Below are 43,872 nucleotides of genomic sequence, written 5' to 3' on the forward strand. Positions count from 1 at the left end.
TCATCACGGAGATGTTAGTGAACGAATGAATTTTCCGGGAATTCCATCACTAAGTGAATCGGTACAAATTGCTCGCGATGTGTTGCTTGCTGAGGCAGCTGGTGCACACTATCATGTTTGCCACGTAAGCACGAAAGAGTCTGTAAGAGTGATACGCGATGCGAAAAAAGCTGGAATTCATGTTACAGCAGAGGTTACACCACACCATTTATTGTTAGATGAAAGTGCCATTTCCGAAGATGATGCGAATTTGAAAATGAATCCGCCACTTAGAAGCAAAGAAGATCAAGCTGCTTTAATGGAAGGATTGCTCGATGGAACGATTGATTTTATTGCGACCGACCATGCACCACATGCAGAAGATGAAAAAGCACAAGGATTTTTAAAAGCGCCGTTTGGAATTGTTGGCTTGGAAACAGCATTTTCACTACTCTACACGCATCTTGTGAAAACAGAAAAAATAACGCTAAAGCAACTGGTTGATTGGTTGACAATTAAGCCTGCCGAAGTTTTTCAGCTTCCATACGGGAAACTGGAAGAAGGGGCGATTGCAGACATAACAGTTGTTGATCTTGAGAAGAATACGAAAATTAATAAGTACGACTTTCATTCAAAAGGTAAAAATACACCATTTCACGAATGGGATGTTACAAGTAAACCAGTGTTAACAATCGCAGAAGGAAAAATTGTATATCGTAGTTTGACAGGCAGTAAAACACCTACATCAAAGATATAGATTGTCTTAACCGCCGTAAAAGTTCGAGTGGTTCAACAAAAATAACCCCAGTGAATAAATTTTCACTGCACAAGGAGGATCTTCATGACTAAACGACAATTAATTTTAGAGGATGGAACAGTATTTATCGGAGAAGGATTTGGAAGTGACCGTAAACGATCTGGTGAGGTTGTATTTAACACTGGTATGACAGGCTATCAAGAAGTTATTACTGACCCATCGTACTGTGGACAAATCGTTACGATGACATATCCGCTAATTGGGAACTATGGAATAAACCGTGATGATTTTGAAACCGTTACACCGTTTATTCATGGATTTGTGGTGAAAGAACTATGTGATCATCCGTCAAATTTCCGGAGTGATGAAGACTTAAGTTCTTACCTTAAAGCAAATGACATTCCTGGAATATCTGGAGTCGATACACGAAAGCTTACGAAAATTATTCGAAAGCATGGAACAATGAAAGCTATGATTGCTGATGTAACGGAATCTACAGAAGAAATTCTGCATCAGTTGAACAATGAGACGATGATGACCGATCAAGTCAAGCATACATCAACAGTAAAGCCTTATGTCGTCCCTGGTCGTGGCCATCGCATCGTATTGGTAGATTTCGGAATGAAGCACGGCATTTTACGCGAGCTTACGAAGCGTCACTGCCACGTTACCGTTGTTCCATATAACTATTCTGCTGAAAATATTTTACGTTTGAAGCCTGACGGGATTATGCTGACAAACGGTCCTGGGGATCCAAAAGACGTTCCAGAAGCAATTGAAATGGTAAGCGAAGTAATTGGTAAAATCCCACTGTTTGGCATTTGCTTAGGCCATCAATTATTTGCACTAGCAAGTGGGGCAGATACAGTGAAAATGAAGTTTGGCCACCGTGGTGCAAATCATCCCGTAAAAGATTTAGAGCGTAATAAAACGTATTTAACTTCTCAAAATCACAGTTATGCGGTTCGAGCCGAATCATTAGAGAATACGGACCTTGTGCTTACGCAAATCGCATTAAACGATGACACGGTTGAAGGTATCAAACATAAAACATACCCAGCGTTTACGGTTCAGTATCATCCAGAGAGTTCACCTGGACCTGAGGATACGAATCATTTATTTGATCAATTTTTAACAATGATTGAACAAGTCCAAACAAAACAGGAGGAGAAGACATATGCCTAAAAATACAACTATTGAAAAAATCTTAGTTATTGGATCTGGACCAATTGTTATTGGTCAAGCAGCAGAGTTTGATTATTCGGGTACACAGGCATGTCAAGCGCTAAAAGAGGAAGGTTACCAAGTAATTTTAGCAAACTCCAACCCTGCAACGATCATGACTGATCACACTTTCGCAGATAAAGTATACATGGAGCCATTGTCTGTAGAATTTTTAACGAAAATTATTCGTAAAGAACAGCCAGATGCTATCCTACCAACACTTGGTGGACAAACAGGATTAAATATGGCGGTGGCACTTAATGAAACAGGAATATTAGAAGAATACAATGTAGAGTTATTAGGATCTTCACTTGATGCTATCCAAAACGCAGAAGATCGTGAATTATTCCGCTCGTTGATGCATGAACTAAATGAACCGGTTCCTGAGAGTCGAATTGTAAACACGGTTGATCAGGCGTTAGACTTTGCCGATGAAATTGGTTATCCGCTAATCGTCAGACCCGCTTATACGATGGGAGGAACTGGTGGTGGAATGTGTTACAACGAACTGGATCTGCGTGATATAACGCGTAACGGTCTATCGTTATCACCAGTAAGCCAATGCTTAATTGAACGAAACATTGCTGGATATAAAGAAATCGAATATGAGGTAATGCGCGATAAGAACGATCAAGCAATCGTGGTTTGTAACATGGAAAATGTGGACCCAGTAGGGATTCATACAGGTGACTCCATCGTTGTAGCACCATCTCAAACGTTGAGTGACCGTGAATACCAGCTATTACGTAATGCATCATTAAAAATCATACGTGCATTACAAATTGAAGGAGGCTGTAACGTTCAGCTAGCCCTAGATCCGAATAGTTTTAACTACTATGTCATTGAGGTTAACCCGCGCGTAAGTCGCTCATCTGCGCTTGCGTCAAAAGCAACAGGATACCCGATTGCAAAAGTTGCGGCCAAAATTGCAGTAGGGTTAACATTAGATGAAATCTTAAATCCAATCACAGGTAAGACGTATGCATGTTTTGAACCATCTTTGGATTATGTCGTGACAAAAATTCCACGCTTCCCATTTGATAAATTCATTACAGGGGACCGTAACTTAGGCACACAAATGAAAGCTACTGGTGAAATCATGTCAATCGGTAGAAATTTTGAAGAATCGTTACTAAAAGGTGTGCGTTCGATGGATATTGGAACGGAGGATTTGTGGTTAAAATCGCTTGAGGATCTTTCCATGGACGTATTAAAGCAACGACTAACGAAAGCTGATGATGAGCGTTTGTTTGTTTTAGCAGAAGTACTTCGCCGCGGTATGACAATTGATGAAATTTTTGACCTGACGAAAATTGATCGCTTCTATCTAGTAAAAATGAGCCGATTAATCGAATTAGAAAATGAACTACGTGAGCAAAATGGCAATCTAGAATTACTTGAAAAGGCTAAAAAACTTGGCTTCTCTGATGCACATATTGCACGAGTGTGGGACACATCGGTCTATGCGGTTTATGCACTACGGACGGATAACAATCTCGTACCAGTTTATAAAATGGTCGATACATGTGCAGCAGAATTTGCATCGGAAACACCGTACTTTTACAGCACGTACGAGGATGAAAATGAGTCCATTCAATCTGACCGAAAAAAGATTCTTGTGCTAGGCTCTGGACCGATCCGAATTGGTCAGGGTATCGAGTTTGATTACGCAACGGTTCACTCGGTGTTAGCGATAAAAGAAATGGGTTACGAAGCGATTATTATGAACAATAACCCAGAAACGGTCTCGACTGACTTTAGTATCTCTGACAAATTATATTTCGAACCACTCACGTTAGAAGATGTAATGCATGTGATTGACCTCGAAAAGCCAGAAGGTGTTATCGTACAGTTTGGTGGTCAAACCGCAATCAACCTAGCAGAAGGCTTACAACGTCGCGGGGTAGAAATTTTAGGAACGAATCTGGAAGCAATCGATAAAGCAGAGGACCGTGACAAGTTCGAGCAGCTGCTGAACGATTTAGATTTATTACGCCCGAAAGGAAAATCGGTATTACGTCTAGATCAAGCGTTAGCGGTAGCAAATGAAATTGGCTATCCAGTGTTAGTTCGACCATCATACGTAATCGGTGGTAGCCGGATGGAAATTGTTTATGACGATGAAGAGCTGAATGCATATTTAGCAAAATCAAATGGATCAGACGATAAACATCCGATTCTAATCGATAAATACATTACTGGAATTGAAGTAGAAGTCGACGCGATCAGTGATGGTGAAACAGTCATTATTCCTGGAATTATGGAGCACATTGAGCGTGCAGGAGTTCACTCGGGTGACTCGATTGCTGTGTACCCACCTCAACGGATAAGTGAGACAGTTAAACAAAAATGCTTGGATGCATCGATGAAAATTGCCCAGGAACTAAAAGTAAAAGGATTGATCAATATCCAGTTCATTGTACGTAAAGATGAAGTTTACGTACTAGAAGTAAATCCACGTGCAAGTAGAACCATTCCGTTTTTAAGTAAAATTACTGGCGTCACCATGGCAAATCTCGCAACACGATGCATTTTAGGCGAAACGCTAACGTCAATGGGATACACAACAGGAATTTTGCCAGAACAGGATAGTGTATCTGTTAAAGTTCCCGTGTTCTCATTTGAAAAATTACGCAGTGTCGATACAATCCTTGGACCAGAAATGAAGTCAACTGGGGAAGCGATTGGTCATGATAAGACGTTAGAAAAAGCATTGTATAAAGGTTTAATTGCCTCAGGTCTGAAAGTACCTCAAGAAGGTGCTGTGCTACTAACAGTGGCAGATAAAGATAAACAGGAAACAATCGAAATTGCGGATCGTTTCCATCAACTAGGTTTCCAATTATATGGAACAACTGGAACGGCAAAAGCAATGGAAGAACAAGGGATTCCAGTTACCGAGGTTGCGAAAATTGGAGCAGATGAACCAAATGTACTGTCAATCATCGAAAACGGCGATGTACAGTTCGTCGTGAACACATTGAATTCTGGTAAAAAACCTCGCTCTGACGGATTCATGATTCGCCGAGAAGCGGTAGAGCATGGTATCGCATGTTTAACAAGTCTTGATACCGCAAACGCAATTTTAAACGTAATTGATTCTACTACTTTCAGCGCTAAACCGATCACAGGTAAAAAGGTTGTAATGTCATGAAGCGAAAAGAAACATTAGAAATCGTAAACGCACATGAAATTGCTCATGAAACGACAGAAATGGTGTTGAAAAATACCTATATAAGTGCGAACGCTAAGCCAGGTCAATTTTTGCACATTGAAGTTGCCGGCTATACGTTAAGGCGACCGATTTCTATTGCGTCGATTGACCCGGTAAGTGAAACAGTTACGGTTTTATTTAAGCAACTAGGCGAAGGTACGAAAGCATTGGCGAAATATCAGGCTGGGATGGAAATTAACGCACTCGGACCTAGTGGGAATGGTTTTCCTGCAGTAGATTCATCTGATAAAACCGTTCTATTAATCGGTGGGGGGATCGGTATTCCCCCGTTGTATTGCCTAGGTAAAAAGCTTGTAGAAGAAGGAGTGCGGACTATTTCCGTACTCGGTTTTCAAAACAAGGCGAGTGTTTTTTACGAGGAAGCCTTTAATGAACTAGGCGAAACATACATTACAACAAACGATGGAAGCTATGGTCAAGAAGGCTTTGTAACCGATGTTGAAGAAATTGGCGATTTTGACTGCTATTACTCTTGTGGACCTCTGCCAATGCTACAAGCAGTAACGAAGAAATTTAACGACCAAAAAGGCTACATTTCACTTGAGGAACGAATGGGTTGTGGCGTTGGTGCATGTTTTGCATGTGTCATTCCAACCGATGACACAAGTGGTTACAAGAAAATTTGTAGTGATGGACCTGTATTTGATGCAAACGAGGTGAGTCTATGAGCGATTTAGCAGTGAATTTACCTGGGTTGAAATTGAAAAATCCAATAATGCCAGCATCAGGATGTTTTGGGTTTGGTCGCGAATATAGTGAATTTTACGATCTACAAAAGCTTGGTGCCGTTATTATGAAAGCTGCTACAGGAACAATCCGATTCGGTAACCAAACACCGCGTGTCGCGGAAACAGCTGCGGGTATGTTAAATGCAATCGGTTTACAAAATCCTGGTGTGGAGAAAATTATCGAGACCGAAGTGCCTTTTCTAGCAAAATACGATATTCCGATCATTGCGAATGTAGCAGGTAGTACGATTGAAGAATATGAAAAGGTTGCAGCAGCATTTAATCATACCAATTCGGTCAACGCACTAGAACTGAATATTTCGTGCCCGAACGTAAAAGAGGGCGGCATTCAATTTGGGACAGATCCCGAGATGGCTGCCAACGTAACACGAATTGTAAAAAAAGCTAGTAATCTCCCAGTCTACGTCAAGCTATCGCCAAACGTTTCCGACATCGTTGCGATGGCAAAGGCAGTAGAAGAAGCGGGAGCAGACGGACTATCCATGATTAACACCTTGTCTGGTATGCAAATCCATTTACCGAGCCGAAAACCGACCCTTGCCAACAAAACCGGTGGGTTATCAGGACCTGCAATTAAACCGGTTGCGATTCGGATGATTTATGAAGTGAAAAAGCACGTTTCGATTCCGATTATCGGTATGGGCGGTGTTTCCACTGTCGATGACGTAATCGAATTTCTACTTGCCGGTGCAAGTGCAGTTGCAGTAGGAACTGCGAATTTCCAGAATCCATCTATTTGTCCAGAACTAATCGAGGCATTACCTGAAGCACTTGCAAAATATGGCTTCACATCAGTAGTAGATGCAATCGGAAAGGGGCATGAAGCATGATTGGAAAAGCATATCTATCATTAGATTTTCCTAGATGGGAAGAGGCAAAAGGCTTTATTGATGCGCATGATTTACAAGGAGTACCAGTTAAAGTAGGAATGGAATTATTTTACCGAGAAGGTCCAAAGGTAATTGAAAGATTGAAAGATAATGGGCATACTATTTTTCTAGATTTGAAATTACATGATATTCCTACAACTGTTATGAAAGCGATGAAAAATATCGCTAAGCTTGAAGTGGACATGGTCAATGTTCATGCATTAGGTGGAAGTGAAATGATCAACCGAGCAAAAGAGGCGTTGATTACGTCTGCGGCAACTGATCATGAAACAAAGCTTATTGCAGTAACGATGCTGACTTCAATGGATGATAAAGCGATGAATCAAGAACTTAGACTACCAGGAAAACTACATGATAATGTACTGCATTTTGCTGAACTTGCCAATCAAAATGGAGCGGATGGCGTTGTTTGTTCTGTCCATGAAGCAAAAGGAATTAAAGATATTTGTGGTGCAGACTTCTTAACCGTAACACCCGGGATTCGATTAGATAATGCAGCAGTAAACGATCAGAAACGGATTGCCACACCAGCATTTGCACGAAAAAATGGTTCGGATATTTTGGTGCTTGGACGAACAGTAACGCAAGCCGCAAACCCGAAAGAAGCTTATTCAAAAGTTATGGAGGAGTGGGGACATGGGATTAAGTCATGAAATAGCAAACGATCTACTAGAAATTAAGGCAATCCAAATTAGACCAGACAATTACTTTACATGGACATCTGGATTGAAGTCACCTATCTATTGTGATAATCGATTGACAATGTCGTATCCAGCGATTCGTAAAAAGATTGCAAAAGGATTTGTGGAGTTAATTGAAAATATGGAAGTGAAGCCTGACGTTATTGCAGGGTGTGCGACAGCTGGAATACCGCATGCAGCATGGGTTGCTGATGAACTGAATTTACCGATGGTTTACGTACGATCAAAACCAAAAGGACATGGGAAGGGCAACCAAATCGAAGGACATATTGAAGAAGGGCAGAAAGTAGTAGTTATTGAAGATTTAATTTCAACAGGTGGTTCTTCTATTGAAGCAGCACAGGCACTTCAAAAAGAAGGCGCAGATATTCTTAGTGTATTAGCAATTTTTACGTATGGCTTAGAGAAGTCTGTTGAGAAATTTGCAGAAGCGAAATTATCTTTTAATACGATCTCCAACTATGAAGAATTACTTCGTATCCTTGCTGAAGATGGAACGATAACTGCTGGGGAAAGAGAAAAATTACAGGCGTGGCGGAATGAACTATAGTTTGTAAGATTACCTAGGATTATATCGCGCAATAACTTTACAACATCGCACAACGAACCGTTAGTTTTGAGTGAAAAGTGGTTCGTTGCGCGATGTTATTTTTCTAATGCACGATTAATAGTATATATCACGCGGAATACCGGTTCTATTAGGCTCTCTTATTTATTTATAAAAGTTGAATGTTTAGTTTATCGGCAATCAACTTTCGGTATCGATCAAATTCATGTGTACCTTTGAAATTGGATAACATTCCTTTAATAATAAATGTTTGAGGCTTTTGTTTCTTAACTTCCTTTATTAAGAAGTCTACCGCGCCTTGAAGTTCTTCAGCTTTTTCTTTTTCAATTGATAAGTCAGTTAAAATTTGTTGCATTTCAGAGAGATAAGCAGCAACCTCTTCTTTCATTTTTTCTTGAAAAGCGTCCGTCGTTGAGAAGACCGGACCAAACATTTGTTTAGTAAGAATCGGTGTATCATTTTCTTCCAAAATTCCCCGAACGAAATCATCAAGTCTTCTTAAAATGTAGGATGACAACCGTGGTAAATCGATCTCGACATCATTCGTAATTAATAGTTGAATAAATGAGCTTTTAATCCCGTCTAGAAGAACGGCTGCGTCAATGATATAGGGTTTGATTTGGTCTCCATAGATTTGGATCATGTTATTTTCATACCACTGGTGGACTTCGATTTTCATTGTTGTGAGAAATTCATCCAATTCTTTGTTTAATGAAAGTGCTTGTTCTCTTAACTGCATAATAATAAATTCCTTATGTGTAAGCAATTCCTCGAATTCCACTTGAATTTGCTTAATAAATTTTTCCTTTGGTTCCAAATCCTCATTTTCCACTTTCATTACTTTTTCGCGCATTTTACTGTAATAATAGCGGAAAATTTCGACCATCAATTCGTCCTTTGATAGAAAATAAGAGTAAACAGACCCTTTAGAAACACCGCTTTTATCGGCAATTTCTTGGATGGACGTGGAATAAAATCCCTGTTTCGCAAACAAGCCGATTGCATTTTCAATGATGGTTTTCTTTTTTTGATTCACATGGCACACATCCCTTTTATCAATCTGACCAATCAGTCAATCGCGGAAGAAATATCTCAACTCAACTTTCATTTATCTCTTTAATTGAATCGCTAATTATATACTTTTCATCTAATTATGTACGTGTTGGCTTCTTCTTTCAACTCATTCGTTTGCTAGCCAGAATACAATTATTATAGGTGTAATAAATTTTAGGTTCAAGCCTTGTTCTAACGTCGGAAAGTATAAGTTATGGTAGACCTTATAAGAAAAACTTCGGCACTCGCTATTAAGGACGAGGCGAATACCGAGTTTTTCTAAAAAATTAATCCATTTTTTAAAGATTTGAGTTAAGAACATTTTGTGACAACCTGATTAATAGCGTTGCATATAAATGACCAGTCAGTTATATTATATATTGTAATGACCAGTCAGTCAAAACTGGGTAAAAGGGAGTGGAACAGTTTTTGAATAAGATTATTAATTTTGCATTAAAAAATAAGTTCGCGGTTTGGTTATTAACCTTGATCGTGATGGTAGCGGGATTGTACTCAGGATTAAATATGAAACTCGAAACGATTCCAAATATTAGTACGCCTATTGTTTCAGTAACTACAGTATATCCAGGGGCACCTCCTGAAGAGGTTTCTGAGGAAGTTACCGAACCAATTCAACAGCGAGTTCAAAATTTACCTGGTGTGGATATTGTGAGTTCATCTTCATTTCAAAATGCATCCTCTATCCAAATCCAATATAATTTTGACAAAAATATGGATGAAGCTGAGGAAGAAGTGAAAGAAGCTTTATCCAACGTGGAATTGCCCACTGGTGTTAATAGCCCGGACATTTCACGCTTGAGCATCAATGCTTTTCCAATTATGTCATTAAGTATTACGGATAACAATATATCACTTGAACAACTAACGGAAACGGTTGAAGAAAATGTTGTCCCCGCAATTGAGGGGCTTGAAGGTGTTTCCTCTGTCGAAATCGCCGGTCAACGGGTAGAAGAAGTCCAGTTAACATTTAATGAAGAAAAAATGAAAGAGTACGGGTTAACGGAAGAAAATGTAAAAAATATCATAAAAGGTTCCGATGTTTCTTTACCGCTCGGTCTTTATCAGTTTGATCAACAAGAAAAAACAGTTGTTATCGACGGGAATATTACCTCACTTGAAGATTTGAAGAATTTAGCGATACCTGTTACTCCACAGGTAACAGAAGGACAAGGTGGAGCTGGACCACCAGCAACACAGCCAAATGAGGGAGCGACTTCTGCACCACAAGGTTTACCAACAGTCGAGCTTCGTGAAATCGCAACAATTGAACTAGTTGGGGAAGCAGAATCGATCTCTAGGACAAATGGGCAACAATCGATTGGCCTGCAAATTGTAAAGGCAGCGGATGCTAATACTGTCGATGTTGTGAATCGCGTCAAAGAGGAAATTAAAAACCTGGAAGATGAATATAACGGTATGAACGCCGTACCAATTTTTGATCAAGGTGAACCGATAGAAGAGTCAGTCAAAACAATGCTAAGCAAAGCGTTGTTTGGTGCACTGTTTGCGGTTGTAATTATCATGTTGTTCTTGAGAAATATCCGCACAACGGTGATATCAGTTATATCCATTCCTTTATCATTACTTATTGCAGTTTTATTACTGCATCAAATGGATATTACGCTTAATGTTATGACGCTCGGAGCAATGACCGTTGCAATTGGACGTGTTATTGATGACTCGATTGTCGTAATTGAAAATATCTACAGAAGAATGTCTCTTTCTGGTGAGAAGCTAAAGGGCGCTAAATTAATTCGTGAAGCAACAAGAGAAATGTTTGTACCTATTATGTCTTCTACAATTGTTACCATAGCAGTATTTTTACCGCTTGGAACAGTTCAAGGCCCAGTAGGCGAACTTTTCTTGCCGTTTGCATTAACCGTTGTATTTGCACTGTTGGCGTCGCTATTAGTAGCAATTACAATCGTACCGATGCTTGCGCATTCGATGTTTAAAAAAGGATTAAAAAATGTAAAAACGCATGAAGACAAACCAGGAAAATTGGCAGGATTTTATAAACGAATTTTGAACTGGTCATTGGATTATAAGTTCATTACATTCGGTTTTGCGGTTTTACTTTTAGTGGGAAGCTTTTTCCTAGTTCCAAAAATAGGTGTTAGCTTCTTGCCGCAAGATGAACAAAAAATGGTGATTGCCACTTACAATCCTGAACCTGGCCAGACCAAACAGGAAGTAAAAGATATCGCTCTTGAAGCAGAAAATTATTTTATTGACCGTGAAGGCGTGTCCACTATCCAATATTCGGTTGGTGGGGGCAACCCAATGAGTCCAGGAAGTTCAAACCAGGCATTATTCTTTGTAGAATACGAGGATGACTATGCGGAATTTGAAGGTGAACAAACCGAGGTTATCGAAGATCTTAAAGCTATGACAAAACAAGGCGAATGGGGAACGATGAATATTGCTCCTACAGGAGGAAGTGGCCTTGAGCTCTTTGTCTACAGCGATAGTCAAGAGGATCTCGACAAGTCAGTTGAAAAAATACTCGGACTTATGAAAGAAGACAAGACGTATAAAAACATCGATTCTAGTATTTCCGAATCGTATGATCAATTTACACTAGCTGTAAATCAATCGAAACTGAGCCAATACGGATTAACTGCTGGACAACTAGGAATGGAGTTAAGCACACTCGGTGATCAGCCTGTTCTTACAACCATTCAAAAAGATGGAGAAGAAGTCAATGTTTACATTCATGTTGAAAAAGAACAGTACGAAAATATTGGAGATTTAACAGACACCCCGATTTCTTCTCCTCTCGGTGTATCAGTTGAAGTCGCCGATGTTGCAGAAGTAAAAGAAGGGGAGTCTCCTGACACAATTACAAGTCGTAACGGCCAACCGTATGCATCTATTTCTGCCGAGGTAACGACAGATGATGTCGCAGCTGCATCTGCAGACTTGGAATCAGAGGTAAAAGATCTTGAATTACCAAAAGGAGTAGATGTAGAATTCGGGGGAGTTACGGAACAAATTAACGAATCGTTTACGCAACTTGGGTTGGCGATGCTAGCAGCGATAGCGATCGTTTACTTGATACTTGTCATCACATTTGGTGGGGCACTTGCTCCATTTGCGATTCTATTCTCATTACCGTTCACGATTATTGGTGCATTACTTGGATTATATATTGCAGGAGAAACAATTAGTATATCTGCAATGATCGGTGCACTGATGTTAATAGGAATCGTGGTAACGAATGCAATTGTCTTGATTGATCGTGTTCTTCACAGAGAAAAACAGGGTTATACTGTCAGAGAATCTCTTCTTGAGGCAGGAACAACTCGACTACGACCAATTCTCATGACAGCTCTAGCTACTGTTGGTGCATTAATTCCACTTGCAATTGGTCTCGAAGGTGGAGGATTGATCTCTAAAGGTCTTGGAATTACCGTTATCGGTGGATTAACAAGTTCAACATTACTAACTTTAGTAATTGTACCTGTTGTTTACGAATTTCTAACAAAATTCCATAAAAAGAATCCATCTGACGATGACCTTAAACAGTTAGATTAAACTTAAAAAACCAATTATTTCCCATTCCCGTGGGAAGTGATTGGTTTTTTCATGCTTGCTAAATAATTACTGGGTGAATGTATCGTAAATGAACAGTAACCAAGCTGGGTGAATATCCTAACGGTGTAAATGTATAGGAAGGGGTATAGATTTGAATAAAAATAATATGAACAAAATGATGTATGGATATCCACCGAATTACGGAGTTCAGGGAACATACCAAGACAATGATATTAAAGATCTGTGTAACAAGTATATGAACTACCATGTTATCGGTCAGATGAATGATGGCTCGCAGCTGGAAGGTATCATCACAGATATGAGCGATGATGAAGTAGAAATGTTGGTACCTGAAGACGTCTATGATAGTGAACCAAATAGGCAGTTTGGTTATGGCTATGATTATAACGGTTATGATTACTACAATGGCTATGATGACTATTACGGTAGGAGAAGATATCGTCGATACAATCGACGTCGATTCCCGTTTTATTTCTTTAGAACACTTTTTCGTTACCCATTCTACTTTTAGTGGTATGCTATGGATTAAAAATACCCAAATTCATTGAATTTGGGTATTTTTATTGGGGAAACGGTAAATTAAAGGATGTCCCCCTTTAAGCAACAGCTCAGGCGGCACCATCTTTTCTTATCGTTTAAATAAATCCTTATCAATTGATCCAAGTATCTTGTTTAAATTATCTAGATTGTTAACCATTTCTTTTTCTTCAGCAGTTACTTTGAGTGTTTTTTCGATATAATCTATCCATTCGTTTTCTAGCTGTCTAACTGTTTTTCCGTATACTTCTTTTAAAATCTTTGGTATGTCCGGTTGGTTATAAATTCGTTCAAATTTTTCTATGCCATACGTATCTATTAGATATGTAACAAATGACCCTGCATGGACATAACTCATCCATTGAAGTAATCGGTCACTTTGCTCATTCATTACTGGTCTAAAATAACTCGTATCATATCCAACCGTGATTAATTTGATTAATGGTAGATTTTTTTCCCGATTGATTAAAAACTTCATAATCTTATGTTCAGAAAAACCAAAATTTGCTTGTTCAGTAGTACCGTATTTACTTTCCATATAGGTGGCAAATCCTTCTTGTGTAAAATATCCTCTACTAGAACTGAAATTTTCTCCATAACCGAGTATCGTATGCGTCATTTCATGAACAATTGGATAAAGGTCTGGGTCATTTGCATACAGTTTAATATTATGTTTATAGCCTGTCGATGGCTTATTTCCCTTCAACAAATGAATATTTATATTTTTTGCTGGGGTGTAATCTGTATCAATCGATCCTTTAACTACTTGATATGCAGCTAAAATTTCTTTTTTTAATCCTTCAAGTTCTTCTGCCGAAACCTCTCTGGTATTAATAATGGTAAACGTAACTGCTTCATCTTCAGTAATTATTATGTTTTCCTTGGTTTCTTCTACCTTTGGTTCATTTACTGGTTTTGATTCTTTTGGTGATGCCTCAGGTGAGCATGCAGTTAATACTATTACTAGAGTAATAATACTGACAATACGAATAACAAATTCCTCCCTTTGTGAAAGCGTTTAGAATACTTACGATTAATAGTCAAAAAAGTTTCACAAATAGGAGGGCAATTTAAACTTTTCATGTAACAAATAGATTTATGTCTGTTCGCTACCTTTTCTCACACAAAACCATCCATTCATCAATCGAAAATGCCTGAATTTGTTCATCTGTAATTTCAATTTTAAAATACTTACGCACAGTTTCTGAAGCATTCTTCATATAAGTTGTGACTTCACGTTTGATTTCTTCGTCTTCTAACATGCGATTTAGCCATTCCTCATATGGTAATGTTTTCTTTCGTGTCGCCTCTTTGACCACTGATAAATGAAAAGAAGCTAGTAGTTTTTTCCATTCGGATATTGCGAGCGATCGAACATGGCTATAATCACGCATCTTTTCGAATGTGTTGACAAAATTATCGAGTGTTGGATCCTCTGGTGCGATGTTATCGATAAGAACAAACTTTCCACCTGTTTTCAACACACGTTGCACTTCATGAATGAATTTTTCAGGGTTTGGAAAATGGTGTGCAGCGATTCTACATGTAACAATATCGAATGAATCGTTTTCAAAAGGTAAGTTTTCTGCATCAGCAATTGCATAGCTGATGTTTTCATAGTCTTTGAGATGTTTTGCCGTATTTTCAAGCATCTCTTCAGTCAAATCGGTCGCAACTACTTTTCCTACGTGATTGGAAAGCTGTTTAGCAACGTGTCCGCCTCCTGTAGCAATATCAAGGACACTCATTGTCGATTCAGGCTTCAACCATTTGATCATAAGTGGCAGATCGCTGCCTGTTCCATGGGTGGAGCTTGTAACGTAGGCATTACTGTTTTTCGAAAAAGCTTTTTTTACATTTTCTTTTTCATTCATGAGACACGCCTTCTTTCGATTTGATAAATTCTATATCTTTATCTTATGTTCTAGGATGCAATAAGTAAAATACTAGTTTATAATCAATAGTAATAATGAATACTTATCAGGTGGGAGTATGACATGAAAATTGACGATTATATTTTACTATTAAAATTACATGAAATTGGGACTATTCGTGGAACTGCCAAGGCGGTTTTGATTTCTCAACCAGCCGTTACACAACGATTGAAATATATTGAGGAGCATTTTGGTCAAACAATTTTTCTTCGTACATCAAAAAAACTAGTGCTTACTGGTGTTGGAGAATTGATTTTGAAGCACGCGAAGACAGTGGTCGAAGGAGAAGAGGCGTTAAAAAATAATTTATTAGAATCAAGTGAAACAGTTCAAGGAACTTTATCTATTGCGTGTTCATCCTTGATTAGTCAACGGTATTTACCCGCAATGCTTGCGGAATATACGAGTCAATACCCAAATGTTAGCATCGATCTGGTCACTGGAATTAGTGAAGACATCAAGCGAAATCATAAAAATTACCACGTTTGCATCATCCGTGGGGAAAAGTTGCGTGAAAGTACATCTTCCTTATTGTTTGAAGATCCATTATACATATTTGACACGGAAGAGTTTCCAAAAAAGAAATTGAAGGAACGTCCATTAATATCCTTTAAAAGTGATGATAGTATGCATGAACTAGTTGATAACTGGTTGTATCATCACCAGCACCATATTAAACCACTTAAAACGATTCGAGTTGATCAAATCGAAACGTGTAAGCAATTTATGAAACAGGGGTTAGGAATGGCAGTATTACCTAAAAGTGTCTCGGATACATTGATGGACGAATACCCACATGTTGCGTTAAAACTAAAGAATCGTAGTGTGACACGAAGTACATGGGTATCTTATCAAGAAGAAGTAAGAAAACTTCCTCAGGTAGAAAAATTTCTGCAAACGATTTTGAATAAAGAATATATCTAAGTGTTTAGTATCGAATTCTTAGTGGAATGGTATTCTATAGTCAAATTTAGAGGGAGTGCTAATTAATATGAGTGAAGTAATTTTTACATCAAAAGCGACAGCAAAAAACGGTCGTGATGGTCATGTTAAATCAGAGGATGGATTAATAGATTTAAACCTAGTTAATCCTGCAACAAATAAAGAAGATAAAGGCTCGAATCCAGAGCAGCTATTCGCGGCGACATATTCAGCTTGTTTTGATGGGGCGTTAAATTTAGTAGCTTCGAAGCAAAAAAAAGATATTGAGTCAGAAACTACAGCGGAAGTTAGTTTTTGCAAGGATCCAGAAGACGGTGGATTCAAAATTGCTGCGACGCTAAATGTTGAAATTAACGGTGTTAGTCAAGAAGATGCTGACAAACTAGTTGAGGACGCGCATCAGGTGTGCCCATACTCTAAAGCTACACGTGGTAATGTCGAAGTGACGTTAAATGCGAAGGCAGTTTAAGAAAAAATTGTGATTTTTACAGAAATAAATAGAGACCAAATCATCAACTGATTTGGTCTCTATTTTTGCTTAAATTAAAAGTAAACCCATACGAGTGTGAAAAGAAAGAAAGGATTTTATCCAAGCTCGTTGAGCCTCAGAATTAACAGAAATATGGACTTGAAGTAACCACGGGATAAGTGGAAAAGAAAAATCCCACTGAAGTTTAAATGGGATTTGTTCCATGCTTGGGACTTTCTGTTTTTACCTGACTTTGTTCTTGGAAGAAAAAGACCTTGTATTTATTGCCAATAATAATGTCATTCCAATAATACAAGCTGTACCAATCCATTGGAAAAATCCAAAAGGCTCATTTAACCAAATAACTGTTGTTAAAACAGCGGACAAAGGTTCTAGACTTCCTAATAGACTTGTTTCTTTAGGTGAAAGACTTTGTAAGCTTTCAATATAGAACCAAAATGCAATCATCGTACCTAAAATGATGACGAAAAAGAGATACAAATAAATCTCTGCTGTCAAGCTTGTATAGTCCATTTTCCAAGGAGAATGGATAAGGCTTAATGCCAGACCACCAATAACCATTGCCCAGCCAACGATAACAAGCGAATCGTATTGCTTCGTGAGCGGAACGGCATATAATGTGTAAAAGGCTAACGCGAAGCCAGATAAAACACCCCAAACGATGGCTAGTATAGGCACAGATAATTCTGATATGGATCCATTTGTTAATAAGAAGAAGCAACCAATTAAAGCTAGTGAAACTGTCAATAAATCTTGGCGTGTTAAAACTGTTTGCTTGCGTACGAGTAAATAAATAATAATCATGACAGGGGCTAGATATTGTAATAACGTTGCAACAGCGGCATTACCATGATTAATAGATGCCATATATGTGTATTGAACCGCAAGCATGCCGAGTAATCCAAAAATAATCAGCTGAATGGCTACTTTTTTATTTTTCCAAACACCGATTATCTGAGAATAGTCTTTTTTTAATCCCTGAATAGCTAAAAGTAAAAACCCAGCTATGAGTAAGCGAATGGTTACGAGCCAATTGACATCTATAGCGTATTGTTGAAAGAGTTTTTGTGAAACCGTACCACCGACACCCCAAAAAAAGGCTCCGGTTATAACAAGAAATAATCCTGTTCTTTTACTATTTTTGTTCATCATTTTTCACCCCAAATTATAAGAATAATGTTATGATAAATTAAAGTTCACCGTAATAATACTCAAATTGTATGGAGAAATATAAATATATTGAGGTGATAAATTGCAAGTGAAAAATATTGAGTTAGGTCAAAATTTAAAAGAACTCACCACTCATCATACAGTCCACTTACCAATAGCCTGTTACGAAACAACGATTCGTCAAAATATACAAAGTTACATACCGCTTCATTGGCATGATGAAATACAATTTGTTTTAGTAGTAAAAGGGGAAGCAAGCTTTCACATAAATGGAGAAAAAATAGAGGTTCTAGCAGGAGATGGATTGTTTATAAATAGTGGCTGTCTGCATGCGGCGGAAGAAAGAAACCAATCAGGCTGTGTTTATATCTGTTTAAATATATCACCTCATTTTGTTTTAGCACAGGAACTACATACAACCTATGTATATCCTTATATTCAGGCGACTAATTTACCTTATTTATACATCGATGCAAATGATAATTGGGGGAAAAATATTTTAGAATCCATTATGAAAATTAGACACGGGATTCAACAAGGAGCACCATACTATGAAATCGACATTTCCTTACAAGTCATGCTAATTTGGCAAAACCTTATTATTAATGGCTTCCCATTAGAATACGATGAGACAGAAGCGCTGAAGCACCACCGGATGAAGCAAATGTTAAATTGGATACACCACCATTACGATGAGAAAATTATGCTAGAAGATATTGCAAGTGCCGGGCAATTGAGCCGTTCAGAATGTTGTCGATATTTCAAGCGCATGTTAAAAACAACACCATTACGTTATGTAACCGATTATCGAATTCAAAAAAGCTTAGTCATACTTCAAAATACAGATACGAGTGTTACGGAAATCGCTTATCAAGTAGGTTTTAATAGTACAAGCTATTTCATTGATCAATTCCGCAAGATGAAGAACATGACCCCATTAACATACAGAAAATATAAATGGGGTAATCATTTATGACATTCATAATCGGATGCCATGATAAGACAGCTTTGATTATAGTCGAAAGTAAATGTACATCGGTTTTTGGAAAATTATATATAGTGGGACATTATGAAAAATTGTACTTAAACTAACGCAGTATTTTACGTTAAGAAGGAGCAATAACTACTATGGCTAAAACGTCAGGCTGTTTTACTATTGTTATCAATGAAGAAGATAAAATATTGTTAGCGAAACGAAAGGATTATCCACTCTGGGACTTACCAGGTGGAACGGTAGAGAAGAAAGAACCATTAGAAAATTGTGCTATAAGAGAAACAGAAGAGGAAACAGGCTATATTATTTCAATCAGACGAAAAATCGGTGAATATTATCAACCTCAATACGATGATATACAATATTTATTCTTAGGCGAATTAAAAGGTGGATCACCGATAGAGGATGGTCCTGAAACAGAAAAGGTAGAGTGGTTTAGCTTTAAAGAACTTCCTTTATTTATGATTCCAAATAGAAGAAAACAAATTAAAAATTACATAAAACATAGAAATGTAATTGTAAAAGATTCAATAAAAATTTCACATTTTAATATTCTTCTATACAAAGGGTTATTAAGAGTATTAGGCAAAAAAATATAACGGTTAACTAAAGAGTGCTTTACATAACTAATTTCTTTTGAAGCGATATTACATAATTGGAGCGATGCTGGAAGTAGGGGGGTGTGAAGGAATACGTAAACGGTGGGTTGGTGAACGAGAATGAAGACGTAATAGGGGGATTAAATATGATTTAAATGATTAAATTAGAACTCAAATAAAAGAACCCTCATCAAGTCGATGAGGGTCCTTAAGAGTTGGAATAATTACGTCTACTAGGATCACTGGGAAAGGTTCAATCAGAATCCATAAAAATCTCATATATCCCATCATGACTTCAGCTTTGCTACTATATCCTTATCAGGAGTCACAAAAACTGTTTTTTGGTTATCGTAAATCACATAACCTGGCTTAGCACCATTTGGTTTTTTAACATGCCTGATCGCTGTGTAGTCGACTGGAACTGAAGACGATTGCCCCGATTTACTAAAGTAGGCGGCTAAATTTGCTGCTTCCATTAATGTTTCTTCGCTTGGGTTCTTGTCGCGAATAACAACGTGGGATCCAGGAATATCTTTTGTATGTAACCATACATCGTCACGATGGGCGAGTTTATTCGTTACATATTCATTTTGTTTATTATTTTTTCCAACTAGAATAGTTGTACCGTCCGTTGCTTGATACGTTTCAGGCTTTGGAACCCCTTTATTGTTTTTCTTTTTAGTTTTTGTTCGTTGCTTTTTCAGATAACCTTCATCTCGTAATTCATCACGGATTTCTTCAATATCTTCCTCGCGTGCAACATCAATTTGTTGCAGCAATTGATCTAAATAGTCTACTTCCTCAAGTGTTTTCTTAATTTCTTTCTCGACTACTTGTTTAGACGTTTTTAGCTTTTGATATGTTTTAAAGAAGGCTTGCGTATTTTCGCTAGGTGTTTTATTCGGGTTTAATTCAATCGTAATTTCACGTTGTTCTGGATCATAGTAATCAATAACGGTGACAGATTCATCGCCTTTTTGAATAACGTGCATGTTAGCTGTAAGAAGTTCACCTATTCGTTGATACTTTTCTGCACCTGCTGCTTTTTTCAATGTTTGGTGGTGTTTTTTCAGTTTCCGCTCGTTTTTGTCCTTTTCATTTTTGATAAAACGATAAAGATCCTTTGCTTGTTGCTTTACGCGATCTCGTTCAGCTTTTCCGGAAAAAAAAGCATCAAGCATTTCATTGGTCGTTTCAAACGCTTTTCGTTCGCCATCTACTGATTCTAAATCTACCACATGAAAATCTTCTTTTTTCCCTTTATAGATAGTAGGTTTGTATTGGTTATTTACAATTTCTTGTTGTATATCTTTGAACACTTGCATATAGGTATCCTGTGAACCCAGCTTAGCTCTTGCAACCATTTCACGCGCTAATAATGGCGATATACCATTAAGCGTTTGGACGATTTGGTTTTCTATTTTCCCTTGATTGAAATCAATTTTACGGATGAATTGCTCTTCATTGATTTCTAATAAGTTGAGTTTATCTTGATGGGGAGGAAGAATATACTCATGTCCAGGCAGGATAGTCCGATGACGGTTCAATGACAACGGTACATGCTTTAAACTATCAATAATATGACCTTTTTCTTTGTCTACAAGCATTAAGTTACTATGTTTACCCATCAATTCGATGATTAATGATTTATAGGTTACATCCCCAATTTCATTTCGTGTACGAAACGTAAAGGTTACGATTCGTTCCATTCCATATTGTTCAATCGATTCGATAAATGCACCAGATAGATGCTTACGTAGAAGCATACAAAACATGGGTGCTTCTTTTGGATTTGTATAGGAATCATTTGTAATATGAATGCGCGCATACATCGGGTGAATCGAAAATAGTAGTGTTTGATTTTTTCCGTTACTACGTATAGTAAAAACTATTTCTGTATCAGTTGGTTGATATATCTTTGTAATTTTTCCTGTCATAAACTGGTCGTTCCATTCGTTAACGAGTGCTCTCGTAACAACTCCATCAAATGGCATGTCAATCACCTCATGCGCAATTATAGCATTTTTCTGGACAAGTCTGCATACATATCGTTAAGAGAACGCTATATTTATCATTTCTGATAAGAAAAGCAGTTGAAACTGGAGGGGTGTGTTTTGCAATGGTATCAATTAGACAAGGAAACACTTGAGCAAAAACTACATGTATCGAGCGAACGAGGGCTTACCGATAAACAAGTAGCCACAAGACGAAAACAACATGGAACCAATGAATTGGATGCAGGGAAGCAAACACCAAAATGGTTAATATTTATTAAACAATTCCAGGATTTTATGGTATTGGTGTTACTAGCAGCAACGCTTATTGCGGGGTTGCTTGGTGAATACATTGATGCAATCGCAATCATGGTAATTGTATTAGTAAACGGTTTTATTGGTTTTTTTCAGGAGCAAAAAGCGGAGAAATCATTAGCCAAGCTGAAAGAACTATCGGCCCCATTTGCATATGTATTACGAAATAAGGAATGGGTGCAAATACCATCAAAAGATATTGTTGTCGGTGACGTCATTCAAGTACGCAGTGGGGATAGAGTTCCTGCTGATATCCGAATAATTAATTCACAAAGCTTGGAAACAGAAGAATCAACGTTAACCGGCGAGTCGCTTCCAGTAGTAAAAAATACGAATACGATTCATAAAAATGATTTAGGTCCACAAGACCAAACCAACATGGGATTCATGGGAACGTTAGTAACGCGTGGCTCTGGGGTAGGAGTCGTTGTTGGTACTGGGATGAATACCGTTATGGGACAAATTGCTTCCTTAATGGTTAAAACAAAAAAGACGATCACACCTCTAGAACACAAACTTGCTGAATTAGGCAAAATTTTAATCATTCTTGCACTAATACTAACAGCAATGGTAGTTATTGTTGGTGTATATCAAGGACATCCTGTTTATAATATGTTCCTTGCTGGCGTGTCACTTGCTGTTGCAGCCATACCAGAAGGATTACCAGCAATTGTTACTGTTGCGTTGTCATTAGGTGTTCAACGTATGATAAAAAAGAAAGCGATTGTTCGAAAGCTTTCTGCAGTTGAAACGCTAGGTTGTGCGTCTGTTATATGCTCGGACAAGACTGGTACAATGACCGAGAATCAAATGACGGTGAAAGAAATTTATGTAAATGACGAAAAGTTATTTGTAACAGGCGATGGCTATGAGTTACAGGGAGAATTTTATTCAAAACAGAGAAAAGTGGACGATCAATTTCCACAACTAAAATCGATGCTATTGTATGGAATGGTCTGTAATAATGCCTCCATTCTTGTGAAGAAAGGCAAAAATTTTATTAATGGCGATCCAACCGATGGAGCACTATTGGTTGCTGCTAGAAAAATGGGATTGGGACAAGAGGACGGAAAGGGATTTCGTATCATAAAAGAAATACCGTTTGATTCTACACGAAAACGGATGAGTGTAATTGTGGAGGACGAACACAAACGCCAATTTTTGATTACGAAAGGCGCGCCTGATGTATTACTTCCGCGCTCATCTTTTATCCAATCAAATAATGAAAGTCGATTAATGAAATCTGCAGACAAAGCTCGGATTAATAGTGTAATTGGTGAAATGGGTGATAAAGCATTAAGAACGATTGCGATTGCAATCAAACCACTATCGTCAACAACAGCAAGTGATGAAGGCTTGCTGGAAAATGATCTGACCTTTATAGGCTTATACGGCATGATTGACCCACCTCGAAAAGAAGTAAAGGCAGCGATTGCAGATTGTAAAGAAGCAGGAATAAAAACGGTTATGATAACCGGGGATCATGAAAAAACTGCTCGTGCGATTGCTACTAATTTAGATCTATTACCAGAGGATGGCCTCGTACTTGACGGTTATCAATTGAATCAAATGTCTACTGAAGAACTAGTAGAAATAATTGATCGTGTCTATGTATTTGCGCGAGTAACACCTGAACATAAATTAAAAATCGTCGACGCATTTCAACAAAATGGTCATATCGTTGCAATGACTGGGGACGGCGTAAACGATGCCCCGGCAATTAAAGCAAGTAATATTGGAATTAGTATGGGACGTAGTGGTACAGATGTTGCTAAAGAAGCTTCATCACTTATCTTGATGGATGATAACTTTGCAACAATCAAGGCTGCAATTAACGAAGGAAGAAATATCTATGAAAATATCCGGAAATTTATTCGTTATCTGTTAGCTTCTAACGTTGGAGAAATACTAGTGATGTTATTCGCGATGGTTTTAGGGCTTCCACTGCCACTGGTTCCAGTACAAATACTATGGGTGAACCTTGTTACAGACGGGCTTCCTGCGATGGCACTTGGCCTAGACCAGCCTGAAGCAGATGTGATGAGTAGAAAACCGCGTAATCCAAAAGAAGGAATTTTTGCACGGGGTTTAGGTTTCAAAATAGTCACTAGAGGTATTTTAATCGGTATCGTAACATTAATTGCATTTATGATGGGTTACCAAGGAAATCCGGACAATTTGATCTATGGTCAGACAATGGCATTCACAACACTAGTAATGGCTCAACTAATCCATGTGTTTGATTGTCGAAGTGAACATTCCGTATTTTCAAGAAATCCATTTGAAAATAAATATTTAGTACTAGCAGTATTATCATCGATTGCTATGCTGCTTTGCGTAATCTATTTCCCACCGTTACAACCAATTTTCCATACCGTGTTCCTAGGATTACGTGATTGGATCTTCATTTTAGCACTAAGTGCTATTCCGACAGTTTTATTCGGATTTACAAAAAAATAGAATTTATCAAGGCTCCTTTCTTGTATAATGAAGAAAGGAGTTTTTCTTTTTCCTTAAAAAATGTATAATAGACGAAGCAAACAACTAGTTAGTCTTCGTAAATGTTTGAGTTTTGTAGTCTCCATTGATTATAATAGAGAGATAATAGAGACAGTACTGGTACATATAAGGGGGAGCCAAGTTTGAGTTTACGACTAATTAATATCGGTTTTGGAAATGTTGTATCGGCTAATCGTATCATTTCCATCGTTTCACCTGAATCAGCACCGATTAAACGAATTATTACCGTTGCAAGGGATAACAATAAATTAGTAGATGCAACTTATGGAAGACGTACACGTGCTGTAATTATAACAGATAGTGATCATGTTGTATTATCAGCTGTACAACCAGAAACCGTTGGACAGCGTGTATTAAGTCATGAAGAGGTTTCAGATGAATAGGAGGTACTGATTTGATTGATCAGAAAGGTATATTATTTATTCTTTCAGGTCCATCTGGTGTTGGAAAAGGGACTGTAAGAAAGGAACTTTTTGACCAGGATACGGACTTGAAATATTCCATATCGATGACGACACGGGATATGCGTCCAGGAGAAAGAGAAGGAATCGATTATTTTTATAAAACAAACGAAGAATTTGAAACATTAATTGAACAAAATCAGCTGTTAGAATATGCCAAATATGTTAATAATTACTACGGAACACCTAGAGAGTACGTAGAAAAAACGTTAGCAGAAGGGCATGATGTTTTTTTGGAAATTGAAGTGCAAGGCGCGTTACAGGTTCGGAAAAACTTTCCTGAAGGCGTATTTATCTTTTTGTTCCCACCAAGCTTAGACGAATTAAAGAACCGAATTGTCAATCGGGGAACAGAATCACAAGATCTCGTTTTGAACCGTTTACGCGAGGCAAGAAACGAAATTGAAATGATGGATGCATATGATTATGTCGTCGTGAATGATCAAGTCGAACATGCCGTACAAAAGGTTCAGTCGATTATCCAAAGCGAACATTGTCGGAGAGAACGAATTGAAAAACAATACAAACAATTACTGGAGGATGAGATATCATGATGTTAGAGCCATCAATCGATAAACTGCAAGAAAAAATCAAATCAAAATATACACTCGTCACCTTATCCGCACGTAGAGCAAGACAAATGTTGGATACAAATTCCCAGCTAATCGAGAATCCGAAATCGTATAAGCATGTAGGAATTGCATTAGAAGAAGTATTAGCAGATAAACTATATGTAAACGAAAAGTAAGATAAAACCCTCGCTTGATGCGAGGGTTTTTTGGTAGGGTTTTACACCAACGACTCAACGTCACTTTGCAAAAAGCCTCCCATCTAGTATGATGTAAGGCTTTTGTTTCCCATTCACTACTTTCAGTGCCTCTTATTTTCAGTCGATGGGATTGTGGGGCCTAGAGGCAATCAAACAAACGGTTATGAGTGAACTTGGATTTGCTGTTTTACCTTACATTTTCTGCTTGGATGTAAAAGTCATGGTTGCCTATACGATCATGTATATGGTCAGGACTATCAGGACGGCAAGCAAAACTACTGGTTAGAAGGATTTTTGTATATTTCGTAACTTACTTTAACTGCGAAGTTGCCCGCAGCGGAAATCAACGTTGCTGTTACATAAGCATAAATTTTCACTAGTTCGCAGTTTGTTTGCAGATAGTAGAAAAATCTTATTAATGAAAGTAAGCACACTATTAGCGAAATGGAAATAAGCGGACACCAGAGCCCTTATTTGAATAAAATTAGGGTAAATGGGCTTGTTCGCGGACACAGGAGACCTTATTTAGTAAATAAAGCCTGATTTCAACCTGTCTTTACCTAAATAAGGCATCCTGTGTCCTCGAGACCCATAAAACACGCCCAAAAAGTAAGAATAAGGTCTCCTGAGTCCGCTACCGAGTAATCTCCGGCTCTAACTTTTTCAGGTGGAATACTCGCAGTTACTTCGAAAACGAAAATATGGAAATAACCAATCCTCAAATAAAACATAGTTAATTAAAAATTACGCTATTATATGATATAAATAGAGATAGAAATAGACACAAAGGGGTTACTAAAATGGTGAAAAATAAGAATATCCTTTTAGGCGTTTCTGGAGGCATTGCTGCATATAAAGCATGTGCGCTTACAAGTAAACTATCACAAGCTGGGGCGAATGTTCGCGTTATGATGACAGAAAACGCGTCAAAATTTGTCTCTCCATTGACGTTTCAAGCGTTATCTAGAAATCCTGTTTATACCGATACATTTGATGAAAAAAACCCACAAAAAATTGCCCATATTGATGTAGCGGATTGGGCAGATATTGCAATTATCGCACCAGCTACTGCAAATATTATTGGCAAGCTAGCAAATGGAATTGCGGATGATATGCTATCCACGACGTTGCTAGCAACAGAAGCTGAAGTGTACATTGCGCCTGCGATGAACGTACATATGTATGCGCATCCTGCTGTTATCAATAATATGAAACAACTGGAAGAATGGGGGTATCATTTTATTGAACCAGGTGCTGGTTATTTAGCTTGCGGTTATGTAGGAAAAGGTCGATTGGAAGAACCAGAAAGTATAATCGAAACAGTAACTAATCATCAACAGCGTACGGAAAAAAGTAACATTTTAGACGGGAAGAAGGTACTAGTTTCAGCTGGCCCAACGAGAGAAAAAATTGATCCAGTTCGATATTTTACAAACCGTTCAACCGGAAAAATGGGATTTGCATTGGCCGAGGCTGCTGCCGATTTAGGAGCAGAGGTAACCCTTGTCACTGGACCGGTAAGTTTGGAAACGACCAATCCTCGCATTAATCGAATTGATGTCGTAACTTCGGCAGAGATGTACTTAGTCATGCACAACCATTTTTCAGAAAGCGATATTGTCATTAAATCAGCTGCAGTGGCTGATTACCGACCGAAGCATACATTTGATGAGAAAATGAAAAAACAAGCAAATGATTGGCATGTAGAGATGGAACGAACGAGCGATATCCTACAGTCACTGGGCGAAGTGAAGGAAAAACAGTTTTTAGTAGGTTTTGCGGCAGAAACCTCTAATCCGCTAGAGTATGGCAGGAAAAAACTTGCGAAGAAAAATTTGGACGCTATTGTGATCAATAATGTTTCAACACCTGGTGCGGGATTTGAAGCAGATACGAATATCGCCACCTATCTAAATAAATCACTGCAGCCACACGAGTTGCCACTATCTTCTAAGCGTGAAATGGCATTTGAAGTGCTTCGGTTGGTTGTTCGAGATATGAAGGATGAATTGCTGTGAAAATAGCAAAAGTGATCGTTGATGTACCTGCAAAACAAATAAATCAGACCTTTGACTATATTATCCCAGACGAATTAGAACCAATCGTTGAGCCTGGAATGCGAGTAATTGTACCATTTGGGCCACGAAAAATTATGGGATTTGTATTGGACATTACTACGAATTCTACTCATTCGAAATTAAAAGAAATTGTTGATGTACTTGATTTAACTCCAGTCCTAACAAAAGAGCTGTTATCACTAGGACAATGGTTAGCGGAAGAAACGATAAGTCTTTTTATTACAGCTTATCAAGTCATGTTACCCCAGGTGTTAAAATCGCAGTATAAAAAAGAAATTGTTCGACTAACCGATGAAGAGCTTGAAACGCCATTAGAATCGTTATTTGCAGGTCGTGACGTTATATCCTATGAGGAGTTTACGCAATCAACAGTTCGTTACCAACATTTATTACATGCAGTCCATGCTGGGGATGTGCAAATTGATTACCTCGTTAAATCTCGGATTACAAAAAAAACAGAAACAATGATCAAACCTTCTGTTGAAGGATTTTTATTAGAGGAAGCGTACAATGATTTATCCAATCGCGCGGCAAAACAAAAAGAACTACTTGCGTATTTTATTCAGCATCCAGATTCTATAAGCAAAAAGAAATTACTCACCTTAATTGATACAAGTGCAGCAACAATAAAAGCCTTGATAGATAAACGGTTGCTAGAAACGACCCAAAAAGAAGTTTACCGAAATCCTTATGATGATGAATCAATCGAACGAACAACTGCGCTTCCTCTAACGGACGAGCAGAAACAAGCGATTGAACCGATTAAGGAATCGTTGACAGAAAAGCGCCATGAGGTCATATTAGTGCACGGCGTAACAGGTAGCGGGAAAACAGAAGTATATTTGCAAGCGATTGAAGACGTAATAAATGAAGGTAAGGAAGCAATTGTACTTGTTCCGGAAATCTCGTTAACACCACAAATGGTTCACCGTTTCAAAGGACGTTTTGGGAGAAGTGTTGCTGTCATGCACAGTGCGTTATCAAGTGGAGAAAAGTACGATGAATGGCGAAAAATTTACCGCAAAGAGGTAAAAGTTGTTGTCGGCGCACGCTCCGCTATTTTTGCTCCATTTGAAAATCTAGGTATTATTATCATTGATGAGGAACATGAAACAAGCTACAAACAGGAAGATCAACCGCGATATCATGCACGAGACGTAGCAATCGAGCGTGCCAAAACACATCATTGTCCAGTTGTTCTTGGTAGTGCGACACCGACTCTTGAAACTTATGCCCGCGCACAAAAAGGTGTCTATAAGCTTGCAACATTAAACAAACGAACAAATGATAAAGCAATGCCTGAGGTAGAAATTGTCGACATGCGTGATGAATTACACGCTGGAAACCGAACAATGTTCTCTCGAAAACTGAAAGAAAAAATAGAAGTGTGTATGAAAAAGAACGAGCAAGTTGTACTTTTATTAAATAGACGGGGGTATTCTACCTTTGTTATGTGTCGAGACTGTGGGCATGTGAAGGAATGTCCGCATTGTGATATTGCGTTGACTTATCACAAAAATACGAACCGACTAAAATGCCATTATTGCTCTTATGAAGAACCGATGCCAACGCTCTGTCCGGAATGTTCAAGTGATTTAATTCGTTATTTTGGTACTGGTACTCAGCGAGTGGAAGAAGCGTTAACACAATTAATTCCTGAAGCTCGAGTCATTCGGATGGACGTAGACACGACACGCCGAAAAGGTTCACACGAAAAACTGCTAAGTCAATTCGGTAAAGGCGAAGCGGATATTCTACTCGGAACGCAAATGATTGCCAAAGGTCTCGATTTTGAAAATGTGACATTGGTTGGCGTGTTAACAGCTGATTCCATGTTACATCTACCAGACTTTCGTTCATCTGAAAAAACGTTTCAGCTATTAACACAAGTAAGCGGACGAGCTGGGAGACATGAATTACCAGGTGAAGTAATTGTTCAAACGTACACGCCTGATCACTATAGTATTGAGTTCGCTAGTCACTATAATTTTACTGATTTTTATAAACAGGAAATGGCGATGCGAAAAACCTTTCACTATCCACCATATGTGTTTTTAGCACTCATAACGGTTTCGCATCCAAACAAAATAAAAGCAATTCAATCAACACAAAAAATTGTTCAGTCGCTTATGCAAGCTGTACAATCGGAAACCGTTATACTAGGGCCAACACCATCACCAATGGCTCGGATCAAAGATAGGTATCGTTACCAATGTATGGTAAAATACAAAAATGAACCGAATCTAAGAAAAATAATTCGCCGCATAATTGACCAGTTTGATGAAGACGTTCAGAAGGACGACTTATTACTGTCTGTTGATATGCAACCGTACCAAATGATGTAAGGCAGAAAGTAGGTTTTTTAATGAAAAAAATTGTATTCATGGGGACACCGGATTTTTCGGTACCAATTCTACGTTCACTTGTGGATGAAGGGTATAATGTTGCACTCGTTGTAACACAGCCTGATCGTCCAAAAGGTAGGAAGAAAATAATGACCCCGCCTCCAGTGAAAGAAGAAGCAATCAAGCAGAACATACCTGTTTTTCAGCCGGAGAAGCTAGCAACTGATTACCAACACATACTTGATGAGAATCCGGATCTGATTGTAACAGCGGCTTACGGTCAACTTCTTCCGAAAGAGCTGTTAACAGCACCAACTTTTGGCTGTATTAACGTACATGCCTCTTTATTACCAGAACTGCGCGGTGGAGCACCGATTCATCATGCGATTATCCAAGGTAAAACGGAAACAGGCATTACTATTATGTATATGGTTGAAAAACTTGATGCTGGTGATATTTTGACACAGGAAAAAGTTGCAATCGCCGAGAATGACAACGTTGGAACGTTGCATGATAAGCTTTCCATAACAGGGGCAGGCTTGTTACTGAAAACATTGCCACAGCTTTTTAACGAAGCATTGACCCCAATTAAACAGGATGATGCGAAATCAACGTTTGCCAGTAACATTAAACGTGATCAAGAAAAAATTAATTGGCAACTTAGTAACCTGGAAATCTATAACCAAATTCGTGGACTCAATCCTTGGCCAGTAGCATTTACAATTTACCAAGGAAAAACAATGAAGATTTGGACCGCAAAGCTAACCGAACGTGAATATAACGGTGAAGCGGGTGAAATAGTAGATAATAGAGACGGTGAGTCAATCATAGTTGTTTGTGGGGATAAAAAAGGATTAGCAATTACTGAAATCCAACCTGCAGGTAAAAAACGGATGGCTGTTAAAGATTACTTACGCGGCACACCAGATCGATTAAAAATAGGAACAAAATTAGGTGAGAGTGTTGAATAGTACAGTACGAAAAGCAGGATTAGATTTACTGTTACGAATCGAAGGCGACAGTGGATTCAGTCATTTATTACTTGATCATGAAATAAAATCGCGTAATATTCCTGAACGAGATGTGGGTCTTTTAACAGAGATTGTGTACGGCACATTGCAACGAAAAATGACATTAGATTATTATTTGGATCCATATCTAAAACAAGGCAAAAAAATAAAACCGTGGGTTCGCATGTTGCTTCGCATGTCCGTATATCAGATGGCTTATTTAGATAAAGTTCCTTATCACGCCATCATCCATGAAGCAGTTGAAATCGCCAAGCAACGCGGTCATAAAGGAATCTCTGGACTTGTTAATGGTGTATTACGAAATATCCAACGTAACGGTTTTCCAGATACTGCTCAGATTAATAACCCAGCGGAACGAATCGCTATTGAGACAAGCCATCCAGAGTGGCTGGTGAACCGATGGATTGAAATGTATGGAAAAGAGACAACAGAAAATATGTGTCGGGCTAACTTAGAGCGTCGGCATTCATCCGTTCGAGTTCAACCAATGCGTATTACTCGTGATGAAGTGATAGAGGAGTTAACCGAAATTGGTTTCAAAGTAGAAAAATCATTATTTTCTAAGCAAGGAATTGTCATTCATAAAGGAAATATACTGAAGACTAGATTATTTAAAGAAGGATTTGTTACCGTTCAAGACCAAAGTTCCATGCTCGTTTCTGAAATGCTTCAGTTAAAGCCAGATATAGTTGTACTTGATGCGTGCAGTGCCCCTGGTGGTAAATTAACACACATTGCTGAACTAATGGAAAATAAAGGTATAATTCATGCATACGACTTACACGCCAAAAAAGCAAAATTACTTAAAGACAAGGCAAAAAATCTACACTTAACGATTGTTGAACCAAAACAAGCGGATGCGAGAAAACTTCAGGAGATACATAGAAACGAAAGCTTCGATCGAATTTTAGTCGATGCACCATGCTCTGGACTTGGCGTGATTCGTGGGAAACCAGAAATTAAGTATCATAAACAAGAATCAGATATTGAAACGTTAGCAAGCATTCAGTTAGATATCTTAACGAGTGTCGCTCCTTTACTGAAAAGGGAAGGCGTACTTATGTATACCACTTGTACTGTTGATAGAGAAGAGAACAATCTAGTGGTTCGGAAGTTTCTAGATAAGCATCCAGATTATGAAATAGACCAAACATTTTTTGATGAATTACCTTCTTTTTTAACGGAAACGGAAGGAATGTCTGATGAGGGATTACAGCTATTCCCACATACAAACGATACAGACGGTTTTTTCCTAACCAGATTCGTAAAAAGATAGTAGTTATTCTTCAATATTCATAAATTACGTGTAATAATAGAAAAAGGATAACGACTAGGAAATTTTCGTATTTGGCTGTTATCTAAAAGATTGTTGTTATTTATACAAGTATAATAACTGCTATTTAATGCTCAGTTATACTAAAGCAACAAATTTTTACGAAAGAGCCTTGTACTAAAAAAGATCTACAAAGCGGGGTGAAGGTATGAAAGGGCAATTTATGACCGATCAAGGTCGTGTCAGAAACCATAATGAAGATGCTGGTGGTGTGTTTCAAAATGACGCTGGCCAGTATTTATCCGTCATTGCAGACGGAATGGGTGGGCACCAGGCAGGTGATGTCGCAAGCCAAATGGCCATTACAATTATCGAACAAAAATGGCTGGAAACAAATGAAATGAAAAATCCAGAAGAATTGGAAAGTTGGATACAGGCTACCATACATCACGTAAACAACGAAATTTTTCAAAAATCTACCAGCAATGAAGCTTGTCAAGGTATGGGCACAACGCTAGTGATGACAATAACCACACCTGACTTTTTTACCATTGGTCATATCGGTGATAGTCGAATTTATATGAAGAGTGAAAAAGAGTTTAAGCAAATTACAGAGGATCACACACTAGTAAATGAGCTCGTTCGTTCTGGACAAATCTCGCTTGAAGATGCTGAACACCATCCTAGAAAGAATGTTATTTTACGAGCACTAGGAACAGAACAAGTAATTAATCCAGATGTACTAACCCTTTCTTGGGATGTTGGTGATAAGCTGCTACTTTGCTCAGATGGTTTATCTAATAAAGTTTCTGACAGTGAACTGCAAGAGTTTTTGAAAAAAGAAGATGACTTAGAAGAGACTACTAATGGTCTAATTGCATTAGCCAATGAACGTGGAGGCGAAGATAATATTTCCCTCATTATTGTCCATCATGATTCCCTACCGAAAGAAGGTGAGACTTCGTGTTAAACGGGCGCCTTTTAAATGAACGTTATAAAATTAAGAAAACCGTTGGCGGCGGTGGGATGGCAAACGTTTATTTAGCTAGAGACATTATTTTAGAACGGGATGTCGCATTAAAAGTACTTCGATTAGAGTATGCGAATGATGATGAATTTATCGCTCGTTTTGATCGGGAAGCACAGTCTGCGACTAGTCTATCACACCCTAATATTGTCAATATTTATGATGTCGGTGAAGAAGATCATATTTTATATATGGTAATGGAATATGTCGATGGGATGACGCTCAAGGAATATATTCAAAAGTATGGGCCAATTCCTGTTGAGGAAGCACTTGATATTATGAAGCAAATCAGCTCAGCGATTGGACATGCCCATGCAAATAATATTGTACATAGAGATATTAAGCCACAAAATATACTAATTGATTCATATGGCCAGGTGAAGGTAACTGATTTCGGTATAGCAGTAGCATTGAGTGCTACCGCATTAACGCAAACGAACTCTATTCTTGGATCCGTTCATTATTTATCCCCAGAACAGGCTCGTGGAGGGATGGCTACAAAAAAGTCAGATATATATTCGTTAGGAATCGTATTATTTGAATTATTAACTGGTCGTCTGCCTTTTTCAGGTCAATCTCCAGTTTCTATTGCCTTGAAGCATTTACAAACCGACACGCCATCCGTACGGCGTTTTAACCAGGATGTACCACAAAGTGTAGAAAATATTGTATTAAAAGCAACTGCGAAGGATCCGTTTAATCGATATCATACGGTGTATGATATGGAGGATGCGCTAGGAACAGCATTAAATCCTGAAAAGTTAGACGAAGCAAGGTACATTCCACCTACTGGAGTTGGGGAAGAGACCAAAGCTATACCAATTATTACGGATAGCCAAATGCATGATAATAGCAATCAAAATACAATTGTCCATCAAACAAATGGTGCGACAAAATCTTTTGTTGCAAATGATGAAGATGAACCATCCGGAAAGAAGAAGCCGGGCAAGAAGGATAAAAAAACGAAAAGTAAAAAGAAGAAGGTATGGTGGATTGCCATCCTATTGTTACTTCTGCTGGCATCAGGGGTCGCAGCATTATTTGTAATTCCGAAACTTTTACAGCCAGATAATGTCACAATTCCTGATGTGACGGGTATGGCTTATGAAGAAGCTGTTGATGAATTACAAAAACTGAATTTAGATACAGAAAAAGAAACAGCCTTTTCCGATGAGGTGGAAGAGGGCGACGTCATTAGTACCAATCCTTCTCCGAATAGTGAGGTAAGAGAGGAATCCACGGTTACACTTATGGTAAGTGAAGGAAAAGAAACGGTTACATTTGACGATTATGTTGGTGACGACTTTAGTCAAACCAAAGAAATATTAGAGGAAAAGGGATTTGAGGTAATTGCTTATGAAAAAACTTCAGAGAGTACGCCGGGAGAGATTATTTCACAGATTCAACCTACACCAGATTCAGAGGTTGTACCGAGTGAGACAAGAGTAATTTTTGAAATAAGCAGTGGCCCAGAGTTAATAACATTAAATAACCTCCAAGGAATGACAAGAGATGAGGCAGTAAGTTATTTAGAGGAAAATAATCTTGTTGCCAATGTTATCGAGGAATATTCCGATACAACCCCTGAAGGAGAAGTAATCCGACAAGACCCAGAATCAGGTGTTGAATTAGAGGAAGAGGAGACGGTAGATGTATATGTATCTGTTGGTCCGGAAGAGAAACCACCAGTTTCCCATACTGTGACATTTACTGTTCCTTATAACCCGGAGCAGCCGCCAGATGATAAAGATAAACCAAAGGACAAACAAAAAAATAAGGATGAACCGGTAGAACAAACGGTGAAGATTTACATCGGGGATGCGGAGCATTCAATTTCAGAGGTTTATAAAGAAGAAACGATTACCGAAGATAAAGAATATACCATCACATTAACGATCGCACCAGGACAAACTGCAGAATACAAGGCACTCCGTGATGGAGAAGTAGTTATAAATAAAACTGTTCCATATGAAGAGGGTGAATAAATGGCAGAAGGCAGAATTATAAAGGCACTAAGCGGATTCTACTACGTACAATCAAATGATGGCATTTATCAATGTCGGGGAAGAGGCTTGTTTCGAAATAAGAAGATAACCCCACTTGTCGGTGATTTTGTCGAGTTTGACAAGAAGGATGACATGGAGGGATATATTCAATCCATCGAGCCTAGAAAAAATGAGCTGGTGCGCCCCCCAATTGCCAATGTAGACCGTGCGTTTATTTTAAGTTCTGCAGTAGAACCATTGTTTAGTCCTTTATTATTGGATCGTTTTCTTGTTCTAATTGAATCAAAGAATATCGAACCGATTATCGTAATATCGAAAATGGATGTTGTTTCAGAAGAGGAAAGAGAGACAATTGATCAATATACCGAGGTCTATCGACGAATAGGTTATACAGTCGAACATGTATCATCAAAAGAGCCATTTCAAAATCAGGGAATTGAAACGCATTTCAATGACGGAGTATCTGTTATTGCTGGACAATCAGGTGTTGGTAAGTCATCGTTATTAAATGCGTTAAAGCCTGAGTTGGATATAAAAACCGACGACATTTCTAAAAGTTTAGGACGTGGAAAGCATACGACCCGCCACGTTGAGTTACTCAATTTATTTGGTGGTCTAGTTGCAGATACACCTGGATTTAGTGCTTTGGAATTTACCGAAGTAGAACTTGAAGATCTAGATAACTATTTTCCAGAGATGCTTGAACGGAAAGGCGAATGTAAATTTAGAGGATGTATGCATAACAAAGAACCAAAATGCGCCATTAAGCAAGCAGTTGACCAAGAAGAAATAGCGTCCTTCCGATATGAACACTACTTAACATTTATGGAAGAAATACAAGCAAGAAAGCCGAGGTATTAACATGACAAAAATAGCACCGTCCATTCTTTCAGCAAATTTTGCAAAATTGGGTGAGGAAATTAAAGATGTAGAACAAGGTGGAGCCGATTACATCCATGTTGATGTAATGGATGGCCATTTTGTTCCAAATATTACGATTGGACCACTAATCGTGCAAGCTATCAGACCAATTACTGATCTACCACTAGATGTACATTTGATGATTGAAAATCCAGATGCTTATATTCAAGCGTTTGCCGAAGCGGGATCTGACATTATTACAGTGCATCAAGAAGCAACTCCCCATCTACATCGGACCATTCAGCTAATTAAAAGCCATGGCGTAAAAGCTGGTGTGGTAATAAACCCTGCAACACCGGCAAATATGATTAAAGAAATTTTGCCAGATGTAGATCTTGTGTTGTTAATGACCGTAAATCCAGGATTTGGTGGTCAGTCATTCATTACGAGTGTTGTTCCAAAAGTAAAACAAATTGCAGATTGGCGCGAGGAACTAGGGTTAAACTTTGAAATTGAAATTGATGGTGGTGTCAATGTAGAAACCGCTAAAACATGTGTTGATGCTGGTGCGGATGTATTGGTTGCTGGAAGTGCAGTATACAACAAACCAGACCGAAAACAAGCTATTCAAGCGATTGTAGAAGCAACAAAAGCGGAGTAATTAACATGACACGGATAGGTATCGTCGCAAACGGGCCAGAAAATCTAATCCCTCCATTAACAGAATTTCAACATGAAGTAGACATATGGATAGGGGCAGACCGAGGGGCATTATACATCATCAACCATGGCATTCAACCAGACTTCGCTTTAGGAGACTTTGATTCTATTAATGTGGAGGAACAATCTAGCATTGAACAAGAATCTAAATCTTTTACCAAATATCCAGTTGAAAAGGATCTGACCGATATTGAAATTGCGATTGAAAAAGCAATGGCACTTGAGGCGGATACGATTTATTTCTTTGGAGTAACAGGTGGACGAATGGATCACGGCTTGATCAATGTTCAAATGCTGTACATGTTACTAAAGAAAAAGTGTAAGGGTATTATTATTGATCAAACAAATCAAATAGAAATATTTTCACCGGGAACATATTCAGTGAAAAAAGATGAACAGTTTCCCAATTTATCGTTTGTTCCTTTTACAGAGCAGATTAAAGGCATTACATTAGAAGGATTTTATTATCCATTAGATGATTTTACACTAAATTGGGGTTCCACTCGTTGCATTTCAAACAAGCTTCTTTTAAATAATGGTACTTTTTCGTTTAGTGAAGGCATACTATTATTTATAAAGAGTCGTGATGGATAGGACTAGACGATTCCAAAGCTTTCTTTGTTAATGGAGGAGGGGGAACTCATGAAATTTTATACTATTAAGCTCCCAAGATTTATTGGTGGATGTGTTCGAGTAGTAATCGGCATGTTCAAAAAAGATCAATAATTTTTTCTTAGCTTTTGTCCTGTGACAAAAGCTTATTTTTTTGGACTTGTTCTGAAGGGCATGGAAAGGCGTGGCTGGGGTAACCTATATCGGTGTGGAATTATGAGTTGTGAGTGATGCGGACACAGAAGCCGTTATTTTGATGAAAATGACCGTTTTTGGGGCTTGAGCGGACAACAGATTCCTTAATTGATTCTCTTGGAAGCAAAACATCTATAAAATCTTGAAATAAGGGATCTGGTGTCCGCGAAATCGATAAAATCAGTAAAATTTAGGCAAATAAGGGATCCTGTGTCCGCGTTAATCACACGATGACATGATGACAGGCAGAAATGCAAAAAAGCACCCAAATAGGTGCTTTTCCAAACATTACTAATGTTAAGACGTAGTTATATTATACGCGCTCTACTTTTCCTGATTTCAAGGCGCGAGCAGAAACATAAACTTTTTTAGGTTTGCCGTCTACCATAATACGTACTTTTTGTACATTAGCTTTCCAATTACGCTTGCTGGAATTCATAGCGTGAGAACGTTGGTTTCCACTGCGAGTTTTACGTCCAGTTACAACACATTTTCTAGCCATGTTAATCCCTCCTACTCATACATGTGTCATTTTATTACTTATATAATTTATCATAACCAAGCCAATAACGCAATGAATCTAGAACAATTCATCAAGAAAAATATCTTGACAGAACAAAGGATTTCGTCCATTGTTAAAAGGGGCTATTTGCCTAAAACAACCGTGCTTTTAAAATCTGCACGTTTATAGTAAAATATCCTTATCAATAATGGTATTAAAGGAGGATAATGATGTCCATTGAACTTAATACGACGGATGGCCATGTAACGATTACAAATGACGTGATTGCAACAATCGCTGGTGGTGCAGCTGTTGAATGTTACGGTATTGTCGGAATGGCTTCTAAAAATCAAATTAAAGATGGAATCTCTGAAATTTTACGTAAAGAAAACTTTTCTCGCGGCGTAATTGTCCGTCAAGAAGATGATCATCTTCATATTGATATGTATATTATTGTTAGTTATGGTACAAGGATATCGGAAGTAGCGCACAACGTACAATCACAGGTGAAATATACATTGAACAAATCAATCGGTTTATCCATCGATTCAGTCAATATTTATATTCAAGGTGTACGTGTTGAAAAAGAGTAACCCTTTGTTTAGTTGAAAGAGGAGGAAGTATAGTGACAGTACGAACGTTAGATGGCACAGTTTTTACACAAATGGTTCGCTTGGGAGCTCACCATTTAACTAATAATGCCAAAAAAATTGACGCACTGAATGTATTCCCAGTACCAGATGGAGATACAGGTACGAATATGAACCTATCGATGACTTCAGGTGCAAATGAAGTGAAAAAAATTGAAAGTGCAAATATTTCAGAAGTAGCACAAGCCTTTTCAAAGGGCTTATTAATGGGTGCAAGAGGTAATTCAGGTGTAATTCTATCGCAAATTTTCCGTGGCTTTGCAAAAGGAATGGAAAATAAAAAGGAACTAACAACGAATGACTTAGCTCAAGCCTTTGATGGTGGAGTTGCGACTGCATACAAAGCAGTAATGAAACCTGTTGAAGGAACCATTTTAACGGTTGCTAAAGACGCTGCAAAGGCTGCGGTAGATGGTGCTGAAAATGAAAAAGATGTAATCGCTTTAATGGAGACTGTATTAAGAGAAGCTAAAGCATCGTTGAAACGTACACCTGATCTTTTGCCTGTATTAAAAGAAGTAGGAGTAGTCGATTCTGGTGGACAAGGTTTAGTTACGATTTACGAAGGGTTCTTAGCTGCACTTAAAGGTGAAGAGCTCCCAGAAGGTGTAACTGCTGATATAGAAATGGAAGAAATGGTTAATGCCGAGCATCATAAAATTAACCAGGATTTCATGGATACAAGCGAAATTGAATTTGGTTATTGTACTGAATTTATGGTTAAGTTTGAAGATGGAAAAACAAAAGATAACCCATATGATGAAGATACATTCCGCAATGAATTGAGTGAACTTGGTGACTCTTTATTAGTTGTGTCAGATGAAGAAGTCGTGAAAGTCCATGTTCATGCAGAATATCCCGGTAAAGCGATGACACTTGGTCAACGCTACGGTAGCTTGATCAACATGAAGATTGAGAATATGCGCGAACAGCATACAGCAATCGTAGGCGATAAGAAAGCTGATAAACCAAAAGAAAAAGTACCATATGCAATTGTTACAGTAGCTATGGGTAAAGGATTAAAAAAACTGCTTGAAAGTTTAGGAGCATCTGTCGTTATTGAAGGTGGTCAAACAATGAACCCAAGCACACAGGATATTACCGATGCGATTGTCGAAGCTAACGCAGAAAATGTTCTTATTTTACCTAATAACAAAAATATCATAATGGCTGCTGAGCAAGCAGCTGAGCTCGCTGAAGCAAACGCAGCGGTAGTACCGACAAAAACAATCCCACAGGGAATCAGTGCAATGCTTGCATTCCACCCAGATGCCGCACTTGAAGAAAACAAAAATGCGATGCAAGAAGCAAGTGGTCAGGTTAAAACTGGACAAGTAACATATGCCGTTCGTGATACGCAAATCGATGGGATCACGATTGAAAATGGAAGCTTTATGGGAATTGCTGATGGTAAAATAAAAGCAACACATAAAAATAAATTGGAAACAGTAAAAGCCTTATTGGAAGAATTAATCTCAGAAGACGACGAAATCCTTACTATTTTGCAAGGTGAAGACGTAAGTGATGAAGAAGTAGATGAACTTGTTAGCTATGTTGAAGAAACTTACGAGGACATTGAAGTTGAAGTTCATAAAGGTAATCAACCGATTTATTCGTATATTATGTCGGTGGAATAAAAAATAAAACGAAGAGTTTTGCAACTCTTCGTTTTTTTTTATGGTGTTATGTAACTTATAAAAATTAGTTTGTGTGTGTAAAGCAGCTAAACTTATTGACAAATTTCCTACAGTTACTTAATAAATGCCCTTATTTTGCCGGTTTCTTGTTATGATTGCTTCTGTAAAGAAGATAAGGAAAGGATGATTGCATGATTAAAATAAGAATGTTCTTATTATTAATCGTTACATTAGTTCTCTCACTAATCATTCCAAACATTGCAAATGCGCATTCGGGACTAGAAAGTGCAAATCCTAGTGCTGGGGCAAATGTAGAAGAGGTAAAAAGTATAGAATTATCTTTTAGCACAAAAATTGAAAACTTAAGCACACTCCATTTAATAAATGAGGATGGAAATAAACTGGATCCTACATCAATGAAAGTTACCAATAACGTGCTAAAAGCTAGCTATCCAGAAGCGCTTGAACCTGGTACATATAAGGTGAACTGGAATATAGTCGGTGCTGACGGTCATCCCATCGAAGGCACGTATTCCTTTACCGTGATAGAATCAAATACAACCCAGCCGAATGATGAAACAAGTCAAGATGAAAAAAATGATATTGAAAACAAGACTGGTGAAACCGAAAAGAATACAACACAAAATTCCTCTGAGCAAACAAGCAGTACAGATGAGGATTTACTTACCTCTATTATCATTATTGTTCTAGTAGTAGCGACAATAGGAATGCTAGCTTGGTTGTTCTTCGGAAAGCGTAAGAAGTAGGGGGATAAGAATGCTTTTAATCACACTAGCAGAATTTATCTTATATATTTGTTTTGCTATTCTCATAGGATCTTTAATTTTATTACTCGTTCCTGATGAGAAAAAACCACTTGTAGTTATACCTAAAAAAATCCTGTATCTAGCTGTGGTTTTAATACCCATAGCAACTTTTTTACCAGTGTTTAAGATGGCTAACATATTGTCTGGTGAAAATTTAGAGCTATGGTTCATTTTGAAAAATGTTATTTTCACATTTGAAATAGGGAAATCATGGTTGTTTATTACGTTTGTGTCTGTCATTCTATTAATCGTTCTATTAAATAAAAATAGTACAAAGAAACAGCATATAATCGTGTGGGCATTAGTTCTTGCCTTATCTATACTAATTGGGTATACAAGATCTAGTCACGCGGCTACGATTACCGAATGGAAAGGATTTATTTTTCATACATTACATTTTCTTTCTGTTATCGTTTGGATTGGTATTTTATTTGTCGTTAGTTGGTTTGGGAAAAATAAAACGAATTGGTTAGCATTTATTAAGTGGTTCACGCCAGTTGCATTAACATGTCTAATCATTGCGCTTGTTGTAGGGTATTTCACTATGGGAATTGATATTAATTCAAATGATGATCCAAGCACATCTATTGTTCAGGATTATCAAAACAGTCTTCTAGTTAATTACGGACAAGCATTACTGTTAAAACACATTTTTATCATTTCATTAGTTTTATTTGCATGTATCAATGGCGTATTTTTTTGGAGAAAATATGACATAGAATCATATAATCCACTCAAATGGGCACGGTTGGAAAGTGTGTATGCATTAATTGTATTTGGGTTGACAGCATTTATGGGCCAATCTTGGCCACCGCATCAAATTTATAGTTTACTGATGACAGAAGGGGCTTCACCACTTTTTAAAGCACTTTATGATGGAGAAATACTTAATGCATATCAAGAGGCAGAGAGTCTAGCTATTTTTCATGTAACGATGACGTTTGGTTTTGAAAGTTACGTTTTATTCGGATTAGGAATTGTATTCCTTGCAGTAACTATTTTTGCAGCTGTAATAAGAAAATCAATAGTTGTTTCAACGCTTTCTTCATTATTAGGAGTTATTGCGATATATGTTGGAATAATGATAAGTGTACAATAAGTTATAGAAAAGAAAAAAGATGTGCCACTCTCAATTATGAGCAGCACATCTTTTACTAATTAATCACGTGATTTTATAAAAATCATACATACAGTTATCAATATAAATGCAGTTAGTGCAAGGAAAGGGATGGTGATAAATCCAAACCAATTGATATATTCTGCACTGCAAGGAACACCATTCGCACATGGTTTTATTTCAGCGAATCCAGGAACCTTCTGCTCTAAGTAATGAAATAGTGAAATAGGAACACCTATAACACTCATTGGCAGTACATATTTTTTAATAAATACATCACTTCGAAATGTAGCAATACCAAGTATTAATGCCAGAGGATACATGACGATTCGTTGATACCAACAAAGCTCACATGGAACAAAGTCTCTAATTTCACTAAAATATAAACTACCTAGTGTTGCAACAATGGAAATCAACCAAGCAATGTATAAGAAAAGCTGATTACTAGTTGTTTTATTCATAACTATTTTTCCTCTAATTCATTTTCTATGGCTTGTTTGATTGCCTCATAGTCAAATGGATCTTCTATCACAGTTTCGTTTACCACAATTGTCGGCGTTAGCTCAATACCAAATTCCGTTACCAATTCTGCATCCTTATTCACTTCTTCTATTGCTTCCTGGTTTTCCATAGCAGATTTTAGCTTACTCGTATCAATAGCAGGTATTCCGCTCGCTATCTCAAGTATCTTATCTGTGGTAACCCATTTAGCATCATGATTCTCTCTAGGCTGTGCCTCGAAAAGAGCTTTATGAAAATCCCAGTATGCATCTGGGTTTTGATTAAATACGGACTCTGCTGCTAAAGAAGCTAATTCTGACCCTTCTCCGTGAAATAGCACATTAATGAATGAGAATTTCACTTTACCAGTTTCCACGTAATCATTTACTAATTGTGGAAAGATTTCTGTACCCCAAACTTTACAAGCTGGGCATTTGAAATCACCAAATTCAACAACTGTGACTGGTGCATTGGGGTCTCCTAAAGTTGGTTGACCATCAATTGAAGGTTGTTTGTTCGTCGTACCACCTTCGCTTGCTGTATTTTCTTCGGTAATAACAACTAATACAGCGACTAGTGCAACAACTACTAACGTTATGATTACAGCAATTTTAAATGGTGAAATACTTTTTTTCATTAAAGCACCTCTCCTATTAGAATAATACAATATTACCATTAAAATTCATGGTAGTAGATTTAATCATGAATTGTTCAGAGAATGTTCAATGGTATTAGATAAGTTGTCAATTAATCTTAAAATTTGCATACGAAAACAAATTAGTTGAACAATTAATTGTTCGAAATCTAGTTGAAATTATGTAAGAACAATAAATTGTTTATGTATTAATGAACTGTAAATAAAAAGGGAGTAATTCAACTAGAAAATTACTCCGCTTGTTATTAAATCCTTAATCGTCATATTTTGCGTTTATTAATCGTAATGAATTAAGAACAACGATCAAGGTAGTTCCCATATCAGCAAATATGGCTAACCATAATGTAAGCCACCCAGGAATGATTAATATAAGTG

The 43,872-nt window shown here is 37.8% G+C and carries 39 protein-coding genes and 1 pseudogene (1 of these 40 cut by a window edge); 32 read left to right on the forward strand and 8 right to left on the reverse strand.

The genetic code is table 11. The features are described 5' to 3' along the window. The 7 genes from pyrC to pyrE all read left to right on the forward strand — a co-directional run. Positions 1-736: the 3' portion of a dihydroorotase gene (gene pyrC, locus ACY9Z2_RS14865; RefSeq protein ID WP_463610441.1), read on the forward strand. The gene continues 569 nt to the left of window position 1, outside the view; 736 of the gene's 1,305 nt are visible here — the last part of the coding sequence; its start codon lies off the left edge, out of view; its stop codon occupies positions 734-736. Positions 737-820: 84 nt separating this feature from the next. Next, on the forward strand, positions 821-1,921 hold the full coding sequence (locus ACY9Z2_RS14870) for a carbamoyl phosphate synthase small subunit (protein ID WP_463610442.1): 1,101 nt from the start codon (positions 821-823) through the stop codon (positions 1,919-1,921). Next, positions 1,914-5,114, forward strand: a complete 3,201-nt coding sequence (gene carB, locus ACY9Z2_RS14875; protein WP_463610443.1) for a carbamoyl-phosphate synthase large subunit — start codon at positions 1,914-1,916, stop codon at positions 5,112-5,114. Before ACY9Z2_RS14870 ends, carB begins: the two co-directional genes overlap by 8 nt. Then, positions 5,111-5,863, forward strand: a complete 753-nt coding sequence (locus ACY9Z2_RS14880) for a dihydroorotate dehydrogenase electron transfer subunit (protein WP_463610444.1) — start codon at positions 5,111-5,113, stop codon at positions 5,861-5,863. Before carB ends, ACY9Z2_RS14880 begins: the two co-directional genes overlap by 4 nt. Continuing rightward, on the forward strand, positions 5,860-6,774 hold the full coding sequence (locus tag ACY9Z2_RS14885) for a dihydroorotate dehydrogenase (RefSeq protein WP_463610445.1): 915 nt from the start codon (positions 5,860-5,862) through the stop codon (positions 6,772-6,774). The genes ACY9Z2_RS14880 and ACY9Z2_RS14885 overlap by 4 nt, the downstream gene beginning before the upstream one ends. After that, on the forward strand, positions 6,771-7,487 hold the full coding sequence (gene pyrF / locus ACY9Z2_RS14890; protein ID WP_463610446.1) for an orotidine-5'-phosphate decarboxylase: 717 nt from the start codon (positions 6,771-6,773) through the stop codon (positions 7,485-7,487). The genes ACY9Z2_RS14885 and pyrF overlap by 4 nt, the downstream gene beginning before the upstream one ends. Then, complete coding sequence (gene pyrE, locus ACY9Z2_RS14895; protein WP_463610447.1) at positions 7,471-8,085, forward strand: orotate phosphoribosyltransferase; 615 nt, start codon at positions 7,471-7,473, stop codon at positions 8,083-8,085. Before pyrF ends, pyrE begins: the two co-directional genes overlap by 17 nt. A 166-nt stretch (positions 8,086-8,251) precedes the next feature. Here pyrE and ACY9Z2_RS14900 read toward each other — a convergent pair whose 3' ends face one another. After that, complete coding sequence (locus tag ACY9Z2_RS14900) at positions 8,252-9,139, reverse strand: TetR/AcrR family transcriptional regulator (protein ID WP_463610448.1); 888 nt, start codon at positions 9,137-9,139, stop codon at positions 8,252-8,254. Between the two features lie 446 nt (positions 9,140-9,585). On the opposite strand from ACY9Z2_RS14900, the gene ACY9Z2_RS14905 reads away from it, so the two are divergent. Beyond that, entirely contained in the window at positions 9,586-12,714 is a 3,129-nt protein-coding gene (locus ACY9Z2_RS14905) for an efflux RND transporter permease subunit (protein WP_463610449.1), read from the forward strand. Positions 12,715-12,865: 151 nt separating this feature from the next. Beyond that, positions 12,866-13,246: a hypothetical protein gene (locus ACY9Z2_RS14910; RefSeq protein WP_463610450.1), complete on the forward strand. Its 381-nt coding sequence runs from the start codon at positions 12,866-12,868 to the stop codon at positions 13,244-13,246. A 117-nt stretch (positions 13,247-13,363) separates the two neighbouring features. Here the strand turns inward: ACY9Z2_RS14910 and ACY9Z2_RS14915 are convergent, their stop codons facing one another. Both ACY9Z2_RS14915 and ACY9Z2_RS14920 read right to left on the reverse strand, forming a co-directional pair. Continuing rightward, a complete protein-coding gene (locus tag ACY9Z2_RS14915; protein WP_463610451.1) occupies positions 13,364-13,978 on the reverse strand; it encodes a gluzincin family metallopeptidase in 615 nt (204 codons plus the stop codon). Between the two features lie 403 nt (positions 13,979-14,381). Further along, positions 14,382-15,146: a class I SAM-dependent methyltransferase gene (locus ACY9Z2_RS14920; RefSeq protein WP_463610452.1), complete on the reverse strand. Its 765-nt coding sequence runs from the start codon at positions 15,144-15,146 to the stop codon at positions 14,382-14,384. Positions 15,147-15,269: 123 nt separating this feature from the next. On the opposite strand from ACY9Z2_RS14920, the gene ACY9Z2_RS14925 reads away from it, so the two are divergent. Both ACY9Z2_RS14925 and ACY9Z2_RS14930 read left to right on the forward strand, forming a co-directional pair. After that, entirely contained in the window at positions 15,270-16,130 is an 861-nt protein-coding gene (locus ACY9Z2_RS14925; RefSeq protein WP_463610453.1) for a LysR family transcriptional regulator, read from the forward strand. A 67-nt stretch (positions 16,131-16,197) separates the two neighbouring features. Next, positions 16,198-16,617 (forward strand): organic hydroperoxide resistance protein, encoded by a 420-nt coding sequence (locus ACY9Z2_RS14930; RefSeq protein ID WP_463610454.1) that lies wholly within the window; start codon positions 16,198-16,200, stop codon positions 16,615-16,617. Between the two features lie 243 nt (positions 16,618-16,860). Here the strand turns inward: ACY9Z2_RS14930 and ACY9Z2_RS14935 are convergent, their stop codons facing one another. Further along, on the reverse strand, positions 16,861-17,787 hold the full coding sequence (locus ACY9Z2_RS14935; protein ID WP_463610455.1) for a DMT family transporter: 927 nt from the start codon (positions 17,785-17,787) through the stop codon (positions 16,861-16,863). Between the two features lie 103 nt (positions 17,788-17,890). Between ACY9Z2_RS14935 and ACY9Z2_RS14940 the strand changes: the two genes are divergently transcribed. Both ACY9Z2_RS14940 and ACY9Z2_RS14945 read left to right on the forward strand, forming a co-directional pair. Then, on the forward strand, positions 17,891-18,784 hold the full coding sequence (locus ACY9Z2_RS14940; RefSeq protein ID WP_463610456.1) for an AraC family transcriptional regulator: 894 nt from the start codon (positions 17,891-17,893) through the stop codon (positions 18,782-18,784). A 152-nt stretch (positions 18,785-18,936) separates the two neighbouring features. Then, positions 18,937-19,401 (forward strand): NUDIX hydrolase, encoded by a 465-nt coding sequence (locus ACY9Z2_RS14945; protein WP_463610457.1) that lies wholly within the window; start codon positions 18,937-18,939, stop codon positions 19,399-19,401. A gap of 287 nt (positions 19,402-19,688) precedes the next feature. Here ACY9Z2_RS14945 and ACY9Z2_RS14950 read toward each other — a convergent pair whose 3' ends face one another. After that, on the reverse strand, positions 19,689-21,395 hold the full coding sequence (locus ACY9Z2_RS14950; RefSeq protein ID WP_463610458.1) for an Rqc2 family fibronectin-binding protein: 1,707 nt from the start codon (positions 21,393-21,395) through the stop codon (positions 19,689-19,691). A gap of 120 nt (positions 21,396-21,515) precedes the next feature. Here ACY9Z2_RS14950 and ACY9Z2_RS14955 point away from each other — a divergent pair, with 120 nt between their 5' ends. The 15 genes and pseudogenes from ACY9Z2_RS14955 (at position 21,516) to spoVM (ending at position 37,527) form a co-directional block, all read left to right on the forward strand. Further along, positions 21,516-24,170, forward strand: a complete 2,655-nt coding sequence (locus tag ACY9Z2_RS14955) for a calcium-translocating P-type ATPase, SERCA-type (RefSeq protein ID WP_463610459.1) — start codon at positions 21,516-21,518, stop codon at positions 24,168-24,170. 182 nt (positions 24,171-24,352) lie between these two features. After that, positions 24,353-24,613 (forward strand): extracellular matrix/biofilm regulator RemA, encoded by a 261-nt coding sequence (gene remA, locus ACY9Z2_RS14960; protein ID WP_463610460.1) that lies wholly within the window; start codon positions 24,353-24,355, stop codon positions 24,611-24,613. Positions 24,614-24,624: 11 nt separating this feature from the next. After that, the gene (gene gmk / locus ACY9Z2_RS14965; RefSeq protein ID WP_463610461.1) at positions 24,625-25,245 is read left to right on the forward strand and encodes a guanylate kinase; all 621 of its coding nucleotides are present in this window, start codon (positions 24,625-24,627) and stop codon (positions 25,243-25,245) included. Then, positions 25,242-25,439: a DNA-directed RNA polymerase subunit omega gene (gene rpoZ, locus ACY9Z2_RS14970; RefSeq protein ID WP_463610462.1), complete on the forward strand. Its 198-nt coding sequence runs from the start codon at positions 25,242-25,244 to the stop codon at positions 25,437-25,439. The genes gmk and rpoZ overlap by 4 nt, the downstream gene beginning before the upstream one ends. 133 nt (positions 25,440-25,572) lie before the next feature. After that, a pseudogene (locus ACY9Z2_RS14975) lies at positions 25,573-25,659 on the forward strand (LysR family transcriptional regulator); the annotation flags it as partial. A 601-nt stretch (positions 25,660-26,260) separates the two neighbouring features. Then, the gene (gene coaBC / locus ACY9Z2_RS14980; protein ID WP_463610463.1) at positions 26,261-27,478 is read left to right on the forward strand and encodes a bifunctional phosphopantothenoylcysteine decarboxylase/phosphopantothenate--cysteine ligase CoaBC; all 1,218 of its coding nucleotides are present in this window, start codon (positions 26,261-26,263) and stop codon (positions 27,476-27,478) included. Beyond that, positions 27,475-29,883 carry a primosomal protein N' gene (gene priA / locus ACY9Z2_RS14985; RefSeq protein ID WP_463610464.1) on the forward strand — a complete coding sequence of 803 codons (2,409 nt, stop codon included), beginning with the start codon at positions 27,475-27,477 and terminating at the stop codon, positions 29,881-29,883. Before coaBC ends, priA begins: the two co-directional genes overlap by 4 nt. 20 nt (positions 29,884-29,903) lie before the next feature. Next, positions 29,904-30,854, forward strand: a complete 951-nt coding sequence (gene fmt / locus ACY9Z2_RS14990) for a methionyl-tRNA formyltransferase (RefSeq protein ID WP_463610465.1) — start codon at positions 29,904-29,906, stop codon at positions 30,852-30,854. Continuing rightward, complete coding sequence (gene rsmB, locus ACY9Z2_RS14995; protein ID WP_463610466.1) at positions 30,847-32,190, forward strand: 16S rRNA (cytosine(967)-C(5))-methyltransferase RsmB; 1,344 nt, start codon at positions 30,847-30,849, stop codon at positions 32,188-32,190. Before fmt ends, rsmB begins: the two co-directional genes overlap by 8 nt. 205 nt (positions 32,191-32,395) lie before the next feature. Next, positions 32,396-33,157, forward strand: a complete 762-nt coding sequence (locus tag ACY9Z2_RS15000) for a Stp1/IreP family PP2C-type Ser/Thr phosphatase (RefSeq protein ID WP_463610467.1) — start codon at positions 32,396-32,398, stop codon at positions 33,155-33,157. Beyond that, positions 33,151-35,199: a Stk1 family PASTA domain-containing Ser/Thr kinase gene (pknB, locus tag ACY9Z2_RS15005; RefSeq protein WP_463610468.1), complete on the forward strand. Its 2,049-nt coding sequence runs from the start codon at positions 33,151-33,153 to the stop codon at positions 35,197-35,199. Before ACY9Z2_RS15000 ends, pknB begins: the two co-directional genes overlap by 7 nt. Continuing rightward, entirely contained in the window at positions 35,200-36,081 is an 882-nt protein-coding gene (gene rsgA / locus ACY9Z2_RS15010) for a ribosome small subunit-dependent GTPase A (RefSeq protein WP_463610469.1), read from the forward strand. Position 36,082: 1 nt separating this feature from the next. Continuing rightward, positions 36,083-36,742: a ribulose-phosphate 3-epimerase gene (rpe, locus tag ACY9Z2_RS15015; protein WP_463610470.1), complete on the forward strand. Its 660-nt coding sequence runs from the start codon at positions 36,083-36,085 to the stop codon at positions 36,740-36,742. A gap of 5 nt (positions 36,743-36,747) precedes the next feature. Beyond that, a complete protein-coding gene (locus ACY9Z2_RS15020) occupies positions 36,748-37,395 on the forward strand; it encodes a thiamine diphosphokinase (RefSeq protein WP_463610471.1) in 648 nt (215 codons plus the stop codon). A 48-nt stretch (positions 37,396-37,443) separates the two neighbouring features. Next, a complete protein-coding gene (gene spoVM, locus ACY9Z2_RS15025; protein ID WP_463610480.1) occupies positions 37,444-37,527 on the forward strand; it encodes a stage V sporulation protein SpoVM in 84 nt (27 codons plus the stop codon). A gap of 394 nt (positions 37,528-37,921) precedes the next feature. Here the strand turns inward: spoVM and rpmB are convergent, their stop codons facing one another. Continuing rightward, entirely contained in the window at positions 37,922-38,110 is a 189-nt protein-coding gene (gene rpmB / locus ACY9Z2_RS15030; RefSeq protein WP_463610472.1) for a 50S ribosomal protein L28, read from the reverse strand. A 230-nt stretch (positions 38,111-38,340) separates the two neighbouring features. Here rpmB and ACY9Z2_RS15035 point away from each other — a divergent pair, with 230 nt between their 5' ends. The 4 genes from ACY9Z2_RS15035 (at position 38,341) to ACY9Z2_RS15050 (ending at position 42,323) form a co-directional block, all read left to right on the forward strand. After that, on the forward strand, positions 38,341-38,703 hold the full coding sequence (locus tag ACY9Z2_RS15035) for an Asp23/Gls24 family envelope stress response protein (protein WP_463610473.1): 363 nt from the start codon (positions 38,341-38,343) through the stop codon (positions 38,701-38,703). 32 nt (positions 38,704-38,735) lie between these two features. Next, complete coding sequence (locus ACY9Z2_RS15040) at positions 38,736-40,397, forward strand: DAK2 domain-containing protein (RefSeq protein ID WP_463610474.1); 1,662 nt, start codon at positions 38,736-38,738, stop codon at positions 40,395-40,397. Positions 40,398-40,588: 191 nt separating this feature from the next. Next, on the forward strand, positions 40,589-41,164 hold the full coding sequence (locus tag ACY9Z2_RS15045) for a copper resistance CopC family protein (RefSeq protein WP_463610475.1): 576 nt from the start codon (positions 40,589-40,591) through the stop codon (positions 41,162-41,164). A gap of 10 nt (positions 41,165-41,174) precedes the next feature. Next, the gene (locus ACY9Z2_RS15050; RefSeq protein ID WP_463610476.1) at positions 41,175-42,323 is read left to right on the forward strand and encodes a copper resistance D family protein; all 1,149 of its coding nucleotides are present in this window, start codon (positions 41,175-41,177) and stop codon (positions 42,321-42,323) included. A 59-nt stretch (positions 42,324-42,382) separates the two neighbouring features. Here the strand turns inward: ACY9Z2_RS15050 and ACY9Z2_RS15055 are convergent, their stop codons facing one another. Both ACY9Z2_RS15055 and ACY9Z2_RS15060 read right to left on the reverse strand, forming a co-directional pair. Continuing rightward, positions 42,383-42,802 (reverse strand): disulfide oxidoreductase, encoded by a 420-nt coding sequence (locus ACY9Z2_RS15055; RefSeq protein WP_463610477.1) that lies wholly within the window; start codon positions 42,800-42,802, stop codon positions 42,383-42,385. A 2-nt stretch (positions 42,803-42,804) separates the two neighbouring features. Further along, on the reverse strand, positions 42,805-43,479 hold the full coding sequence (locus ACY9Z2_RS15060; protein WP_463610478.1) for a DsbA family protein: 675 nt from the start codon (positions 43,477-43,479) through the stop codon (positions 42,805-42,807). Positions 43,480-43,872 lie beyond the last annotated feature (393 nt).

Source organism: Virgibacillus sp. GM2-2, from assembly GCF_055329585.1.

Coding starts and splice junctions, on each gene's coding strand:
- ACY9Z2_RS14870 (WP_463610442.1), top strand. CDS start 821: ATGACTAAACGACAATTAATTTTAGAGGATGGAACAGTATTTATCGGA.
- carB (WP_463610443.1), top strand. CDS start 1,914: ATGCCTAAAAATACAACTATTGAAAAAATCTTAGTTATTGGATCTGGA.
- ACY9Z2_RS14880 (WP_463610444.1), top strand. CDS start 5,111: ATGAAGCGAAAAGAAACATTAGAAATCGTAAACGCACATGAAATTGCT.
- ACY9Z2_RS14885 (WP_463610445.1), top strand. CDS start 5,860: ATGAGCGATTTAGCAGTGAATTTACCTGGGTTGAAATTGAAAAATCCA.
- pyrF (WP_463610446.1), top strand. CDS start 6,771: ATGATTGGAAAAGCATATCTATCATTAGATTTTCCTAGATGGGAAGAG.
- pyrE (WP_463610447.1), top strand. CDS start 7,471: ATGGGATTAAGTCATGAAATAGCAAACGATCTACTAGAAATTAAGGCA.
- ACY9Z2_RS14920 (WP_463610452.1), bottom strand. CDS start 15,146: ATGAATGAAAAAGAAAATGTAAAAAAAGCTTTTTCGAAAAACAGTAAT.
- ACY9Z2_RS14925 (WP_463610453.1), top strand. CDS start 15,270: ATGAAAATTGACGATTATATTTTACTATTAAAATTACATGAAATTGGG.
- ACY9Z2_RS14930 (WP_463610454.1), top strand. CDS start 16,198: ATGAGTGAAGTAATTTTTACATCAAAAGCGACAGCAAAAAACGGTCGT.
- ACY9Z2_RS14935 (WP_463610455.1), bottom strand. CDS start 17,787: ATGAACAAAAATAGTAAAAGAACAGGATTATTTCTTGTTATAACCGGA.
- ACY9Z2_RS14945 (WP_463610457.1), top strand. CDS start 18,937: ATGGCTAAAACGTCAGGCTGTTTTACTATTGTTATCAATGAAGAAGAT.
- ACY9Z2_RS14950 (WP_463610458.1), bottom strand. CDS start 21,395: ATGCCATTTGATGGAGTTGTTACGAGAGCACTCGTTAACGAATGGAAC.
- rpoZ (WP_463610462.1), top strand. CDS start 25,242: ATGATGTTAGAGCCATCAATCGATAAACTGCAAGAAAAAATCAAATCA.
- coaBC (WP_463610463.1), top strand. CDS start 26,261: ATGGTGAAAAATAAGAATATCCTTTTAGGCGTTTCTGGAGGCATTGCT.
- fmt (WP_463610465.1), top strand. CDS start 29,904: ATGAAAAAAATTGTATTCATGGGGACACCGGATTTTTCGGTACCAATT.
- ACY9Z2_RS15000 (WP_463610467.1), top strand. CDS start 32,396: ATGAAAGGGCAATTTATGACCGATCAAGGTCGTGTCAGAAACCATAAT.
- rsgA (WP_463610469.1), top strand. CDS start 35,200: ATGGCAGAAGGCAGAATTATAAAGGCACTAAGCGGATTCTACTACGTA.
- rpe (WP_463610470.1), top strand. CDS start 36,083: ATGACAAAAATAGCACCGTCCATTCTTTCAGCAAATTTTGCAAAATTG.
- ACY9Z2_RS15020 (WP_463610471.1), top strand. CDS start 36,748: ATGACACGGATAGGTATCGTCGCAAACGGGCCAGAAAATCTAATCCCT.
- spoVM (WP_463610480.1), top strand. CDS start 37,444: ATGAAATTTTATACTATTAAGCTCCCAAGATTTATTGGTGGATGTGTT.
- rpmB (WP_463610472.1), bottom strand. CDS start 38,110: ATGGCTAGAAAATGTGTTGTAACTGGACGTAAAACTCGCAGTGGAAAC.
- ACY9Z2_RS15035 (WP_463610473.1), top strand. CDS start 38,341: ATGTCCATTGAACTTAATACGACGGATGGCCATGTAACGATTACAAAT.
- ACY9Z2_RS15045 (WP_463610475.1), top strand. CDS start 40,589: ATGATTAAAATAAGAATGTTCTTATTATTAATCGTTACATTAGTTCTC.
- ACY9Z2_RS15050 (WP_463610476.1), top strand. CDS start 41,175: ATGCTTTTAATCACACTAGCAGAATTTATCTTATATATTTGTTTTGCT.
- ACY9Z2_RS15055 (WP_463610477.1), bottom strand. CDS start 42,802: ATGAATAAAACAACTAGTAATCAGCTTTTCTTATACATTGCTTGGTTG.
- ACY9Z2_RS15060 (WP_463610478.1), bottom strand. CDS start 43,479: ATGAAAAAAAGTATTTCACCATTTAAAATTGCTGTAATCATAACGTTA.